General features: G+C 40.3%; 52 protein-coding genes and 1 pseudogene (1 of these 53 cut by a window edge). 43 read left to right on the top strand and 10 right to left on the bottom strand.

Annotated elements, in window-relative coordinates:
- The 20 genes from SB660_RS02410 to mutL form a co-directional block, all read left to right on the top strand.
- Positions 1-510, top strand: partial view of an MMPL family transporter gene (locus SB660_RS02410; RefSeq protein WP_410581164.1) — the 3' end only. 2,610 nt of this gene lie to the left of the window's left edge; only the last 510 of its 3,120 coding nucleotides appear in the window; its start codon lies beyond the left edge, outside the window; it ends in the stop codon at positions 508-510.
- Between the two features lie 31 nt (positions 511-541).
- The gene (gene ymfI / locus SB660_RS02415; RefSeq protein WP_180308985.1) at positions 542-1,270 is read left to right on the top strand and encodes an elongation factor P 5-aminopentanone reductase; all 729 of its coding nucleotides are present in this window, start codon (positions 542-544) and stop codon (positions 1,268-1,270) included.
- A 73-nt stretch (positions 1,271-1,343) separates the two neighbouring features.
- Entirely contained in the window at positions 1,344-1,601 is a 258-nt protein-coding gene (locus SB660_RS02420) for a DUF3243 domain-containing protein (RefSeq protein ID WP_003211590.1), read from the top strand.
- A gap of 131 nt (positions 1,602-1,732) precedes the next feature.
- Positions 1,733-2,524 carry a DUF3388 domain-containing protein gene (locus tag SB660_RS02425; RefSeq protein ID WP_003211480.1) on the top strand — a complete coding sequence of 264 codons (792 nt, stop codon included), beginning with the start codon at positions 1,733-1,735 and terminating at the stop codon, positions 2,522-2,524.
- Between the two features lie 23 nt (positions 2,525-2,547).
- On the top strand, positions 2,548-3,459 hold the full coding sequence (locus SB660_RS02430; protein WP_180308984.1) for a helix-turn-helix domain-containing protein: 912 nt from the start codon (positions 2,548-2,550) through the stop codon (positions 3,457-3,459).
- 73 nt (positions 3,460-3,532) lie between these two features.
- Positions 3,533-4,114, top strand: coding sequence for a CDP-diacylglycerol--glycerol-3-phosphate 3-phosphatidyltransferase (pgsA, locus tag SB660_RS02435; RefSeq protein WP_012010018.1), 582 nt, complete (start codon positions 3,533-3,535; stop codon positions 4,112-4,114).
- A gap of 16 nt (positions 4,115-4,130) precedes the next feature.
- Positions 4,131-5,381 carry a competence/damage-inducible protein A gene (locus tag SB660_RS02440; RefSeq protein ID WP_058013945.1) on the top strand — a complete coding sequence of 417 codons (1,251 nt, stop codon included), beginning with the start codon at positions 4,131-4,133 and terminating at the stop codon, positions 5,379-5,381.
- A 176-nt stretch (positions 5,382-5,557) separates the two neighbouring features.
- Positions 5,558-6,598, top strand: a complete 1,041-nt coding sequence (gene recA, locus SB660_RS02445; protein ID WP_034662211.1) for a recombinase RecA — start codon at positions 5,558-5,560, stop codon at positions 6,596-6,598.
- A 499-nt stretch (positions 6,599-7,097) separates the two neighbouring features.
- Entirely contained in the window at positions 7,098-8,660 is a 1,563-nt protein-coding gene (rny, locus tag SB660_RS02450) for a ribonuclease Y (protein WP_003211958.1), read from the top strand.
- Positions 8,661-8,748: 88 nt separating this feature from the next.
- Complete coding sequence (locus tag SB660_RS02455) at positions 8,749-9,543, top strand: TIGR00282 family metallophosphoesterase (protein ID WP_058013943.1); 795 nt, start codon at positions 8,749-8,751, stop codon at positions 9,541-9,543.
- 201 nt (positions 9,544-9,744) lie between these two features.
- Positions 9,745-10,005: a stage V sporulation protein SpoVS gene (spoVS, locus tag SB660_RS02460; protein ID WP_003211281.1), complete on the top strand. Its 261-nt coding sequence runs from the start codon at positions 9,745-9,747 to the stop codon at positions 10,003-10,005.
- Positions 10,006-10,207: 202 nt separating this feature from the next.
- Positions 10,208-13,252, top strand: coding sequence for an efflux RND transporter permease subunit (locus SB660_RS02465; protein WP_410581169.1), 3,045 nt, complete (start codon positions 10,208-10,210; stop codon positions 13,250-13,252).
- A 175-nt stretch (positions 13,253-13,427) separates the two neighbouring features.
- On the top strand, positions 13,428-14,492 hold the full coding sequence (tdh, locus tag SB660_RS02470) for an L-threonine 3-dehydrogenase (protein ID WP_268497862.1): 1,065 nt from the start codon (positions 13,428-13,430) through the stop codon (positions 14,490-14,492).
- A complete protein-coding gene (locus SB660_RS02475; protein ID WP_410581172.1) occupies positions 14,489-15,670 on the top strand; it encodes a glycine C-acetyltransferase in 1,182 nt (393 codons plus the stop codon). The genes tdh and SB660_RS02475 overlap by 4 nt, the downstream gene beginning before the upstream one ends.
- Before the next feature lie 111 nt (positions 15,671-15,781).
- Positions 15,782-16,888, top strand: coding sequence for an MrcB family domain-containing protein (locus SB660_RS02480; RefSeq protein ID WP_058013938.1), 1,107 nt, complete (start codon positions 15,782-15,784; stop codon positions 16,886-16,888).
- A gap of 90 nt (positions 16,889-16,978) precedes the next feature.
- Positions 16,979-18,505, top strand: a complete 1,527-nt coding sequence (gene miaB / locus SB660_RS02485) for a tRNA (N6-isopentenyl adenosine(37)-C2)-methylthiotransferase MiaB (RefSeq protein WP_144462022.1) — start codon at positions 16,979-16,981, stop codon at positions 18,503-18,505.
- A 1-nt stretch (position 18,506) separates the two neighbouring features.
- A complete protein-coding gene (ricA, locus tag SB660_RS02490) occupies positions 18,507-18,941 on the top strand; it encodes a regulatory iron-sulfur-containing complex subunit RicA (protein ID WP_003211238.1) in 435 nt (144 codons plus the stop codon).
- Positions 18,942-19,205: 264 nt separating this feature from the next.
- Positions 19,206-19,751, top strand: a complete 546-nt coding sequence (cotE, locus tag SB660_RS02495; RefSeq protein ID WP_003212450.1) for an outer spore coat protein CotE — start codon at positions 19,206-19,208, stop codon at positions 19,749-19,751.
- A 124-nt stretch (positions 19,752-19,875) separates the two neighbouring features.
- Entirely contained in the window at positions 19,876-22,452 is a 2,577-nt protein-coding gene (mutS, locus tag SB660_RS02500; protein ID WP_410581175.1) for a DNA mismatch repair protein MutS, read from the top strand.
- A gap of 20 nt (positions 22,453-22,472) precedes the next feature.
- On the top strand, positions 22,473-24,374 hold the full coding sequence (mutL, locus tag SB660_RS02505; RefSeq protein WP_410581177.1) for a DNA mismatch repair endonuclease MutL: 1,902 nt from the start codon (positions 22,473-22,475) through the stop codon (positions 24,372-24,374).
- A gap of 77 nt (positions 24,375-24,451) precedes the next feature.
- Here the strand turns inward: mutL and bslA are convergent, their stop codons facing one another.
- Positions 24,452-24,988 (bottom strand): biofilm surface layer hydrophobin BslA, encoded by a 537-nt coding sequence (gene bslA, locus SB660_RS02510; protein WP_180308978.1) that lies wholly within the window; start codon positions 24,986-24,988, stop codon positions 24,452-24,454.
- 125 nt (positions 24,989-25,113) lie between these two features.
- Positions 25,114-25,509, bottom strand: coding sequence for a hypothetical protein (locus SB660_RS02515; RefSeq protein ID WP_410581179.1), 396 nt, complete (start codon positions 25,507-25,509; stop codon positions 25,114-25,116).
- Between the two features lie 569 nt (positions 25,510-26,078).
- Between SB660_RS02515 and SB660_RS02520 the strand changes: the two genes are divergently transcribed.
- From SB660_RS02520 to SB660_RS02530, 3 genes are all read left to right on the top strand, one after another.
- The gene (locus SB660_RS02520; protein ID WP_180308976.1) at positions 26,079-26,552 is read left to right on the top strand and encodes a CarD family transcriptional regulator; all 474 of its coding nucleotides are present in this window, start codon (positions 26,079-26,081) and stop codon (positions 26,550-26,552) included.
- A 312-nt stretch (positions 26,553-26,864) separates the two neighbouring features.
- Positions 26,865-27,614: a poly-gamma-glutamate hydrolase family protein gene (locus SB660_RS02525; RefSeq protein WP_410581182.1), complete on the top strand. Its 750-nt coding sequence runs from the start codon at positions 26,865-26,867 to the stop codon at positions 27,612-27,614.
- 165 nt (positions 27,615-27,779) lie between these two features.
- A complete protein-coding gene (locus tag SB660_RS02530) occupies positions 27,780-28,928 on the top strand; it encodes a response regulator aspartate phosphatase (protein WP_410581184.1) in 1,149 nt (382 codons plus the stop codon).
- Between the two features lie 92 nt (positions 28,929-29,020).
- On the opposite strand, the gene SB660_RS02535 is transcribed toward SB660_RS02530, so the two are convergent.
- Positions 29,021-30,346 carry a S8 family peptidase gene (locus SB660_RS02535; protein ID WP_410581186.1) on the bottom strand — a complete coding sequence of 442 codons (1,326 nt, stop codon included), beginning with the start codon at positions 30,344-30,346 and terminating at the stop codon, positions 29,021-29,023.
- 584 nt (positions 30,347-30,930) lie between these two features.
- On the opposite strand from SB660_RS02535, the gene SB660_RS02540 reads away from it, so the two are divergent.
- Positions 30,931-31,665 carry a poly-gamma-glutamate hydrolase family protein gene (locus SB660_RS02540; protein WP_058013927.1) on the top strand — a complete coding sequence of 245 codons (735 nt, stop codon included), beginning with the start codon at positions 30,931-30,933 and terminating at the stop codon, positions 31,663-31,665.
- 77 nt (positions 31,666-31,742) lie between these two features.
- Positions 31,743-32,192, top strand: a complete 450-nt coding sequence (locus tag SB660_RS02545; RefSeq protein ID WP_410581188.1) for an OsmC family protein — start codon at positions 31,743-31,745, stop codon at positions 32,190-32,192.
- 47 nt (positions 32,193-32,239) lie between these two features.
- On the opposite strand, the gene erbB is transcribed toward SB660_RS02545, so the two are convergent.
- The 4 genes from erbB to SB660_RS02565 all read right to left on the bottom strand — a co-directional run bounded on the left by erbB (position 32,240) and on the right by SB660_RS02565 (position 33,871).
- Complete coding sequence (erbB, locus tag SB660_RS02550) at positions 32,240-32,608, bottom strand: SMR family multidrug efflux transporter EbrB (protein ID WP_306821863.1); 369 nt, start codon at positions 32,606-32,608, stop codon at positions 32,240-32,242.
- Between the two features lie 15 nt (positions 32,609-32,623).
- Positions 32,624-32,941 (bottom strand): SMR family multidrug efflux transporter EbrA, encoded by a 318-nt coding sequence (erbA, locus tag SB660_RS02555; protein WP_003211368.1) that lies wholly within the window; start codon positions 32,939-32,941, stop codon positions 32,624-32,626.
- Positions 32,941-33,486: a TetR/AcrR family transcriptional regulator gene (locus SB660_RS02560; protein ID WP_410581191.1), complete on the bottom strand. Its 546-nt coding sequence runs from the start codon at positions 33,484-33,486 to the stop codon at positions 32,941-32,943. Before SB660_RS02560 ends, erbA begins: the two co-directional genes overlap by 1 nt.
- 112 nt (positions 33,487-33,598) lie before the next feature.
- The gene (locus SB660_RS02565) at positions 33,599-33,871 is read right to left on the bottom strand and encodes a hypothetical protein (RefSeq protein ID WP_058013922.1); all 273 of its coding nucleotides are present in this window, start codon (positions 33,869-33,871) and stop codon (positions 33,599-33,601) included.
- Between the two features lie 104 nt (positions 33,872-33,975).
- Between SB660_RS02565 and SB660_RS02570 the strand changes: the two genes are divergently transcribed.
- The 9 genes from SB660_RS02570 (at position 33,976) to SB660_RS02610 (ending at position 40,852) form a co-directional block, all read left to right on the top strand.
- On the top strand, positions 33,976-34,377 hold the full coding sequence (locus SB660_RS02570; protein WP_169056557.1) for a YmaF family protein: 402 nt from the start codon (positions 33,976-33,978) through the stop codon (positions 34,375-34,377).
- Between the two features lie 69 nt (positions 34,378-34,446).
- On the top strand, positions 34,447-35,403 hold the full coding sequence (miaA, locus tag SB660_RS02575; protein WP_061407882.1) for a tRNA (adenosine(37)-N6)-dimethylallyltransferase MiaA: 957 nt from the start codon (positions 34,447-34,449) through the stop codon (positions 35,401-35,403).
- A 25-nt stretch (positions 35,404-35,428) separates the two neighbouring features.
- A complete protein-coding gene (hfq, locus tag SB660_RS02580; protein WP_003211269.1) occupies positions 35,429-35,650 on the top strand; it encodes an RNA chaperone Hfq in 222 nt (73 codons plus the stop codon).
- Between the two features lie 160 nt (positions 35,651-35,810).
- Entirely contained in the window at positions 35,811-36,140 is a 330-nt protein-coding gene (locus SB660_RS02585) for a YmzC family protein (protein ID WP_058013919.1), read from the top strand.
- A gap of 79 nt (positions 36,141-36,219) precedes the next feature.
- On the top strand, positions 36,220-36,432 hold the full coding sequence (locus SB660_RS02590; protein ID WP_003212415.1) for a hypothetical protein: 213 nt from the start codon (positions 36,220-36,222) through the stop codon (positions 36,430-36,432).
- 265 nt (positions 36,433-36,697) lie between these two features.
- On the top strand, positions 36,698-37,090 hold the full coding sequence (gene nrdI, locus SB660_RS02595) for a class Ib ribonucleoside-diphosphate reductase assembly flavoprotein NrdI (protein WP_008360380.1): 393 nt from the start codon (positions 36,698-36,700) through the stop codon (positions 37,088-37,090).
- Positions 37,050-39,152 carry a class 1b ribonucleoside-diphosphate reductase subunit alpha gene (gene nrdE, locus SB660_RS02600; RefSeq protein WP_058013918.1) on the top strand — a complete coding sequence of 701 codons (2,103 nt, stop codon included), beginning with the start codon at positions 37,050-37,052 and terminating at the stop codon, positions 39,150-39,152. The genes nrdI and nrdE overlap by 41 nt, the downstream gene beginning before the upstream one ends.
- 17 nt (positions 39,153-39,169) lie before the next feature.
- Positions 39,170-40,150: a class 1b ribonucleoside-diphosphate reductase subunit beta gene (gene nrdF / locus SB660_RS02605; protein WP_058013917.1), complete on the top strand. Its 981-nt coding sequence runs from the start codon at positions 39,170-39,172 to the stop codon at positions 40,148-40,150.
- A gap of 84 nt (positions 40,151-40,234) precedes the next feature.
- Positions 40,235-40,852 (top strand): hypothetical protein, encoded by a 618-nt coding sequence (locus tag SB660_RS02610; protein ID WP_180308969.1) that lies wholly within the window; start codon positions 40,235-40,237, stop codon positions 40,850-40,852.
- A 66-nt stretch (positions 40,853-40,918) separates the two neighbouring features.
- Here the strand turns inward: SB660_RS02610 and SB660_RS02615 are convergent, their stop codons facing one another.
- Positions 40,919-41,677 carry an N-acetylmuramoyl-L-alanine amidase gene (locus SB660_RS02615; protein WP_410581196.1) on the bottom strand — a complete coding sequence of 253 codons (759 nt, stop codon included), beginning with the start codon at positions 41,675-41,677 and terminating at the stop codon, positions 40,919-40,921.
- A 320-nt stretch (positions 41,678-41,997) separates the two neighbouring features.
- On the opposite strand from SB660_RS02615, the gene spoVK reads away from it, so the two are divergent.
- From spoVK to SB660_RS02645, 6 genes are all read left to right on the top strand, one after another.
- Positions 41,998-42,957: a stage V sporulation protein K gene (spoVK, locus tag SB660_RS02620; protein WP_003211912.1), complete on the top strand. Its 960-nt coding sequence runs from the start codon at positions 41,998-42,000 to the stop codon at positions 42,955-42,957.
- 121 nt (positions 42,958-43,078) lie between these two features.
- Positions 43,079-44,341 (top strand): GTPase HflX, encoded by a 1,263-nt coding sequence (gene hflX, locus SB660_RS02625; protein WP_061407896.1) that lies wholly within the window; start codon positions 43,079-43,081, stop codon positions 44,339-44,341.
- 18 nt (positions 44,342-44,359) lie between these two features.
- Entirely contained in the window at positions 44,360-45,640 is a 1,281-nt protein-coding gene (locus SB660_RS02630) for a methionine gamma-lyase family protein (protein WP_268497880.1), read from the top strand.
- A gap of 89 nt (positions 45,641-45,729) precedes the next feature.
- Positions 45,730-46,140 (top strand): MerR family transcriptional regulator, encoded by a 411-nt coding sequence (locus tag SB660_RS02635; RefSeq protein WP_058013911.1) that lies wholly within the window; start codon positions 45,730-45,732, stop codon positions 46,138-46,140.
- Between the two features lie 59 nt (positions 46,141-46,199).
- A complete protein-coding gene (gene glnA, locus SB660_RS02640; protein WP_058013910.1) occupies positions 46,200-47,534 on the top strand; it encodes a type I glutamate--ammonia ligase in 1,335 nt (444 codons plus the stop codon).
- A gap of 280 nt (positions 47,535-47,814) precedes the next feature.
- The gene (locus SB660_RS02645) at positions 47,815-48,471 is read left to right on the top strand and encodes a sulfotransferase family protein (protein ID WP_410581200.1); all 657 of its coding nucleotides are present in this window, start codon (positions 47,815-47,817) and stop codon (positions 48,469-48,471) included.
- A gap of 201 nt (positions 48,472-48,672) precedes the next feature.
- Here the strand turns inward: SB660_RS02645 and SB660_RS02650 are convergent, their stop codons facing one another.
- Positions 48,673-48,933 carry a YesK family protein gene (locus SB660_RS02650; protein ID WP_410581202.1) on the bottom strand — a complete coding sequence of 87 codons (261 nt, stop codon included), beginning with the start codon at positions 48,931-48,933 and terminating at the stop codon, positions 48,673-48,675.
- 34 nt (positions 48,934-48,967) lie between these two features.
- Positions 48,968-49,387 carry a stress protein gene (locus SB660_RS02655; protein WP_169056564.1) on the bottom strand — a complete coding sequence of 140 codons (420 nt, stop codon included), beginning with the start codon at positions 49,385-49,387 and terminating at the stop codon, positions 48,968-48,970.
- Between the two features lie 190 nt (positions 49,388-49,577).
- Between SB660_RS02655 and SB660_RS02660 the strand changes: the two genes are divergently transcribed.
- From SB660_RS02660 to SB660_RS02670, 3 genes and pseudogenes are all read left to right on the top strand, one after another.
- On the top strand, positions 49,578-50,417 hold the full coding sequence (locus SB660_RS02660; RefSeq protein ID WP_410581204.1) for an SMI1/KNR4 family protein: 840 nt from the start codon (positions 49,578-49,580) through the stop codon (positions 50,415-50,417).
- Between the two features lie 189 nt (positions 50,418-50,606).
- Positions 50,607-51,713 (top strand): response regulator aspartate phosphatase, encoded by a 1,107-nt coding sequence (locus SB660_RS02665; RefSeq protein WP_410581206.1) that lies wholly within the window; start codon positions 50,607-50,609, stop codon positions 51,711-51,713.
- Positions 51,714-53,120: 1,407 nt separating this feature from the next.
- Positions 53,121-53,719: pseudogene (locus SB660_RS02670) on the top strand (exosporium glycoprotein BclB-related protein); the annotation flags it as partial.

Consider the following 53,719-nt stretch of genomic DNA (forward strand, 5'->3'; position numbering starts at 1 on the left):
AAAACGGTTCTTTACATGATGATCGGTATTTTCCTAATACTCGTGATTCTGTTCCGTTCTCTCGTTATGCCGCTTTACTTAGTTGGATCGCTGATTTTGACGTACTTCACCGCGATTGGTGTCACAGAATTTATTTTCACCCATTTCTTTGGATATCCAGGCATTAACTGGGCGGTTCCATTCTTTGGATTTGTCATATTAATGGCGCTCGGAGTCGATTATTCGATTTTCTTAATGGAGCGGTTCAATGAATACAAAACAAAAGACATTCAGTTTGCGATGACCGAATCAATGAAGAATATGGGCTCTGTCATTATGTCTGCTGCTGTTATTTTGGCAGGAACATTTGCAGCCATGCTTCCTTCAGGAGTGCTGTCTCTCTTGCAGATTGCAACACTTGTCCTCACAGGGCTTTTGCTGTACGCACTCGTTGTGCTACCATTGTTCGTACCTGTGATGGTGAAATTGTTCGGATCAGCGAACTGGTTCCCATTTAAACGGAAAGAATAGATATTTTAAATAGAAAGTAGGAATCCATGTGATGAGTCGTTGGGCGCTGATAACAGGTGCCAGTGGCGGGATTGGGCAGGCTGCAGCCAAAAGGCTTGCCCAGGAAGGCTGCCACGTGATGCTCCATTATCACAAAAATGAACAAGCAGCCGTGCAGCTTGCCGCTCACCTGGAAGAAACATGTCATATTCAGACGCATGTCGTTCAAGCGGATTTAGCTAAAACGGGCGGAGCAGATGAGCTCGTCAGCCGTCTGCCCGTATCTCCAGATATTCTTGTATTAAATAGCGGTAAGAGTCATGTCGGATTAGTGACAGATACAGAAAAAGACGTATTAGCCAGTATGGTGCAGCTTCATGTCACAAGTCCATATGAGCTCACCCAACACCTATTGCCAGCCATGATTCAAAAAAAAGCAGGTCATATTGTTGCGGTAAGCTCGATATGGGGAGAAACAGGGGCATCGTGTGAAGTGCTGTACAGCATGGTGAAGGGCGCGCAAAATGCGTTTATTAAAGGTCTGGCAAAAGAGCTTGCCCCAAGTGGAATTAGAGCAAATGCTGTTTCACCAGGTGCCGTCCATACAGACATGATGAAAAGCTTCACACAAGAAGATATTGACATGCTGGAGGAAGAAATCCCGCTTGGCCGGCTTGCATCACCTGAGGAGATTGCTGATGTCATTTGGTTTCTCGCCTCAAAGCAGTCAAGTTATATGACAGGTCAAGTTTTATCCGTTAATGGCGGCTGGTACTGTTAAAAAACGTGTATAATTCGTCACTCCATGACAAAAGCTATGGCTGTAATTCATCTTTTCGAATGGAGGAATCGACATGTCAGTACTTGAGAACTGGGACCATTGGAAAAACTTTTTAGGTGACCGTTTAAATCATGCGCAGGATAAAGGCTTAAAAGATGATACCATCAATAACCTTGCGTATGAAATTGGCGGATATTTAGCTAACGAAGTTGAAGCAAAGAATGAGCAAGAAAGAGTACTTGCTGACCTTTGGAGCGTTGCATCAGAAGATGAGCAGCGCGCAATTGCCAATATGATGGTCAAATTGGTTGAAAATAATAGCTCGCACTAAACAAAAAGAGGGGTCGTTTGTGCCTCTCTTTTTATTTTAACTGTTTCACAACATTGTGCTTTCTAAAAATGTGAAAATGCTTTATGATATAGGAAGGTAAAAATTTGCCACAATGAAGGGGGTAATATCATTTGGCAAAGCTCGAATGGTATTTTGAATATGAGATACAGGTAAACCGTCCCGGACTTTTAGGAGACATTTCATCTCTAATGGGGATGCTTTCAATTAATATTGTGACAATTAATGGTGTTGATGTATCAAGACGCGGAATGCTTCTGCGCTGTGACCATACAGATCAAATTAAGCGCCTTGAATCAATTTTAAATACAATGGAAACGATAAAAGTAACGAAATTAAGACAGCCAAAACTTCGTGACCGCTTAGCGGTTCGTCACGGCAGATATATTCAGCGTGATGCAGATGACAAAAAGACGTTCCGCTTTGAAAGGGACGAGCTTGGTCTTCTTGTTGATTTTATGGCAGAACTATTTAAAAAAGAAGGACATAAATTGATTGGGATTCGCGGGATGCCGCGTGTCGGAAAAACAGAATCAATTGTGGCCTCAAGTGTATGTGCCAGCAAGAGATGGCTTTTTGTATCGTCCACTCTTTTGAAACAGACGATCCGAAGTCAGCTGATTGCGGATGAATACAGCCCAGATAACGTCTTTATTATTGATGGGATTGTGTCGACGCGAAGAGGTTCTGAGAAGCACTTGCAGCTTTTAAGAGAAATTATGAGACTGCCGGCAACAAAAGTAGTTGAGCATCCAGACATCTTTATTCAAAATTCAGAATATACAATGGATGATTTCGACTATATCATTGAATTGCGTAATAGTGCAGACGAAGAGATTACATATGAACACGCTGAAGAACCACAAGTGTTTGATCATTCTGGTTTTTCTGGCTTCGATTTTTAATATGGTAATGGTAGGTGTTTGTTTTGACTGAATTGGGAAAACGGCTCATTGAGGCCAGAGAGGAAAAAGGGATGTCGCTGGAGGATCTTCAGACGGTGACCAAAATCCAAAAGCGCTACTTGCTAGCAATCGAACAAGGAAACTATGATATTATTCCAGGTAAATTTTACGTCAGAGCGTTTATTAAACAATATGCCGAAGCCGTTGGACTAAATCCTGAACAATTGTTCGAAGAATTTCGTAAAGATGTGCCGAGCACGTATAACGATGAAGTATCTGATAAATTATCAAATATTAAGCCGCAAAGAGAGCTGCCAAAGCCTGCTTCGAAGGTGCTTGAGCTGCTGCCGACCATTTTGATTATTGGAGGCGTCCTTGTGGTCATCGCGATCATTTATGTCATCGTGCAGGCGGTCAATCATGATAGCGGACAGAAGAACAACCAGACGGCTCCTCAGAAGTCAGAATCTAAGTATGAAGTATCTGAGGATTCATCTCTTGCAAAAGATCAAAAGAAAAAAGAAAAAGCTCCGTCAGATGATCAAGAAAAATCATCTAAAAAAGATGACGCATCAAAGGATTCATCCAAAGACGATGAAACGGTCTCTTTGAAGGCAGCGAATACAGAAGGCTCAACGACAACGTATGAAGCGTCAGGCGCAGATGAGATGGAGTTAACCATTTCTGCTACAAAAGCTTCATGGCTGCGCGTCAGAGACGAATCTGGAAAAGTGCTGAAAATGGGTGAACTAAAAGATGGTGAATCGTTTAAAACAGACCTGTCTGAGCTCTCTCAGGTCGATATCCGTCTAGGCAATGCGACTGGAATTGATATTAAGGTGAATGACGAGACGCTAAAGTACGAATTAGACCCTAAGAACACCATGACACAAAACATTGTGATTGTGAATAAAGGAAAGGAAAAGTCATCTTAAGCAAGTAGATGACTTTTCTTTTGTTCCTACTATTATATACATAAAAAAATGGCTTATTGGAGGATTGAAATTCATGTTTAACTTACCGAATAAAATAACTCTTTCTAGGATCGCCTTGATCCCTGTTTTTATGATCATTATGCTTGCACCTTTAGATTGGGGCGTTGCGCGTTTTGGTCACGTCAGCATCGAAGTGACGCATCTTGTTGGAGCAATCCTGTTTATTGTCGCTTCGACAACGGACTGGATTGATGGGTACTATGCGCGTAAACTGAACTTAGTGACAAATTTCGGTAAATTTTTAGATCCGCTTGCAGATAAATTGCTTGTTTCAGCTGCTTTAATTATACTTGTTCAGTACAACCTCACGCCGGCATGGATGGCGATTGTGATCATTAGCCGTGAATTTGCTGTAACTGGTCTAAGGCTTGTACTAGCCGGAGGCGGTGAAGTGGTAGCAGCTAATATGCTTGGTAAAGTGAAAACATGGGCGCAAATCATTGCGATTTCAGCCCTTCTCTTGCATAACCTTCCGTTTGAACTTGTATCATTCCCGTTTGGTGACCTTGCGATGTGGGTAGCAGTGTTCTTCACTGTTGTGTCAGGCTGGGATTACTTTGTGAAAAACTGGGAAGCTTTAAAGAATTCTAACTAAAAAGGACGTGTACGCTTTGAAGTCAGAGAGAAAAGCAGAAATTATTGCAGTCGGTTCCGAACTTTTGCTAGGGCAAATTACGAATACGAATGCACAATTCATCAGCAAACAGCTAGCTGAAATTGGTGTGAATGTTTATTACCATACAGCAGTTGGTGACAATCCAGAGCGTTTAAAAAGCGCCATTCAAGTGGCGCAGGAAAGATCGAATTTTATTATCTTCTCAGGTGGTCTTGGACCAACGAAAGATGATTTAACAAAAGAAACCATTGCGAGTACGCTCGGAAAAGAGCTCGTGCTAAATGAAGAAGCGTTTGAATCCATTCAAGAATACTTTCGAAAGACTGGACGAGACATGTCACCGAATAACCGGAAGCAGGCGCTCGTTCTAGAAGGTTCTGATGTGCTTGTGAACCGGTTTGGGATGGCCCCAGGTATGTTTATTCAAGAAAACGATACGTTTTATATGCTGCTTCCTGGCCCGCCAAGTGAACTGCATCCGATGTTTGAGAACGAGGCGAAACCGCTGATATCTGAGAAACTGGGTTTAAAGGAAAAAATCGTGTCTGTTGTTCTTCGCTTCTTCGGAATCGGTGAATCACAGCTTGAAACAGACCTAGAAGATTTAATTGATGCTCAAACAAACCCAACGATTGCACCTCTCGCATCTGACGGTGAAGTAACACTTAGGCTCACGGCCAAGCATGAGGATGAAAAAGAAACGGAGCGTCTGTTAAAAGAAACAGAAGCGAAAATTTTAGCACGGGTAGGAGAGTACTTCTACGGTTATGGTGATACCTCACTTGTCCGTGAAGCTTCAAAAGCCTTGCACGAACACGGGAAAACAGTGGCAGCGGCTGAGAGCCTGACAGGCGGAATGTTTTCTGAATGGCTGACAGATCTTGAAGGTGCATCGTCGATTTTAAGCGGCAGTATCGTTTGTTATACAAACAAAGTCAAACAGCAGGTGCTTGGCTGCCGGGAAGAAACATTGTCTTCTCATGGTGCTGTCAGCAAAGAGTGTGCTTTAGAGCTTGCTGAAGGTGCTAGAAAGCTTACGGGAAGTGATATTGGCATTAGCTTTACGGGTGTAGCAGGCCCTGATACCCACGAGGGACAGCCTGTCGGGAAAGTGTTCATCGGGCTATCTACGAAAGACCATACTGACGTGTTTGAATGGATGTTTACAGGAAGCCGGTCGGGCATTCGCAAGCGCGCTGTGAAATACGGTCTGCATCACTTGCTCAATTTATTAAAAGAAAGTTAATTTTGTTTTTTGTTAGGTTTACTCCTTTATAAAAGAGTGTTTTTTCTACTAGAAATCACTCTTTTCTTAAAAATCTGCCAAGAAAAAATCGAATATGTGTTCGTTTTTTTCTTGGCAAATGACGTAAAACAAGGTATAGTAGAGATAGTGGAATTGATAAAGGAGGAAACAATAGAATGAGTGATCGTCAAGCAGCCTTAGATATGGCTCTTAAACAAATAGAAAAGCAGTTTGGTAAAGGCTCTATTATGAAACTAGGAGAGCAAACAGATACACGTATTTCAACAGTACCGAGTGGTTCGTTAGCACTTGATACTGCACTAGGAATAGGTGGATATCCTCGCGGTCGTATTATTGAAGTATATGGTCCAGAGAGTTCTGGTAAAACGACAGTAGCACTTCATGCCATTGCTGAGGTTCAGCAGCAGGGAGGACAAGCTGCATTTATCGATGCAGAGCATGCGCTCGATCCAGTTTACGCTCAAAAACTAGGTGTCAATATTGATGAGCTGTTACTTTCTCAGCCTGATACAGGAGAACAAGCACTTGAAATTGCAGAAGCTCTTGTCCGTAGTGGTGCAGTTGATATTGTTGTTATTGACTCAGTAGCTGCTCTTGTACCAAAAGCAGAGATTGAAGGAGACATGGGTGATTCACACGTTGGTCTACAAGCACGCTTGATGTCCCAAGCACTTCGTAAACTATCTGGTGCCATTAATAAATCAAAAACCATTGCCATCTTTATTAACCAAATTCGTGAAAAAGTTGGGGTCATGTTCGGTAACCCTGAAACAACGCCAGGTGGACGTGCGCTGAAGTTCTATTCATCTGTTCGTTTAGAAGTGCGCCGTGCTGAACAGCTGAAGCAGGGCAATGACATTATGGGGAATAAAACGAGAATTAAAGTAGTGAAAAACAAAGTAGCACCGCCATTCCGTATTGCAGAAGTAGACATTATGTACGGTGAAGGAATCTCAAAAGAGGGAGAAATCATCGACCTTGGAAGCGAACTAGATATCGTACAAAAGAGCGGTGCTTGGTATTCTTACCAAGAGGAACGTCTTGGACAAGGCCGTGAAAATGCGAAACAGTTCCTTAAAGAAAACAAAGATATTCTTCTCATGATTCAAGAACAAATTAGAGAGCACTACGGTTTGGATACAAACGGAGTGAAAGCAGCTGAAGAAGAAGAAGGTCAAGAGGAATTGGAAATTTAAAGACTAAAGGACGCTGAAAAGCGTCTTAGATGGTTGACAAGGGCTAAAATGATCTTTATTTTAGCCCTTTGTCTTCTTTTCAGCGTGATAGAAAACCTTTGAAGTCTAGGAAGGGTGAGTACCGGAGCGGAGCGAATTCAACATTCGTGAGCACCGGAGCGCAGACCTGACACCGAATGCGAGGGTTTGTCTACATGCTAAAGACGCTGAAAAGCGTCTTTTTTTTACATTTACATGACAGCTAGCAGGTCAAAAGTTCTGACTTTGCTTGAAATAACGACTTACGCCTCAGTCTGACTAGCTTGACAAGTATTTCCGACACAATTACAATGGAAATGTATCACTTGTTTTTCTTAACATGATTGATAACTAATTTAAACTTGACAAGGGCAGTGAGGATCTCATTCCCTGTGAAGGCCCTGTATGTTGAGACTCAAAACAATGTACATGCCGACACTTTATTTGTAAAACCAAGTTCATAGCAAGAGGAGGTGAAAATATGTCGCCTACGATGTTTACGATCATCTCCATTTTGCTGAGCCTAATCTGTTTAGTTGTTGGCTACTTTGTTCGTAAAACCATTGCAGAAGCAAAAATATCCGGCGCAAGAAACATGGCCGAACAAATTGTTGAGGATGCAAAGCGTGATGCGGAAGCATTGAAGAAAGAAGCGCTCTTGGAAGCGAAAGATGAAATTCATTCCTTTCGAGTAGAGGCGGAGCAAGAAGTTCGTGAAAGACGTAATGAGCTTCAAAGACAAGAAAACCGTTTACTTCAAAAAGAGGAAAATCTTGATCGCAAAGATGAATCTTTAGATAAACGGGAGTCCCTGTTGGAGAAGAGAGATCATTCTCTGAATGAACGACAACAACATATTGAAGAGATGGAAAGCAAAGTGGATGATATGATTCGTTTGCAGAAAGCCGAGTTGGAACGTATTTCAAGTTTAACTCGAGATGAAGCGAAACAAATCATTCTGGATCAAGTTGAAAATGAGCTTTCCCACGACATTGCAGTCATGACGAAAGAATCTGAAAACCGAGCGAAAGAAGAGGCTGATAAAAAGGCGAAAAACATTCTTTCACTTGCGTTACAGCGTTGTGCAGCTGATCATGTAGCTGAAACGACGGTATCTGTAGTCAATCTTCCAAATGATGAGATGAAAGGTCGTATTATCGGACGTGAAGGACGAAATATCCGTACGTTAGAAACGTTAACAGGTATTGACTTGATCATAGATGATACACCTGAAGCTGTTATCCTATCGGGCTTTGATCCGATTAGACGTGAAACAGCGAGGATAGCTCTGGACAAGCTAGTCCAGGATGGCCGCATTCATCCTGCACGAATTGAAGAAATGGTGGAAAAATCACGCCGTGAAGTCGATGATTATATCCGTGAGATGGGTGAGCAAACGACATTCGAAGTCGGAGTTCACGGTCTGCATCCGGATCTCATCAAAATTCTCGGTCGCTTAAAATTCCGTACAAGTTATGGACAAAATGTCCTGAAGCATTCAATTGAGGTTGCACATCTTGCAGGTCTCATGGCTTCAGAGCTTGGAGAAGATGCAAAGCTTGCAAAACGAGCAGGTCTTCTGCATGACATTGGAAAAGCCATTGATCATGAAGTAGAAGGAAGCCACGTAGAAATTGGCGTTGAGCTTGCGACGAAATATAAAGAGCATCCTGTTGTCATCAACAGTATTGCCTCTCACCACGGTGACCAAGAACCAACATCTATTATCGCTGTTCTTGTTGCAGCAGCAGATGCATTATCTGCAGCACGCCCTGGTGCAAGAAGTGAGACGCTTGAAAATTACATTCGGAGACTTGAGAAATTAGAAGATATCTCTGAATCTTATGAAGGTGTTGAAAAATCGTTTGCGATACAGGCTGGACGTGAAGTGCGTATTATGGTGAAGCCGGATTCAATTAATGATCTTGAAGCTCACCGTCTAGCAAGGGATATTCGTAAGCGGATTGAGGACGAGCTCGATTACCCTGGTCACATTAAAGTGACGGTCATTCGAGAAACTCGCGCAGTAGAGTATGCAAAATAGAGCGGTGCGCTTAGCGCCGCTTTATTTTTTTGTGTAAATATGCAACACTGATAAGAAGTCAATTTATAAGAGGAAGGGTTCAAAACGCATGAAAATATTATTTGTTGGAGATATTGTCGGTTCACCTGGACGAGACACACTGAAAGAATACTTGCCAAAACTAAAGAAAAAATATCAGCCCCACTTTACCATTGTTAATGGAGAAAATGCTGCTCATGGAAAAGGGATAACTGAAAAAATCTATCATGAGCTGCTGCAAGCGGGAGCTGACGTACTCACAATGGGCAACCATACATGGGATAAAAGAGACATTTTTGATTTCATCGATGACGCTGCCCACATGGTTCGTCCAGCGAACTTCCCAGAAGGCACACCTGGTAAAGGTTTGACGTTTATAAAAAAACAAGGAAAAGAATTAGCCGTCATCAACCTGCAAGGACGTACGTTCTTACCCCCACTTGACTGCCCATTTCAAAAAGCAGACGAGTTAATTGCAGAAGCATCCAAACGTACACCGTTCATTTTTATTGATTTTCATGGTGAAGCCACAAGTGAAAAACTAGCGATGGGCTGGTATACAGACGGCCGTGCATCATGTGTCGTTGGAACGCATACACATGTGCAAACAGCTGATAACCGCGTTTTGCCAAAAGGAACTGCTTATATTTCAGATGTAGGAATGACAGGACCTTATGATGGCATTTTAGGTGTTGATCGGGAGACGATTATTAAACGATTTAAGACAAGTCTTCCCGTCCGTTTTGAGATTGCAGAAGGACGCACGACATTAAGTGCAGTCATCGTAGAAATTGACGAACAGTCGAAAAAAGCTGTCAAAATTGATCGAATTTTGATAAATGATGACCATATTTTCTTTGAATAAATATTCACAAATTTATTTCAGAAAAATATTAATCAGAAAGAAGGAATATGCGCCCTCTATCGTGAATATAGTAAAAATGGTAGGTAGCCTGCTATTTTTGAAAAACATTTTGGGGATGGATTTTCAAAAAATAGCATCATCTAACAAAGATTGTTCTAATGAACACTCACTTATCCATTGTAAATTTAAGGGGGAGCAGAAATGGAAATTTTAAAAGTTTCAGCAAAGTCAAATCCGAATTCAGTAGCAGGAGCATTAGCAGGCGTTTTACGTGAACGCGGTGCAGCGGAAATACAAGCAATCGGCGCTGGAGCGCTGAATCAGGCGGTCAAGGCTGTAGCCATAGCAAGGGGATTTGTTGCACCAAGCGGAGTGGATTTGATATGCATTCCAGCCTTTACTGACATTCTTATCGATGGAGAAGAAAGAACAGCCATCAAATTGATTGTTGAGCCACGATAATTCTAATTTTATTATTTTCAACCTGCTTACATCATGTAAGCAGGTTGTTTTTGTTTACCACTATACATTTCTTATATAACATATTCAGTTCATGAAATAGATAAAAATTACATATTAGAGCTTGCATTTTTTCACCATGATGATAAATTAAGATTAAGTTAAAAGTACTTCATCAAAAATAAATATTTAAGTAGGTGAAATAATGGTTGAAGCTTTTTTGAAAAGAGGAAAGCTTGTTTTTATTTTATTTTTTATTGTTCTCATTGCTGGTGGCTATTTATTTACGCAGCTTCCTAAGCGAGAACTGCCAGAATTTCAAGCGAATATCGTCACAATTTCCACCGTTTTTCCCGGTGCGGATGCAAAACAGGTGGAAAGTGATGTAACCAATAAGCTCGAATCAGCCATATCTGATATCAATGGAGTAGAGAAAACGAGCTCTGTTTCTGCCATTGGTTTTTCAAATATTGTGCTTGAAATTGATGATCAAGCCGACTTTCAAAAGGTGGCAAGTCAAATTAAGAACGAAACCACAAGTACTGCGTCGTCCTTTCCTGATGGAGTGATGGAGCCTGATGTAAAGGATGAGTTTGGCAACGTGCCGGTTGGTTCTTATATGGTTGTGGCAAGTCAATCAGCAGACTTAGCAAAAAGTCAGGAATCGCTGCGTGCGTTGAAGGAAAAGGTTGAGGACATCAAAGGGGTAGACAGTGTCGTCATCAAAGGATTCAATGACAAGCAAGCGGTATTAAATTTAAATTCAAGTAAACTAGAGGATGAAGGGTTAAATGTAACGGATGTCACAAATGCCATCAATCAGGAGTTTGACACATCCCCACTAGGTGACATTCGGACAGGCGGTGAGAAGGTTAAGCTGTCCATAGGTACCTACGACCGTTTGGAACAAGTGAAAAAGCTTGAGCTCTTCTCCAAAACAAACCGGGAGCCGGTCACAATCAGTCAGCTTGGCAGCTTAAAAGAAGTAGAAAAAGAGAAAAATGACATTGTGTCGTATAACGGAAAGCCTGCCTATTCATTTACAGTCAATATCAAACCAGGGCTTGATATCCCCAAAATGTATGACAAAGTCAGTGATGTTATTGAGAAAGAGAAAGAGCTTCCAAATGGCGTCGAGTGGGTAAACTACTATTCACAAAAAAGTGAAGTGGATGCCATTTTTAATGATTTGATAAAAGAAGCCATTGTTGCGGTCATCGCTGTTATTGTTGTCACCACACTTGGTCTTACCATTGGCGGTGCGTTTATCGTTTCACTTGCCATCCCGTTATCAATCACAATCGGAACGATTCCACTGCCATTTTTACAAGTGGACCTCAATCAGATTTCGATTATCGGCTTTATCATTGCCCTAGGAATACTTGTCGATGATGCCATTGTCGTCAACGATAATATTTTAAGGCAGATGAAAAAATATGAAAGTTCGCTGAAAGGAACGATTGCAGGGGTCAAAGAAGTTGCAGGATCTATTTTGACTTCCACACTTGCAGTTGTGTTTGCTTTCTTGCCGCTTGTTTTCCTATCAGGTGCAAACGGTTCATTTATACGAGCATTACCGTCTGTCCTCGTAACGACTGTACTTGCGTCTATGGTGATTTCTCTGACTCTAGTGCCAGTCTATCAATATACCGTGAACCGAAAAAGACAGAACAAGAAAATTCAAAAAGAGCCAGGATTCCTAGGCAAACCGTTAAAAAAATTAGCTGATTTTTATGCAGACCGCGTGCTGACGAACATTGTGAAGCGTCCGCTGCTTATTGGCTTAAGTGGTTTGCTTGTTGCAACGCTTGCCTTTTTACTAATTTTCATCACACCATTTGAATTTTTCCCTGCAGCGAATAAGAAAGAAGTGGTTGTCACTGTCACACTTCCGAGTGAAACAACATTAGACAAAACAAATGAAACATTAGAGAAAATAGAACAAGAGATGAAACAGCAGAAAGGTATTGAAGAGACGGCGATCTTTGCAGGCGGCGGTGTACCGAATCTGTTTAATGAAAGTATCTCAAATGCAAGTGATCATACTGGTCAGGTTGTCGTGAGAGTAGACAATGATCAGATGACGAGTAAACAATTGATCGATCGTATGACAGAGCCGTTGCGTAAGAAATTTAAAGATGCTGATATCTTTATGAAAACCATTGTTCAAGGACCCCCAACTGGTGCGCCTGTGACAGTAACCATTGCGGGTGACTCTTTTGCAAAGCTCATTGATGTCAAAGAAACGCTCACAAGTGAAATGAAAGAAAAAGGAGCAAGCTTGATTACTGACAATGTCAATCAGCCGGTAAAAACGATCTCCTTTGAACTAAACCGTGACCGAATGGCAGAGGATGGCCTCAGCGCTCAGTTTGTCAGCAGACAGCTCGGTCTTGTGACAGAAGGCATGCCATTAGGCAGCTTTAAACAAGGAACAAAAGATATCGACTTAGTGGTCAAACAGGATGTAGGTACACATCAAAATGGATTAAAGCTAAACAAAATAAAAGTGCCTGTCAATTCAAATGAAGGCGGTATGCCTTCACTAGAGCCACTTAGCCGATATGTAAAAGAAAAAGAAACAGAGCAGTATGAAAGCATTCCACATGAAAATGGAATCCCGACCATTACGCTGAAGGCGTACCCTGGCACGTCAGACTCGTTTAAAGGCGACATGAAAGAAGTCGTCGATCAAATAGGAAAAACGGATGCAGCGAAGGATATAGCTATTTCTCAAGGCGGAGAAAATGAAAATCAATCCCAGTTCTTTATTGAAATTAGTCTCTTGTTTGGAGTTGTCTTGCTGCTCATTTATGTAACCATCGCTTTCCAGTTCAATTCATTGATGCTGCCACTATTAGTTCTAGGAACGGTTTACTTAGCGATATCTGGAGCTGTTATCGGACTATTTGTCACACAAACGCCGTTCAGCTTTATGGCAACAATGGGAATTGTCTCATTAGCTGGTATCGTGGTCCGAAATGCGGTTGTCTTGTTCGAATTTATTGAGCAGCGGCGTAAACAAGGATTCGATCAACAGACAGCTGTCATTGAAGCAGGAAGAGCAAGGATCAGGCCAATTTTACTAACCGCATTTACGGCACTTGTCGCCCTTATGCCTGTAGCATTAAGTAATGATCCGCTCTTTAAGCCATTGGCAATCTGCATTGTATCGGGTGTCTTTTTCTCAACAATTTTGACACTATTAATCGTGCCAGCCTTATATATTGCCGTTTCAAAAAGACGGTGAATCAAAAAGTAAATCTCCTTTTCTATGGGGATTTGCTTTTTTTTTTAGAAAAATATCCAAAAAAATATGTGGAGTGCTCATTTGTCTTTTTCCAGTAGACAGTGGTATTTACGAAGAAAATAAGACGTGTTAAAATCTCATTGGGAGAAGTTTTTTAACAAAGGGGTTGTACGTCATGTGTGGAACGATGAAAGCGATTGTTAAAAAAGAAAGCGCTTACGGAGCGGTGTTGATGGAGATGCCGATTCCAGAAATCAATGATCATGAAGTATTGATACAGGTGAAAGCCACTTCAATATGCGGAACAGACGTGCATATTTATAACTGGGATGATTGGGCAAAGGGAAGAGTTAAAGCGCCCTACATTTTTGGACATGAATTTACAGGGGAAGTTGTCAAGGCGGGGAGGCAAGTCTCTCGAGCAAAAGTAGGGGATTTTGTATCGGCAGAGACACATGTTGTATGTAATCAGTGCTCTATGTGTTTAACTGGGCAGCAGCATTTGTGTAGTGAAACGAAAATTTTAGGGGTAGACATTGACGGCTGTTTTGCTGAATATGTCAAAGTACCTGAACAAAATGTGTGGCACAATCCAGCTCAAATGCCAGTGGAGCTTGCGTCTATTCAAGAGCCGCTTGGAAATGCGGTTCATACAGTGCTGCACACACCTGTTTCAGGTAAGTCAGTGGCGATTTTTGGCTGCGGACCAATCGGTTTAATGGCGATCGCCGTCGCGAAAGCTTCCGGTGCTGTTCAAGTGTTTGCTGTCGATCAAAATGAATACAGGCTGGATCTTGCCCGAAAAATGGGGGCAGACCATATCGTGGATATTGGAAAAGATGATCCTGTTGAGGTGATTAAGCAGTTCACGCAGATGGAGGGGGCAGATGTGATATGCGAGATGTCAGGACATCCAGTTGCCATTAATCAAGCACTCGAAGCTTGTGCAAATGGAGGGAAACTCAATATACTAAGCTTGCCAGAACGACCAGTGACAATTGACATTACGAATCAAATTGTTTTTAGGGGATTAACCGTGCAAGGGATCACGGGAAGAAAAATGTTTGAGACGTGGCGTCAAGTATCTGAGTTATTAAGAACGAAGACCATCGATGTCCAGCCAGTTGTCACTCATACACTGCCATTTGAACAGTTCGAAAAGGGATTTGAACTCATGAGAAATGGGATGTGCGGAAAGGTCGTACTGATGATGCCATCAAATCAAAGGGGGAAGAAATGATGAAAGAATTCACGTATTTACAAGATGAACTGGAAACAATGAAGCAGCAAGGCACTCACCAAACATTGAAAGAGATTGACTCAAAACAATCATCCACTGTGACATTAAATGAACAATCCGTCATACAGCTCTCCTCAAATAACTACTTAGGCCTCACCTCACATCCAAGGCTGATGAAAGCGGCAAAAGAGGCCATTGATGAATTCGGTGCTGGTACAGGATCTGTACGAACGATCGCTGGCACAATGACAATGCATGAACGCCTTGAAAAAAAGCTTGCTGCATTTAAAAAGACAGAGGCCGCCCTTGTGTTCCAATCAGGCTTTACGACCAATCAAGGGGTTTTATCTAGTATTCTGACAAAAGATGATATTGTGATTTCAGATGAACTGAATCATGCCTCAATCATTGACGGCATCCGGTTAACAAAAGCAGATAAAAAGGTATACGGGCATTCCAATATGGAAGAGCTTGAGAAAATTTTAAAGAAATCTATGAATTACCGCGTTCGTCTCATCGTCACAGACGGTGTATTCTCAATGGATGGAGATATTGCACCGCTTCCTGAGATTGTCAGGCTCGCAGAAGCATATGATGCATTTGTGATGGTAGACGATGCACATGCCTCGGGCGTGCTTGGTGAAAATGGCCGCGGGACAGTCAACCATTTTAAACTCGACGGCAGAGTGCACATTCAGGTTGGGACACTTAGTAAGGCTGTCGGAGTGCTCGGCGGCTATGTAGCGGGATCAGCCGTTTTAATTGATTATTTAAAGCATAAAGCAAGACCGTTTTTATTCAGCACCTCACATCCGCCAGCTGTGACTAGAGCCTGTGAAGAAGCCATTGCAGTGCTGTTAGATGAACCAGAGCGAATTAGCACGCTCTGGGAAAACGCCGCCTATTTCAAAGGAAAAGTCGTCAGCCTTGGGTTTCAAGTTGCTCCGACAGAAACACCGATTATTCCAATCATGATTGGAGACCAAGCTCTTACGTTTCGCTTTTCCAAGGCTTTAATAGACCGTGGCGTGTTTGCCCAGGGCATCGCTTTCCCAACTGTAGCAAAAGGAAAAGCGAGAATTAGAGCCATCATCACAGCAGAGCACACAAAAGAAGAACTAGACCGTGCACTGACGATCATCGAAGAAGAAGCAAAAAAACTGAACATACTTGATTGAGAGAGCGCAGGCTCTCTTTTTTTTGCACTATTCTTTCCATATTTCATCAAATCTACCGTTTGTTATGTATAATGTATGTAAAAAGATCTATTGAGGTAAGTGGTGAGACAAATGTTATTTAATAAAAAAATTTTTTGTGAGCAATTTTTAGATTATAAGAACAAAGGGAGAACAGATAAGAATCACCCTTTTCACAACATGTTTAATAAAGAGATCCCAAACAACATTCGTTATGAATTAGAAAAACGTCATATGAGGAATTTGGACAGGATCGATATTAAAGCATCTACAGGAAATGGAAAAGTTGCAGAATGTTTTTGGATTGCACTTTTAGACAAGAGATTAACGACAAGTCCTAATTCCCAAAAAACAACGACACAAAAAGGTATATTTATTGTTATTTTATTCGCTGAGAACGGGGAAGATTTTTATTTAACAATTGAAACTGGAACTGAAAATTTATCTTTATCTGAAATTAAGGAAGAGGCAGCCATTTGGAGGCAAAGGCTACAGCCGGAATTAAAGCAACATAAAAGACTAGAGGGCTTTCATATAGGTGATTTTCATTTGGGTAAATCATTAAGACCTAAAAAATATGCAGCAAGCTCATTGGTCTTTAAAAAGTATAATATTGATCATTTTGACTATTACCAATTAATACAAGATATCAATTCTTTAAATGAGTTTTTTTATGATTTTGTTTACGAAATATATTTGGATCAGGACCTTACCCCAAAATTGGAAGATCAGAACAAGTATAAAAGAAAAAGAATCATTCATAGAGATGTTTATAAACAATTAAGAGAAGAAAGAGCAAAGCAAAACGAAGAGACAGGTAGAATAGCAGAGAAATTTGTTTATCATAAGGAAGTAGAGCAATTAAAAGCAGTGGGACGGGAACAATTAGCGGAAGCTGTCGATTGGGTAGCTGAAACGGAAGATGGTCATGGATTTGATATTAAATCTTATTACCCCGATGGAAAAGAGAAGCTTATAGAAGTAAAAGGATCTAAACTGACTCACCATGACTTTCCATTCTTCTTATCTGAACAAGAAAGAATGGTAGCAGAAGAGGAAAAAGAATCATATGTAATTACTTTAGTTGAGAGTGTCGGTACACAGCAGATGAAGATTGTCAAAGAAATACAAAACCCTTTAGGTAAAGACGATCTACATCTGAAACCTACTCAATATTCATGCAAAATTCGTGTGGATTGAAAAGTGGTGGCACGTATGAATTTATTTTCAATTCACGACAAAATAGTCTATACTGTAGGGTGGAGCTTGGTTTGAAAGGAGTACAAATTCATGAATGAAGAGCAGAGAAAAGCGAGCGGACAAGTAAGTTCATCGGACAAAAAATCCGAGAAGGACTACAGCCAGTATTTTGAAGCTGTGTACATTCCGCCTTCCTTAAAAGATGCAAAAAAACGGGGTAAAGAAGAAGTCGAATACAATCAATTTCAAATTGACGAGCGTTTTCAAGGGTTAGGAAACGGGCGCAAGTTTTATATTCGCACATATGGCTGTCAAATGAATGAGCATGACACAGAAGTGATGGCTGGTATTTTTATGGCGCTTGGTTATGAGCCGACAAACTCAACGGAAGATGCAAATGTTATCTTATTAAACACTTGTGCAATTCGTGAGAATGCGGAAAACAAAGTGTTCGGAGAGCTTGGTCATTTAAAAGCATTAAAGCGTGAAAAGCCAGATTTAATTTTAGGTGTCTGCGGATGTATGTCGCAAGAGGAATCTGTCGTGAGCCGTATTTTGAAGAAACATCCATTTGTTGATTTGATTTTCGGTACACACAACATTCACCGCCTGCCAGAGCTGTTATCTGAATGCTATCTTTCAAAAGAAATGGTCATTGAGGTTTGGTCAAAAGAAGGCGATGTCATTGAAAACCTTCCGAGAGCCCGCCAAGGAAAAATTAAGGGCTGGGTGAATATTATGTACGGTTGTGATAAATTCTGTACATACTGTATCGTCCCTTACACACGCGGTAAAGAAAGAAGCCGCCGCCCTGATGAAATTATTCAAGAGGTCAGACGTTTAGCGGCAGAAGGATATAAGGAAATTACCCTTCTTGGTCAAAACGTGAATGCGTACGGAAAAGATTTTGAAGACATGGAATATGGTCTTGGACACTTGATGGATGAGCTGCGTAAAATCGATATTCCGCGTATCCGTTTTACAACAAGCCACCCGCGTGACTTCGACGATCACTTAATTGAAGTGCTTGCTAAGGGTGGGAACCTTCTCGATCATATTCATTTGCCAGTTCAATCCGGCAGTTCTTCTGTCTTGAAACTTATGGCGAGAAAATATGACCGTGAGCGTTACCTTGATCTTGTGCGCAAAATCAAAAAAGCGATGCCAAATGCTTCATTAACAACGGATATTATTGTTGGGTTCCCAAATGAGACAGATGAGCAGTTTGAGGAAACACTTTCCCTCTATCGCGAGGTTGAGTTTGATGCGGCTTATACGTTCATTTATTCTCCAAGAGAAGGAACACCAGCAGCGAAAATGAAAGACAACGTGCCGATGCACGTAAAAAAAGAACGCCTTCAGCGCCTGAATGCACTCGTAAATGAAATTTCCGCGAAAAAAATGAAGGAATACGAAGGGCAGATTGTCGAAGTATTAGTAGAGGGTGAAAGTAAAAACAACCCTGAAATCCTAGCCGGATATACAAGTAAAAGCAAGCTTGTGAATTTTAAAGCACCAAAAGAAGCGATTGGCAACATCGTCAAAGTGAAAATCACACAAGCCAAAACTTGGTCTCTTGACGGAGAAATGGTTGGAGAAGCTATCGAGGTGAATTAAAATGACACTTTATTCAAAAAAAGAGATTGTCGAGCGCGCAAGAGAGCTCGCTAAAATGATTTCTGAAACAGAAGAAGTTGATTTCTTCAAGAAAGCAGAAGCGCAAATCAATGAAAATACAAAAATTTCAACGATTATTAACCAAATTAAGGCGCTTCAAAAACAAGCTGTAAATTTAAAGCATTACGGCAAACATGAAGCTTTAAAGCAAGTCGAAGAAAAAATCGATGCCCTGCAAGAAGAACTGGATGAAATCCCAGTGATTCAAGAATTCAAAGAATCACAAGTGGAAGTCAATTCCCTATTGCAGCTCGTAGCGCATACGATTTCTAATCAAGTAACAGATGAAATCATTCTTTCAACCGGAGGCGACCTCTTGTTAGGAGAAACCGGTTCAAAAGTGAAAAACTCATCACCAAGTTGCTCCATTAAATGAGAAACCCCCGCAGATGCGGGGGTTTTTGTTTTGCTATCATCATTTTTGAAAGAACAAAAATCACACTTCCCGTTCTACTTCTTGCTTCGACACCCCAAAATCTCTCACTCTTCAACTTTTCCAATTTTCAAGGCAAGTTTATGGGCGACCATGCATACACTGAAACAGAAATGAATTTAATTGATCATGAAGTTCAAAATCGTGACACACTAGACGAATGCCCAGCATAAGATAAAACGATCAAGAACAAGGAGGCATGCCGGAATGTCTGAATACAGAGAGATTATTACAAAAGCGGTGGTTGCAAAAGGGAGGAAATTCACCCAAAGCACACACACCATTTCTCCATCGCAAAAACCAACCAGCATCCTAGGTGGTTGGATCATTAATCATAAGTATGATGCTGAAAAGGTCGGTAAAACTGTTGAGATTGAAGGAACCTTTGATATTAACGTATGGTATTCTTACGCTGATAACACAAAAACAGAAGTCGTCACCGAACGGGTGAAATATGTAGACATCATCAAACTGAGATATAAAGACAAAAATTTCCTTGATGATGAGCATGAAGTGATTGCAAAAGTGCTCCAGCAGCCGAATTGCTTAGAAGTGACCATTTCTCCAAACGGCAATAAAATTATCGTTCAAGCAGAGCGGGAATTCATTGCTGAAGTGGTAGGGGAAACAAAAATTGTTGTAGAGGTCAATTCAAGCTGGAAAGAAAAAGATGATCATGAGTGGGAAGAAGAGGTGGATGAGGAGTTAGAAGATATTCATCCAGAATTCCTAGCGGGTGATCCAGAAGAGTAATTCATGACTAGGGCGCATATCCCCCTAGTTTTTTTGTGTCTTATCTAGGAGAAAAAAGGGGTTTTTTTATGCTATAATGAAAGATGGTATGAATTCGAATGTAATATAGTGAGGGATTAGAAATATGGCAAGTTATACGCCCATGATACAGCAATATTTAAAAATCAAGGCAGAGTATCAAGATGCCTTTTTATTTTTTCGCTTAGGCGATTTTTATGAAATGTTTTTTGATGACGCAAAAGAAGCGTCACAAGAATTAGAAATTACGCTAACAAGTAGAGATGGCGGGACTATACCAATGTGTGGTGTTCCTTATCATTCTGCTTCTGCATACATAGAACAATTGATTTCAAAAGGCTATAAGGTCGCGATTTGTGAGCAGGTGGAAGATCCTAAAACGGCAAAAGGTGTAGTCAAAAGAGAAGTCGTTCAACTCATTACACCGGGTACGGTAATGGATGGGAAAGGCTTAAGTGAAAATGAAAACAACTTCATTGCCTCTGTGACAAAGTTTGAAAATGGATATGGACTTGCACTTTCCGATTTATCGACTGGTGAAAACATGGCGGCTTTCATCGATCGATTAGATGAAGTCGTGTCTGAAATTTATTCTGTCGGTGCAAAAGAAATTGTGGTGTCAAAGCAGCTGGATGAGGAAACAGTCAAGACCTTAAAGGAACGGTGCCAAGCGACCATTTCATACGAAGATAGTGATGAATTAATCGATGAAGCTGAGCGACTCGTGTCCCGCCTGAGCGAGCAACTAAGATCGGCATTTTTGACATTATATGCTTATTTAAGAAGAACGCAAAAAAGAAGTCTTGATCACCTTCAGCAAGTTCAAGTGTTTGAGCTCGAACAAACAATGAAAATTGATCTTTACTCAAAACGAAATCTTGAATTAACAGAGACGATCCGCTCAAAAAGCAAGAAGGGCTCTTTGTTATGGCTGTTAGATGAAACAAAAACAGCGATGGGTGGAAGGCTGCTCAAGCAATGGATCGACCGGCCGTTAATTCGTCTTTCGCACATTAAAGAACGCCAGGAAATGGTGCAAATTCTCATGGACCATCTCTTTGAACGAGAGGATCTGCGTGAACGGTTGAAGCAAGTATATGATCTTGAACGTCTAGCGGGCCGCGTCGCGTTTGGCAACGTCAATGCCCGTGATCTCATTCAGTTAAAGGAATCCTTAAAGCAAGTGCCAGCCATTAAAGAACTTGTGCACTCACTGCCAGAGGAAATGGCGAAATCAAGAGCGAATGATATTGATCTTTGTGATGATTTACTGAATTTATTAGAAGATGCGCTATATGAAAATCCGCCAATGACGTTAAAAGAAGGCAATTTGATTAAAGACGGCTACAATACAAAATTAGATGAATACCGTGATGCCAGCCGAAATGGGAAGGACTGGATTGCACGGCTTGAGCAGCAAGAAAGAGAATATACAGGCATTCGCTCTTTAAAAGTCGGGTTTAATAAAGTATTTGGTTATTATATTGAAGTGACACGAGCGAATACGCATTTGCTGGAGGAAGGGCGTTATGAAAGAAAACAAACGCTCGCCAATGCAGAGCGGTATATTACACCTGAATTGAAAGAAAAAGAAGCACTTATTCTTGAGGCCGAATCAAATATTAGCGAACTGGAATATGAACTATTCGCAGCTCTCAGAGAACAAGTGAAAGTCTATATTCCGAGATTACAGCTGCTCGCAAAACAAATGAGTGAGCTGGACGCCCTCCAATGCTTTGCGACTGTCAGTGAAAAACGCCGTTATATCCGTCCAGAATTCTCAGAGGATGAGGTAGATGTCATAGATGGTCGTCATCCAGTTGTTGAAAAAGTGATGGATCACCAGGAGTATGTGCCGAATGACTGCCATATGGGAAATGGCCGGCAAACCTTGCTCATTACTGGTCCGAATATGTCAGGGAAAAGTACGTACATGAGGCAAATGGCGCTTATCTCCATTCTTGCGCAAATTGGATGCTTTGTACCGGCATCGAAGGCAACTCTTCCGATCTTTGACCAAATCTTTACACGTATTGGGGCGGCAGATGATTTGATTTCTGGTCAGAGTACTTTTATGGTAGAGATGCTCGAAGCAAAAAATGCGATGGTGCATGCAACGAAAAACAGCTTGATTTTATTTGATGAAATTGGACGCGGGACAAGCACCTATGATGGAATGGCTCTTGCGCAGGCGATCATTGAATTTGTACACGATCATATTGGTGCCAAAACGCTTTTTTCCACACATTATCACGAACTGACAGTTCTTGAATCTCAATTAAGCGAGCTGAAAAATGTTCATGTACGTGCTGAAGAGCATGAAGGCACGGTCGTTTTCTTACATCAAATCAAAGAGGGTGCAGCTGATAAAAGCTATGGTATTCATGTAGCGCAGCTTGCTGAATTGCCTGATGCGATCATCGATAGAGCCCAGACCATTTTGACGGAGCTTGAGAGCGGATCACATGAGGTGACCCCGCACGTATCAGCAGCTCCAAAAACAGAAAAGGCTGAGGAAAAACAGCAGCTTTCTTTCTTTGAAGTAGAAGAAAAACCGCAAACCAAACCAGTTCTAAAACAGAAAGATCAAGCGGTGATCGAGGAATTAAAGTCATTCAATCTAATGGATATGACTCCGCTCGAAGCGATGACTAAACTATATGAATTGCAAAAGAAATTATAATGTAAGATGAGGTGAGCAAAATGGCAAAGATTATTCAGTTATCCGATGACCTATCCAATAAAATTGCTGCAGGTGAAGTAGTCGAACGTCCTGCTTCTGTCGTAAAAGAGCTTATGGAAAATGCAATCGATGCAAGTAGTACAGTGATTGAAATCGATGTAGAAGAAGCAGGTCTTTCCTCTATTAGAATAATTGATAATGGTGTTGGAATCGATGCTGAAGATTGTAAGCTCGCCTTTCAGCGCCATGCAACGAGTAAAATCAAAGATGAAAATGACCTGTTCCGTGTCAGAACGCTTGGATTCAGGGGAGAGGCGCTGCCAAGTATCGCATCTGTCTCTCATCTGGAAATGAAAACAAGTACTGGTGAAGGAGCTGGAACGCACCTTGTGCTGCAAGGCGGAAAGATCATTTCAGAGAAAAAAACCTCTGGCCGCCGCGGTACCGAAATTGTCGTTACCAACTTATTTTACAATACGCCTGCCAGACTAAAATACATGAAAACTGTTCATACGGAGCTTGGCAATATATCAGATGTCGTCAATCGAATTGCACTGGCTCACCCAGAAGTATCAATTCGCTTGCGTCACCAAGGAAAAGTCCTGCTTCAGACGAATGGAAACGGGGATGTGCGGCATGTGCTTGCGGCCATTTATGGGACAGCTGTTGCGAAAAAAATGGTGCCACTTCACGTGCAATCACTTGATTTTGAAGTGAAAGGATATATCTCCTTACCAGAAGTGACAAGGGCATCACGGAATTATATGTCTTCTGTAGTAAATGGCAGATATGTTAAGCATTTTCCGCTCGTAAAAGCGGTCCATGAAGGGTATCACACGCTGCTGCCGATTGGCCGCCATCCGATTACATTTATTGAAATGAAGATGGACCCCATTTTAGTGGATGTGAACGTGCATCCTTCGAAGCTTGAAGTGAGACTTAGTAAAGAGCAGGAACTTCATGAGCTAATCAAACAAGGAATTAAGGACGTATTTCAAAAACAGCAGCTCATTCCAAGTGCTTCGGTGCCAAAGAAAGCACCAATGCCAGCGATCAAAAATGAGCAGCAATCCTTAACCTTTGATGCGAAAAAAACAAATACAAACGAGGCGAGAATATCGCTACCCTATCAGCCGGAGTCTCTCGAATCGGTTGTATACGAGACAAATCAGATGGACACATACGGGACGCCTACGCACGAAATGACAGGAGCATCATCACCCGTATTTAATGAAGATACTCCATCCGATCATATCTATGTAGAAGAATCCGCCGCTTCTCTTGAATATGAAGAATCAGTACTGAGAGAGGATGCTGCAGAAACCATTTCAGAAAACGAACGAGTTCCTGTCATGTATCCCATCGGGCAAATGCACGGCACATATATTTTGGCTCAAAATGAACAAGGGCTTTATATTATTGATCAGCACGCGGCTCAGGAGCGAATCAAGTATGAGTATTATCGTGAGAAAGTAGGAGAGATCGAACAGGAAGTGCAAGAAATGCTCGTCCCATTAACATTCCACTACTCGAAAAACGACATGCTGATTATTGAAGAGCATAAAGAGATACTAACGAAAGTGGGTGTCTTCTTAGAGCCTTTCGGTTCAGGAAGCTACATTGTTCGGTCACATCCACAGTGGTTCCCAAAAGGGGAAGAGGCTGAACTGATCGAAGAAATTATTGAGCAAGTGCTGGATGAGAAGCGTGTAGATATCAAAAAATTAAGAGAAGAAGCGGCGATCATGATGAGCTGCAAAGGCTCTATCAAAGCAAATCGTCATTTGCGAAATGATGAAATCAAAGCTTTATTAGATGAATTGCGGCAAACCAATGACCCTTTCACCTGTCCGCACGGCCGGCCGATCATCATTCATCACTCGACATATGAAATGGAGAAAATGTTTAAACGGGTGATGTGATCAAATAAAAAAAAGACAAAGGGCTAAATTAGCCCTTTGTCACAGTCTGAAGCGCTCTCATAAGAGCGCTTTTTTATTTAGCATCCGCACGGATTGGGCGGTGTGACCACGACTGGTCGTGTTTGAATATCGAGGGTGTCCTCTGCATAAAATTTAGAACCAATGCTAAGCGCACGGTTTTCTGCACGGAACGTATATGTACCTGCAGCAGGAAGTACTTTATGTGAAAGTTGTAATTTAAATTGTGAAATTCCTAATAAATCGAGTCTAGCTGGAATGCGGACAGTTTTTCCACTGTTCAAAATGTAGCTGTCTTTTAGTGCTTTTCCGTTGAAGATGTCTTTTGTTGTCGCTTGAAAGCCTGCAGGTAATGTGAACTCAATGGCACCGATACTTAAAACAGAATTTGGGCGGTATGTCAGCTCAATGTCAGAAAAAGACCATTCCTGCTTACTTGTACCTGTAATTTTTGCATAAAGCTCAGCTGGTCTGGCATTTGTTGATGCTTTGCCTTCCTCTGTTTTGGCTCCTTCAGCGGATGCGGCCATCGGTACCGATAGTGCCATGACCAGTGTCAACATCCCCATCATGATCATTGTCCATGTTTTTTTCATTTCTTCATTCCCCCTTGTTGATTATAGGTAAATAATAGATGATCAAATCCATTATTTACCTATAATGTTACCATATCCCTACAAGGTGTTGAATGGTATATTATACCCTTATTTTGTCATTTTATTTAGTAATAACGGGAGAAATGCGCATTTGGTTGGTTCATTCCGTAACCAAAGCCTTGCATATGCTGATTCGGCATCATCATATGCATATCTTGATATCCGTATGGATGATATGGCATCATTCCATATCCACCATAGTGGCCATGATGATGGTGATCCTTCATTGGAACATGTGAAAAGGGATCATGCTGATTTGGAAAAGGCAGATAGGCTGAATGATGATGCGGATAATGTCCGCTGTACTTATCTTTTTTACCATGATAATGGTTTGGCATATTCATATGATCATGCATGTTTGGCGCGACCACATGCTCATGGTTGGCTGTATACACATTCTCAAACGTATGGTACGGATTTCCTTCGTGATGATGATTCATTGGGCTATTCATATTGTTCATTTGATATCTCATCCTTTATGTCAGGTTGCCATATCCTATGAGCATGATCCCTTTCATGAGCCTATCCATATGAAAAAAAACCGGCTTTTCAGCCGGGAAAACAAAAAGCAGATGAAAGCGTCAGGTGCTAAAATGAGATGCTGTGTCTTCTTCTGCGACGCTTCTTACAGCTGCTGCAGACACTTTTAGGACAGTAATAGGGATCGTAGCTTCTAGAAGTATCCCAGAAATCGCTCTCAAACCAATCATCTTTTTTATGATAAGACTTCTTTTCTTTACATGGATCAACATGGCGATGATCGTCATGCTTTTTATAACAGTTTGAGTGGGAATGTTTGCACTTGCATTTGCACATTGTCATCCCTCCTAAATGTGACTCAATGCTAGTATATGCAAGAATAAGACAAGGGGACTGGATGGTGGCGCATCTTCTGTAAAAAAAGGCTTTTTCTGCAAAACTCAAATGAAAAGAATTGACTAGTGCTAAAATAACATGATAAAATATAAATTTTTATCCACCGATGAAATGTGTTATAATGATAAAGTGAATACTTTCGGAGGTGGCGGATTTGTTTCAAATAGGTGATAAAATTGTTTATCCTATGCATGGTGCCGGTGTGATTGAAGGAATGGAAGAAAAAGAAATTTTAGGTAAGACGGAAGAATATTTTCTGATTCAAATGCCGAATATGCAGATGATGATCCCAAGAGGCAGAATCAATCAACTAGGTATACGTCAGGTAGCAGATCAAGCAACGCTGAAAGTTGTGATGAACAATTTTGCAGAAGAAACAAACGACGACACGCTTACTTGGAAGCAAAGATATGATGAAAATATGAAAAAGCTAAAAACAGGTGCGATCGAAGATGGTGCAGACGTTGTCAAAGATCTGATGAGACGAAATCAGAAGAAAGCATTAAATTCAAGTGAAAAGAAAATGCTTGAAGATGCGCGAGGCATGTTAGTGAGTGAAATTTCTCTCGCACAAGGGCTGTCACAAGATGAAGTCCTTTCAGCTATAGAGAATGAACTAAGAATTTAATGATGGATATACAATAATGAGCTGTAAACAGAAGGGTATCCCTTCGGTTTATGGCTTTTTTGTTTGAAATCAGAAAAACATCTTCATTTTTGTGGGTGATTTTAACTAAAACGAAAATGAGGTCATACGATGCAGTTTTTATGCAAGAAGCGAATGATGCAAAGAAGTCAGAAATACCTAGAGCGGCATAAAAAAACAGGAAAGTTCTCCTGATTCATTTAAATGAGCCGGACAACCTTTGAATTCTGTTAGCCATTGATAGTAAAATAATGCGATAAGATGACACCTAAGAGAATGAAAAGGAGCGGTGAAATGAAAAGACTACTGATATGTGGATTCATCTTTCTGATCCTGTGTGCTCTTTTAATGGTGAAATGCAGCCATTCTGTTCAAGAAAAAAAAGAGCAAAAGCAACATCAAGAAGAGGTAGAAAAGTATCAAAAAGAGCGAAAAAAAGGGGATCAATATGACAGCTTTAAACAGCTTATCCGGCATGAAAGAGAAGGCTATGAAATAGAATTTCACGAAAAGGGCGGAAGTGATTTACTTGTCTTTTCACCTCATGGAGGGGAAATTGAACCAGGAACAAGTGAAATTGTAGAAGCATTTCAACAAAGATACTCGACGTATTTGTTTGAGGGAACGAAACAAGAGAATAATCGGGATTTGCATATTACAAGCACCAAGTTTGATGAACCGATATTGGTCCAAATGATTAAAACGTACCCCTTCTCTATCTCCATCCACGGCTACAAAAGTGATAAAAGGCACACGCTAGTTGGCGGGACAAACGAAAAAATGCAAAGAGCAGTTGTACGAGAATTAAAAGGTCAAGGGTTTTCTGCAGAAATGGTGCAAGAAGGCGAACGGCTCTCAGGGACAGATCCTAAAAATATTAATAATCGAAATGAAAGTGGTGAAAGTGTTCAGTTAGAAATTAGTACGGCACAGAGAGAGGCCTTTTTCGACAATTTTGATACGAGAAAAGGAAAGAAAAAAGCATTCAGACGTTATATCCGTGCTTTAAAAGAAGTATTAAGAGAATTTGACCCATCATCGTAGAAAAATCGTTTTGATGGGTAGAAGTACTCTGTTTGAACTTGGTAAAAAAGATAGAAATATGCGAAATAAACATAAAATATGCAATAACTTACAATTTGCCTTAAAAACATAAATTATGTAAAATAATAGTTATCAGTTTGATATGATAGAATGGGGCTGAAGTGGATGGCACACAAAATACCATCTTCCGAAGTAGGTGTAAAGATCAATCAATGGTACACGCATATTTGCAAATTTGAAGTCGAACAAGCAAACGATATGAAGCGCCTTGTTGAAGAAGAAATTCATGAGATGGAAGAGGATCAAGATTTACTTCTATATTATTCTCTAATGGATTTTCGCCATCAACTGATGCTTCAGCATTTAACGCCAGTCCATGCAGGGAGTGAAACACTTCAAGCCGTGTCTTTTCCGAAAGAAATGGAAGATGGAGAAGATGAGATGACAGGCTTACTCGGCTATTACTTTCATTTTTTCCATGGAATGTATGCGTTTATCCAGCGCCGGTATATCGAGGCCATTTCCTATTACAAGCATGCGGAACATCAACTGATTTTAGTGACAGATGAGATTGAAAAAGCGGAATTTTATTATAAAATCGCTGAAGTATACTATCATATGAAACAAACTTATTTCTCCATGCATTATGCTAAAAAAGCAAGAGACATTTATAAGAAACATCAGCTTTATGGAAAAAGAAGCATTCAATGTGATTTTGTCATGGCAGGTAATTGGATTGATGTGAGTCAGCACCAAAAAGCGCTTCCTTACTTAGAAAAAGCGTTAAAGGTCTGTGAAGCGATGGAGCGGAAAGAGTGCACATCTTATTTTAAAGCAATGGCTCTTAATAACTTAGGAGCTTGTCATTATAGTATGGGAACGTACCATACGGCGACAGTCTTTTTTGAACAAGCCATTTCCCTTTATCAAAAAGATCAAGCATCCACGATGATCAAATCATTATTTTCACTTGCACTCACCTGGTTTAAGCTCGGAGATATCGAGCGGGCGGGCGAGGCTATACGAAAAGGAATGAACGAGGCTTGTTTATTGGATGATGAAATTTATCAGTTGAAATTTCAATTTTTACAGGCGCTTTATATAGAAAAAGACAGCTGTGAGCAATTAAGATCGGCACTTTTTGGACTGCGAAGCAAAAAAATGTTTGCTGATTTAGAGGAATTAGCACTTGATGCGGCTAATTATTATAAGGAACGCGACATGTACAAGGAATCCTCCACTTTTTTTGAGATTGTGATCGAAGCGCGTACGCACATTCAAAAAGGAGATGAGATGTATGAGAACGAAGCATAACATGTCAGCTGATCAAGTAGATGAAAGACTTCACACATAATAACAGACAAAAACAACACCCTTTACGAATCAACGTAAAGGGCTTTTTTTACTTATTCTTTGATGGCTTTTTCTGCGTCAATGGCACCTGCCCCGTAAATCATCGGGTCATCCCCAGACCACTTGCTTGTGCTTTCTTTTAACAGGGTTTTGACCTCATCGGGCGTTAAATCTGGTGAATGCTCTAATAAAAGAGCACAAATACCAGCGCAAATCGGTGTTGCCATAGATGTGCCAGATAACGTCGTGTAATCATCATCGACTCTGCTTGATTTATCGAGTTTATCTAGAAAGGATCTTGGTGATCTGAGGGAGACAATGTTTACTCCCGGTGCAAGGATATCAGGCTTTGTCTCCCCATAAACAGTAGGACCTCTGCTTGAAAATGGTGCCACAATATCATCGTTCGATTCTGGTGTATTCCGGTCATCAAAAGCGCCAACCGTAATCACTTTTTGACTGACGGCAGGGCTCGCAATCGTTTGGCTGTTAGGACCAGAGTTTCCGGCTGCGACGCATACAACAATGCCTTTATTCCAAGCGGCATTGACAGCACGCACCATCGGATCGTCCTGTTCGTCATCATAACGCTGAGCATCTGCGCCTAGTGACATACTCATAATATGAATCGGATCATCAGGGTGATCTTCATTGAACTGGATGCACCATTCAACCCCTTCTATTATAGTAGAAAGTGATCCAGCCCCTTGTTTATTTAATACTTTTACGCCAATTAAATGAGCTTTTGGAGCAGGTCCTTTGTACAAGCCATCTGAGGCCGCTCCGTCTCCAGCTACATCTCCAGCGCAATGAGTGCCATGCCCGTTATCATCATAAGGCTTTGTTTTCTGCTTGACTAAGTCCACAAAATCGCGAATTCTTCCTTCTAGATCTTCATGCGGATAAATTCCTGTATCAATGACAGCGACCGTAATGCCTTCCCCTGTTAAGGCTGTACCGTTTCGGATGACTTCATCCGCGTGACTGGCTTGTGTGGCCACATCCAGAAGTGCATGAACTTTCCGGTCTAAATAAATTTTACGAATATGCTCACCATTTGCTAACAGCTCCTCTAAAGCAGCTGGTGTTAGGTCTGCAGCGCAGCAGTCGATATGTGAAAAGTGCCGTTTGATATTTGTTTTTCTACTTTTTTTCATGAGCTGTTTTGTGCTTTGAATCCCTGCTTCGACCGCGCCTTCCTTAAATTCAATAATCACACGAAGCTTCTTTCTCTTCTTTAATCTTCCTTCAAAGAAACGATGAAGAAAGCATGGCGTCCATTTAAAAGGCTTATAAAGGTGAAGGACGGTCTCTCTTAAAGGTTGATCCAGTTTACTAGCATGTGTTCTGACCATTTGCACCATAGAAAATCCAAACATGTGATGCCCTCCATTCTAGCTATCCATTCTTGTACACTCTTACGTTATGAGAATAAGAGGTGCTTGGTTCGGATTCTTGTCCCTTCTTTTCTTCATATTGGCGGCTTACTCATTTCTGATGAAAAGAAAAGCGCTTACATTTTGTAAAATAATAGAAAAAGGTGGAAAACATGTAGAATCAGCCGATGATAGGTGGGAGAGTTCTTCTTAGAGAACCGGTGAAACAAACGATTTTGCAGAAAAAAAGGAGGGGGTAGACAGGGTCAATGCTCATACAAATGTGACTTGTCACAGAGAGGAAAAATCAAATCCATATAAAAAGTAGCCAAATTAAAGAAAACAGACTGGATAGAACTAGGTCATTTTAAACATAACTTCATTTGTCTGTCATACTATTCTAACTCTGTTTTCAAATAGGAGAGGCGTTTCTGTGTATATAAATGCAATTATCTTATTTTTGAGGAATCTCATCAACTAGAGTGTTATGATCAAATTTGAAGAGAAAAAGTGGAAAAAATGAAAAGAAATGATGATTCAATATAAATCATAGAAACGGCTTAGAAATCTGTTAAAGGAGAACGGGAATGAAGAAGTTTTTTGCTTTGCTTCTCCTGCTTGCGATCGGATGGGGCGTTTATTATACAATGCAAGCACAGGAACATGATGAGCCAGTGTCATCAGGTGGGGAAGACGAAAGCGGTTCAAATGATATTTATCGCAATTTTAAAGAACTAGAAGAAAATGAATCAACAAGCAGCTATCAGATTACATCCAACCCAGTGCCTGGAAGCCGTCTTCTTGTGATGTCACCCCATGGGGGGAGAATTGAAGGCGGCGTGAGCGAGATCGTCCATTTTTTTGATAATGATTTCTCTACGTATTTGTTTGAAGGTTTAAGAGAGAATGCGTCAGAACTTCATGTGACAAGTACAAATTTTGATGAGCCAGTCGGCGTCGCGCAGGCAAAAGCACACGATTATATCTTAGCAGTGCATGGCTACAAAGGTGAGGAAGGCATTGACCATACACTCGTTGGCGGAACAGATTACGACCGTGCAGAGAAAATAGTGAACTCATTAGAGCGGAATGGATTTTCTGCTGAACTGGCTGTCGCACACGCAACCCTGAGCGGAACAAGCAATCATAATATTAATAATCTTACAAAAACAGGGCAAAGTGTACAGCTAGAGATTAGTAGAAGTCAGCGTGAAGCTTTATTTGACAGTTTTGACTTTCGGCGGCGGTCGAGTACAAAAAACGAGACGTTCTACCGGTATGTCAGGGCGATTCGGACAGTGCTTGATGAGGAATATACATAAAAATGGTGCACATGTTAAGACAAGCAGCGTGAATTCTTGTTACACTATAAAAAGTGATAACAAAAGGAGAGACGAATATGGCGCGTCATCATTTTCATCTTCAGGCGAGCTGGCCTGGCCTGCGTAACGGTGTGGGTACAATCTCATGCGAACAGTTAAAAACGAACATTTCAATTCCAAAAGAAATGGACGGTCCCGGCAGTGGGACAAATCCAGATGAGATGCTCTTAGGTGCAGCGGCTACGTGTTATATTATTACACTTGCCGCTATGATGGAGCGGAGCCAATTAGAAAAAGAGGATCTCACGATGAGTTCTGAGGCTGTCGTCGATGTGACAAATGGTGTGTTTACATATGAAAAAATCATTCATCGGCCTGTCATTATCCTCAAAGCCTCTGCTTCTCCGCAAGATATTGAGCTTGCCCGCAAGCTTGCTCACAAAGCCGAAAGCTCATGTATGATCTCAAGAGCTGTTCAAGGAAATGTGGACATTTCCTTAGAAGAAACCATTCAAGTCGGCGGGTAAAAACAAAAAGTCATTTTCTCTTAATGAAATGGAGAAAATGACTTTTTTTATGACATCCATTCGGTTTGATTGATTTGTTCTTTGTTTTCTTCCTTTTGTTTTTTTGACAGGTTCAAGACAATCACACCGCATATCACTAATGCAAGACCAATGAAGCCTTTCATGTGAATGGTTTCGTTAAATAGCACGAGTCCGATAAGAGCAGTGAGTGCTGTTCCAACGCCAGACCATGTCGCATAAGCAGACGAAAGGTCAATCGTTTTAAGTGCTAGACTGAGGAAGGTAAAGGCACACCCAAATCCAATCAGGACTCCAATACTCGGTAATAGTTGCGAAAAACCTTGGGAAAGCTTCAGCATCGTACTGCCAAAAACCTCCGTTAAAATAGCCCCTGTTAAATAGAGCATTCCTTTCATGATCTCTCACATCCTTTATGACATATTTAAAAGTACGACCCCTGAGACAAGCATTGCCATCCCAATAATTGCTCTTTGGTTCAAGGTTTCTTTGAAAAAAAGCACGCCAAAAATAGCCGTGAGGACTGTACCAACCCCAGACCATGTTGCGTAAGACATGCTAAGCGGAATGATATTTAGTGTCAATGACAGCATATAAAAAGCAAGTGTATACCCAGCAACAACGACAGCGCTAGGCTTAAAGCGAGTAAAGCCATTTGAGAATTTTAACATCACGGCGCCAATGGCTTCTGAAAAAATGGCCACAGCTAGAAAAAGATATCCGAGGATCATCATGTTCCCTCCTCTAATAGGTGTAAAATCCGGTGAAGTAAAAGGGCTTTTTCCTCTCGGTTCAGCGGTTCAAGCTGAAACATTTCTGAAAACCATATTCCATCACATGCAAGACGGATCAGCTGGCTCAATGCAGGGTCATTAATTTCCTCAGCTGCTTTCGCTTTGAACTCTGCATAAAAATCACGCCAAGGGTTCAACAACGCTTCATCAAATGACATAGTAGCCAGCATACTTGTACATAGCTGAATCGTATTTTGATGATCAAGATCATGTAATGTTGCCGATATATATGCACGGACATAAGGCGCTTTTTCATGTTTGTAAGTTTCTTGATACGTTTCGAGCTGCTGACGAAAGCAAAGAATCGCGTGCTCATTCATTTTTTGGATGAGCTCTTCCTTGCTTGCGAAATGATAAAGCAGGCCGGCTTTGGTCATATGTGCATGCTCTGCCACTTGCTGAAGGGTAAGCTGGCTTAATCCTTCTACTAAAATCGTGCGGGCAGCTGCATCAAAGATTTGCTCTTTTTTGGTTTTAGACATAAAAAAAACACCTACTTTACTGAACGGTCGGTAAAGTAAATGTTAACCCATCAAAAACGAGTGTGTCAATCGATTCATTTGATGAACAGATTTTTTCGCTAAATCGTCATATTTAATAATAAGGGTATGGTCCATATGGCGGGTACGGAGGCGGATAAGGGTACCCATAGCCATAGCCTGGTGCAAGCAGAGACCCAGCAAGCAGACCTCCAGCAAAACCACCTAAAAATGGAGGTCCGAAAAATCCAGGTCTACCATAACCGAATCCAGGTCTCCCAAACCCAAATCCGGGTCTCCCAAACCCAAAACCCGGGCGTCCAAACCCAAAACCAAAAGGTCTTCTCATGTCTTCTTGCATAAATGGCTGTGCATCAAAATAATTCATAAAAAAAGGCTCCTCTCACATAAAATCACTGTAACTGACATCAGTGTATTCGATTGGCCTATATGTGTTTGGGTGAACGCCTATTATAAGGAGGAATGTTAAAAATGGGCCTGTATCCGTCTGATTGGGCTAAATGCCCGCCGCATGCTCATGCCTATAAAGCACGAACGGATGTAACAGAAGAGCATTATCATTTAATAGAAGGTATTTCTCAGCCTGTCAATGGAAGCAGTACCGATCAGCATACTCATTACTATCGCGGGGTCACCTCTTTTGAGAGAGGACATTTCCACAGATACTACGGCGTCACAGGACCTGCGATACCGAGATTGGATGGTACGCACTATCACGAGATTGAGGAAGTCACATTTTCTGCCTATAACGATTCTGTCCCTATTCCATACGGAGGAGTCGTCTATAGTCCGGACGAGGAGCGGCCGACGCATACGCATCGCTTAAAAGGAAAGACGTACGAAGTGGTCGGAAATGAACCACTCGGCTGGTGATAGACCGTATATAGGAGAGTAAGAGAAGTTATGCTATACTGTAGGCAGTTTGTAAAAGAGAGTGATGTTATGAAAAAAACGAAACAACCAGTGATTGTATTAGTAGGACCGACCGCTGTCGGCAAAACAAAACTGAGCATTCATATAGCCAAAGCATTTAATGGAGAAATTATCAGTGGTGATTCTATGCAGATTTATAAAGGAATGGACATTGGAACAGCTAAAATCACCCCTGAAGAAATGGATGATGTCCCTCACCACTTAATTGATATTAAAGAGCCAGATGAATCCTTTTCTACAGCTGAATTTCAGCAGCTGGTCCGTATGAAAATCAAAGAGATTGCCGCTAGAGGGAAAACACCCATGATCGTCGGCGGAACAGGTTTGTATATCCAATCTGTTTTATATGATTACACATTTACCGATGAGAAAAGTGACCCTGCTTTTAGAGAAGAAATGGCGCTGTTTGAACAGCAGCATGGCTCCCTTCAGCTGCACGAAAAACTAAAGGCAGTAGACCCTGATGCTGCAAAAGCCATTCATCCAAATAATGTCCGCCGCGTCATCCGGGCGCTTGAAGTGATCCATACAACAGGTCAGAAAATGTCGGAAATGCAAAATGGTCATCAAGAAGTTCCTCTTTATGATACAGCCTTCATTGGGCTGAAAATGGATCGAGAGCTTTTGTACGAGCGCATTCATAAAAGAATTGATATGATGATAGATGAAGGCTTAATTGAGGAAGTGAGCGCACTTTATCAATCTGGCTTGAAGGATTGTCAATCAGTTCAAGCGATTGGTTATAAAGAGCTGTATGCGTATTTTCAAGGTGACTACTCACTTGATGAAGCTATCCAGCAATTAAAGCAAAATTCCCGTAGATATGCGAAGCGTCAGTTCACGTGGTTCCGTAATAAAATGGATGTCACTTGGTTCGACATGACACCGCCTTGCCACTTTTCAGACAAAAAGGAGGAAATTTTCGCATATATAGCAGGAAAGCTTGGACTTAAAGCGAAACTGTAGTTATCAGAATCAAGGAGGACGAAACATGAAACCGATTAATATTCAGGACCAATTTTTGAATCAAATTCGTAAAGACAATACATTTGTCACAGTATTCTTACTGAATGGCTTTCAGCTTCGCGGTCAAGTGAAAGGATTTGACAATTTCACGGTGCTGCTTGAAACAGAAGGGAAGCAGCAGCTTATTTATAAACATGCTATTTCTACATTTGCACCTCAAAAGAATGTAAATCTAGAATTAGAATAGGATATGTTCGACCTAATAGCCCCATGCATCTGCGAATAAACCGGCCGGAACCCGCTACGTTTTTGTCAGTGCAGAGGGGCTATTTTGCATGCCGTGAAACCTTTCTGTCTATTTTGCGTATAATCCCTTATTGGATATGAAGAAAGGTGAGGGGAACGATATGGAAAATGCAGAGCTTGAATTAAGAAGGATTAGAGTGATCCTTCTACTAATTGGGATTGTTGTCTTATTTGGATCGTGCGCCATTTCAAACATTGAATCCAGGCAGGAAAGCTGGCATAACTATTCTAATCAAGATGATCATGGAGATATAGAAGGTCTGTTACAATCAGCTGTTGCACTAAAAAATAATCACTTTGCTGTTGTGAAAGATGATGAAGTACATGTGTACCGGTTTGATGAAAAAGAGGGAGAACTGACCCTTATTAAAACAAAATACATAGATGAGTGGGACGAAGATTATGATGATGACGATTCTGTGGAAGAGTAAGCACGTAAATTTACAAATGAATGTGAAGTCGCTACACTATAATCATGCATTAGACATCTAGACAGAAAAGGATGAGTTCATGACACACAAAATTAAAATTAATCATTGGGAACAAACTTGTGAAGACGACTCCTGCTTCGAATATGGAACGAGTGTTTCTGTAAATGGGAAAGAATTAGTCAGAGAAGCTTCAATCGTCTCTGCGCTTGAAGCGGTGCTAAAAGAATTAGGTGTTGAAGTGGAAATTACAGAAGTGTCAGAAGATTTACAGTGCGATGCCTACAAAAAATAAAACAAAAAGTCTAGTCTACTAAGCGATTTTTTTTCGTGTTATGATAGATTTCGGTTTCAGTTGAATAGAGAGTAGAGCAGTCTATTTTTAGATCCTGTTCTGCTCTATTTATTTGAACGTACGAGTTCGGCTATGAATGTTCGGCCGGGTTGGTTGATTTTTTTCGTTTCGAACATCTATATGTTGTGTTTTAAAAAAACATAGTATACTATATATAGTGAATAACGAAATGATCAACAATACTAAAAACTAGGTCGTGATGGAATTGATTCAAATCGTATTTGATTCAAAAACAGGAAATGTTCAACGCTTTTTGGACAAGACCCCCTTTACAGACAAACGAAAATTGACTGGAGAAGAGTTTTTGGATACGCCGTTTATTCTCGTCACCTTTACGACAGGATTTGGACAAGTCCCTAGTACCACTCAATCTTTTTTAGAGAAAAATGCTCACCTTTTACTAGGTGTAGCGGTGAGTGGAAACAAAGTGTGGGGAGATAATTTTGCCAAAAGCGCCGATACGATTTCTAAACAATATCAAGTTCCTATTTTGCACACCTTTGAACTAAGCGGAACAAAAAGGGATGTTGAATTGTTTACACAGGAGGTAGAAAGAATTGTCACAAAATCAGGTTCCAAAGTGGATACAATTAAATAACGAGATTATGATTCAAAAAGAAGGAAAGTTTCAGTTCGATAAGGACAAAGAAGCTGTACATAGTTATTTCGTAGATTATATTAATCAAAACACAGTCTTCTTTCACAACTTAGAAGAGAAGATTGATTACTTAATAGAAAACGATTACTATGAAGAAGAATTTTTAAGACAATACAGCATGGCAGATATTAAAGAAGTATTCGAAGCTGCATATGCGAAGAAATTTAGATTCCCATCATTCATGAGTGCGTTTAAGTTTTACAACGACTATGCACTGAAAACAAATGATAAAAAGAAAATCCTTGAACGCTATGAAGACCGCATTTCAGTTGTAGCGCTTTTCTTTGCGGGCGGAGATAAAGAAAAAGCCCTTGAGTTTGTAGAACTGATGATCAATCAGGAATACCAGCCAAGTACACCAACATTCTTAAACGCTGGGCGTAAAAGACGCGGTGAGCTTGTGAGCTGCTTCTTGCTTGAAGTGAATGACTCATTAAACGATATTTCAAGAGCGATTGATATTTCAATGCAGCTTTCAAAATTAGGCGGCGGCGTCAGCTTGAACTTGTCAAAACTTCGTGCAAAAGGCGAAGCAATTAAAGATGTTGAAAACGCGACAAAAGGTGTCGTTGGCGTGATGAAGCTTCTTGATAATGCATTCAGATATGCAGATCAAATGGGACAAAGACAAGGATCAGGCAGTGCGTACCTCAATATTTTCCACAGAGATATTAATGATTTCTTAGATACAAAAAAAATCTCTGCAGATGAAGATGTTCGCGTGAAAACATTGTCCATCGGTGTCGTCATCCCCGATAAATTTATCGAGCTTGCAAGAGAAGATAAAACAGCTTATACCTTCTATCCGCACACAGTCTATAAAGAATATGGACAGCATCTTGATGAGATGGATATGGAAGAAATGTATGATGAGCTTGTAGAAAACCCGAAAGTCAAAAAAGAAAAAGTCAATCCGAGAAAGCTTCTTGAAAAATTGGCTGTTCTTCGTTCAGAATCAGGCTATCCATATATCATGTTCCAAGATAACGTGAATAGAGAGCATGCATTAAACCATATTTCACGAGTGAAATTCTCAAACCTTTGCTCAGAAGTGCTTCAAGCTTCAGAGGTCTCTTCTTACGCGGACTATGATCAAGAAGATGAAATTGGTCTTGATATTTCTTGTAACCTTGGCTCATTAAATATCATGAATGTCATGAAAAACAAATCGATCGAAAAAACGGTCAAACTAGCAACAGATTCATTAACGCTTGTATCTGAAACAACAGATATTCGCAATGCACCAGCTGTTCGAAAAGCGAACAAAGCGATGAAATCAATCGGACTTGGCGCGATGAACCTTCACGGGTATTTGGCTCAAAACCAAATCGCCTATGAAAGTGAAGAAGCAAGAGACTTCGCGAATACATTCTTTATGATGGTGAACTACTATTCAATTAAACGCTCAAGTGAGCTTGCAAAAGAAAAAGGAGAAACATTCCATCGTTATGAAGGCTCAGGCTACGCAACGGGCGAGTACTTCAATAAATACGTGGAGAATGATTTCACACCAAAAACAGAAAAAGCAGCAGCATTATTTGAAGGCATGCACATTCCAACAAAAGAAGACTGGGCAGCACTCAAAGACTTTGTAGCGGAAAATGGCATGTACCATAGCTACCGCTTATGTATTGCACCAACAGGTTCCATTTCTTATGTGCAATCGGCAACAGCTTCTGTTATGCCAATTATGGAACGTATCGAAGAAAGAACATACGGCAACAGCAAAACGTATTACCCAATGCCAGGTCTTTCAGCGCAAAACTGGTTCTTCTATAAAGAAGCGTACGATATGGATATGTTTAAAGTGGTCGATATGATCGCAACGATTCAGCAGCACGTTGATCAAGGAATCAGCTTTACACTATTCTTGAAAGATACGATGACAACGCGTGACTTAAACCGCATCGATCTGTATGCACACCATAAAGGCATTAAGACACTTTATTATGCAAGAACGAAGGATACAGGGCAGGAAGGCTGTCTTTCTTGTGTTGTTTGATTAAAGGAGAGTTTAACGTGACAAAAATTTATGATGCAGCCAACTGGTCAAAACACGAAGACGATTTTACACAAATGTTTTACAACCAAAATGTGAAGCAGTTCTGGCTTCCGGAAGAGATTTCCTTAAACGGGGATCTCTTGACATGGAAATATTTAGGTGAAAAAGAGCAAGATACGTACATGAAGGTACTTGCTGGACTGACTTTACTTGATACAGAACAAGGAAACACAGGGATGCCGATAGTGGCTGAACATGTAGAAGGTCATCAGCGTAAAGCGGTATTAAACTTTATGGCGATGATGGAAAATGCGGTACATGCGAAATCATACTCAAATATCTTCATGACACTCGCACCAACTGAAACGATCAGTGAAGTGTTTGAATGGGTGAAGAAGAATAAATTCTTGCAAAAGAAAGCAGATATGATTGTCAGTTTATACCGTTCAATTCAAAAGGACGATCCGATTTCTCTCTTTAAAGCAATGGTTGCTTCTGTTTATTTAGAAAGTTTCCTATTTTACAGTGGTTTTTACTACCCGCTTTATTTCTATGGACAAGGTAAGCTCATGCAAAGTGGTGAAATCATCAACTTGATTTTGCGTGATGAAGCGATTCATGGTGTATACGTTGGACTATTAGCACAAGAAATTTACAACAAACAAACACCTGACGTGCAAAAAGAGCTATATGATTTCTCAATTGACCTATTGAACGAGCTTTATGAAAATGAACTTCATTACACGGAAGATATATATGACCAAGTCAATTTATCGCATGATGTGAAAAAGTTCATTCGTTACAATGCCAATAAAGCGTTAATGAACCTTGGATTTGCCCCTTACTTTGAAGAAGAAGAGATCAATCCAATTGTATTGAACGGACTTAATACAAAAACAAAATCGCATGACTTCTTCTCAATGAAAGGGAATGGCTACAAAAAAGCAACGGTGGAGCCATTAAAAGATGACGACTTCTTCTTTGGAGATGAATCATAAGCAAGGCGTAAAAGTCAAAACGCATCACTCGTTTTGGCTTTTTGCCATTTCATACAATGCGTTACATACTGGAGGTTACCGAACATGGGAAAAATGGATGAAATCATACTAGTTGCACCGCGCACACGCGTATTCCAAAACGAAACGCTTGCGTTTAATGGTGTGAATAGTGAAGAGAAAACAATCAATACAATGATGAAAGAAATCGAAGAGCACTTCGAGCAGATGCGCAGAGGCGATGCGGAAGAAAATCCTGACTTCAAGCAGCCGATTCCTTATGTCGTGATTAAGCGTGAAGACGAAGTGTATGTATATGAAAGGCTTCAAGGCGGGGGAGAGACTCGATTGCATCATAAGTTATCTCTTGGCTTTGGTGGTCACATGAATTTCATCGAAGGCAAAAACTTTGCTGAAATTCTAAAAGAAAATACGGATCGTGAGCTAGACGAGGAACTTTCTATTCAAGAAGAAGACAAACTTGAGATGAAAACCCTTGGATTAATTAATGATGATGACAACAGTGTAGGCCGTGTGCACATTGGACTGTTATCAGCGCTTGAATTATCTCCAGGTGCTCATGTAGAAGTGAAAGAAACAGATCAAATATCAGGAAAATGGATGAAAGCATCTGATTTGAAAAAGCCTGAATACTTCGATCGACTTGAAACGTGGTCTCAATTTGTCGTGAACATTTTAGCATAAATGAAGCAATCAAAAACCGGCTCAGCAGCAGACTTGAGCCGGTTTATTTCGTTATAACAGCTTCAGTTATTGGAAAACGAATGCGTCATGACCGGCCTGTTTCAATCTTGCGACGAGGTCATCCGCATTTTGCTTTGTACGAAAAGCTCCGGCTTGTACTCGGAACATGCCGCCCTCTAATACAACGAAGGCGTCAAAGCCTTTGGATTTCAGTGTGGCTGCTAACTCATCTGCATTGGCTTTCACCTTGAAAGCTCCAGCCTGTACTTTATAAAGATTACTTGCTTTTTTTTTCAGCTGAAAGGCTTTCTCTAATCCAGTGGCATGAGCGCGAGCGATGCCTTGAAGGAAGGTCGCGTTACGAAGCTTATTTGCATCAGCTGCCGTGTCAATGAAACCATTCTCTGTTAAAATAGCGGGCATAGAAGTTTCTCGAAGAACGTGGAAGTTCGCTGTTTTCTTGCCGCGGTTGGCAAAATCCACTGAGCGAACAATCTCATCATGAAGGGCATTTCGATACGTGGTGGTCGGTGCTGAAACGCCAGGATACACATAGCTTTCAAAACCTGTGCCCCCGCCTGCATTAATATGAATAGATACAAAATAGTCAGCTCCCCAGCTGTTTGCTGCATTTGTACGCTGGGTCAAAGTGACGGATTGGTCATTTGAACGACTTAAGCGGACGGAAACGTCATCATAATCACTAATCAACATATCTCTCAATAAAATCGCGATTTGCAGGGTGATATTTTTCTCCAAAAGTCCATTCGCAGCAGCTCCAGAATCTGTTCCTCCATGGCCTGGATCAATAAAAATTTTCACCATCTATTCATCACCTCGTCTTTATTTTATGAGAAATTAGAAAAATTGCCTGTACAAAATGCGGAAATCATTGAGACTCTTTTCTGCACAATTTGTGATGAGAAAGCTACATTTTTCTAAGAAAAAACAAATTGTTGGTTTGTCCGCCTAAATGGGATGAATACAATGGAAATAGCACATCATTTCCTGGGAAACCGCAGAAATCCCTACAATATTCGGTATCTCGGGTCATTTTGACAGCAAACTTGGGCTTAAGCGGGCGATTGTCACGATTACAGCTCCACCCGAATAGAATAAAGAGAGAAGAGCGAGAGGTGAATACGTTGGAGCGAGCTGTCACATATAAAAACAACGGCCAAATCAATATTATACTTAACGGACAAAAGCAAGTATTGGTTGATGCAGATTCAGAGGCAGAATACCTAGAAGCCTTGCAGAAAAATGAGGCAAAACACAGCATCTTACGGGAAATAGAACGTGAAATGAACAGCCTTGTCGGTATGGATGAAATGAAACGAAACATAAAAGAAATTTATGCTTGGATCTTTGTCAATCAAAAAAGGCAGGAACAAGGGTTAAAGGTAGGTAAACAAGCGCTTCATATGATGTTCAAAGGGAATCCAGGCACAGGGAAAACAACGGTTGCAAGGCTTGTCGGGAAACTTTTCTTTGAAATGAATGTCCTTTCAAAGGGTCACTTAATTGAAGCGGAACGCGGAGATCTAGTCGGGGAGTACATCGGTCATACTGCTCAAAAAACAAGAGACTTAATTAAAAAATCACTAGGCGGCATTTTGTTCATCGATGAAGCCTATTCTCTTGCCCGCGGAGGCGAAAAGGATTTTGGGAAAGAAGCGATTGATACCCTAGTAAAGCATATGGAGGATAAACAGCACGAATTCATTCTTATTCTTGCTGGCTACTCCAAGGAAATGGATCATTTTCTATCATTAAATCCCGGCCTGCAATCCAGATTTCCAATCAATATCAGCTTTCCTGATTATACCGTCGATCAGCTCATGGACATTGCCAAACGAATGATGGCTGACAGAGAATATATATTTACTCAAGAAGCTGAATGGAAACTGCGAGATTACTTAATGCACATTAAAAGCACCACGAGTCCTGCAAAATTCAGCAACGGCCGCTTTGTGCGAAACACGATTGAAAAGGCCATTCGGACCCAAGCCATGAGACTCCTGCTTGTGGATCATTATGATAAAAAAGATTTGCTGACGATTAAAAGTCACGATCTCCAAATGAAAGAGGATACGCCTACTTAAAATGGCGTATCCTTTTTATAAAGAGATACTAAAATAAACCATCCGAATAGTGGTATACGTGTGATGTGTTTGGTATGATGGTACTACTGAAAACTTAAGTACAGAAAGGAAACAACTGACGTTGAATGAACATGAAATGACAGAAAAAGCGATCCTTGTCGGCTGTCAATTGCCGCATGTCACGGATGAACGCTTTCAATACTCAATGGAAGAATTAGCTTCCTTAACCAAAACGGCTGGCGGTGAAGCTGTCAGCGTAATGACGCAGAAGAGAAATAGACAAGACAGCGCAACATATATAGGTAAAGGGAAAGTAGAAGAGCTTGAAGTGCTTTGTGAGGAATTCGAATGTGATGTCATTATTTTTAACGACGAACTGTCTCCAAGTCAGCTAAAAGCTTTGGCAACTGCCTTAGATGTGAAAATTATCGATCGGACACAATTGATATTAGACATCTTTGCAAAAAGAGCCCGGACAAGAGAGGGGAAGCTGCAAATAGAGCTTGCCCAGCTTCAGTATGCCTTGCCGAGACTAAGCGGACAAGGGATCAGCCTCTCAAGACAAGGCGGCGGAATTGGCGCAAGAGGTCCAGGTGAAACAAAACTTGAAACAGATAGACGCCATATTCGAAACCGCATTCACGAAATTAACGGGCAATTATCTACAGTCAAAGAACACCGGACAAGATACCGGGAACGCCGGAAGAAAAATGGTGTGTTCCAAATTGCCATTGTTGGGTATACGAATGCCGGAAAATCTACTTTGTTTAACCAATTAACAGATGCAGATAGTCATGAAGAGGATCTGCTGTTTGCGACCCTTGACCCAATGACACGTAAGATGACATTAGCATCTGGCTATAGTGTGCTGATTTCAGACACCGTTGGTTTTATCCAAGACCTCCCAACAACACTCATTGCGGCATTTCGTTCCACTCTTGAAGAAGTGAAGGAAGCTGATTATTTGCTTCACGTCATTGATTCTTCTAATGAGGATTACGAAGGACACGAACGAACGGTTCATGAGTTATTAGAAGAACTAGAAGCAGACCGTATACCGATGCTGACGGTTTATAACAAAGAAGATCAAATCAGACCGGATTTCATCCCATCTTCAAAGCATCGTCATCTATTAATCAGTGCGAGACGCGAAGAAGATATAAAGCGATTAAAAGCGGATATTATGGCAGAACTGAAACAAAACTTTTTAAAACCATATCATGTGAAGATTCCAGCGTATGAAGGAAAGCTCATCTCCGCATTAAAATCAGAAACGCTCGTGGAATCACTAGAATTTCAAAAAGAAGCAGAACTTTATGACATCACCGGGTTTAGCGGTGAGGAGCAGACCATATTAGGTCAAATCAAGAAGTATATGTTGTAAGAAAGGAATTAAATCAAGATGTTTCATACATTAAAACACGGCAGTATTTTAGAAAAAGTAGCAGCAGAAACAGAACAAGAGATTTTACACATGCATCAGCAAATTGATCAAAAGAGTGAACAAAATGAGTGGCGGGTGCTTGAAAGCTACCGAAAGCATAGAGTCAGTGACTCTCACTTTAACCCGACAACTGGATATGGCTACGATGATATGGGAAGAGACACGCTAGAAAAAATTTATGCGGATGTCTTCGGAGGAGAAAGCGGCCTTGTGCGTCCACAGATCATTTCCGGCACACATGCCATTTCCATTGCATTATTCGGTGTGCTGAGACCTGGCGATGAATTGATCTATATGACGGGAAAACCATACGATACGCTAGAAGAAATTGTGGGGATTCGCGGCAAAGAAGGGACAGGCTCATTAAAAGACTTCCAGATTGATTACAAGGCCATTGATTTAAGGCAAGATGGATCCGTTGATTATGACAAAGTAAAAGAGTCAATCTCCTCTAAAACAAAAATGATCGGCATTCAGCGTTCGAAAGGCTATGCGTCAAGACCTTCTTTTACAATAGAAGAAATTGAGCAAATGATTTCATTTGTAAAAGAGATCAATGAAGAAATTATTGTGTTTGTGGACAACTGTTATGGTGAATTTACTGAATTGCAAGAGCCATGTCATGTGGGAGCGGATCTTATGGCGGGTTCCCTTATTAAAAACCCAGGCGGCGGGCTTGCCAAAACAGGCGGTTACATCGTTGGAAAAGAAAAATGGGTAGAAGCTTGCTCTTATCGAATGACATCTCCGGGCATCGGCAGTGAAGCGGGTGCCTCGCTTTATGCGCTTCAGGAGATGTATCAAGGATTTTTCTTAGCACCGCATGTTGTGGCGCAAAGCTTAAAAGGTGCAGTGTTCACGGCTCGTTTTCTTGAGAAGCTCGGATTCCAAACGAACCCAGCGTGGAATGCGAAAAGAACAGATTTAATTCAATCTGTCGAATTTGGAGATCCTAAAAAGATGATTGCATTCTGCCAAGCGATTCAATATGCATCTCCGATTAACAGTCACGTCACGCCGCATGCAAGCTATATGCCAGGATACGAGGATGATGTCATTATGGCAGCGGGCACCTTCGTCCAAGGAGCTAGTATCGAATTGTCAGCCGATGGACCGATCAGACCGCCTTATACAGCCTACGTTCAAGGCGGACTCACGTATGCCCATGTGAAAAATGCGATTTGTAGTGCTGTAGATGCCTTATTGGAACAAGGTTTCATCGACATACCTGCTCAATAAAAAACCATGTTAATATTCCTAACATGTTGTTGACACATAATATAACATGACATATAATAAATTTAAGCAAAGAGGAGGAGACAGTTGAGATGAGTGATAACATTCGCCGCTCAATGCCTTTATTCCCAATTGGGATTGTCATGCAGTTAACAGAATTATCTGCAAGGCAAATTCGCTATTATGAGGAAAATGGATTAGTATTTCCAGCAAGAAGTGATGGGAATCGCCGATTATTTTCTTTCCATGATGTTGATAAATTACTAGAAATTAAAAACCTCATCGAACAAGGTGTAAACATGGCAGGAATCAAAAAACTTTTTGCCAAAGCTGAGGCAGAACATCCATCGTCTGATGTAAAGACCGAGGAGAAAACCACAGCGAAGCACAACTTGACAGATGATGAACTCAGGAAGCTACTGAAGAAGGAACTCATTCAGGCTGGACGTTTCCAACAAGGAACGACCTTTAGGCAGGGGGATATGTCAAGGTTCTTCCGTTAACCAATTAGCAAAAGCATTGCTATACAATTTTACCTTTTGTAGGGGAGGAGTTTTACGAAATGGCAAAATACACAAGAGAAGATATCGTAAAATTAGTAAATGAGGAAAACGTAAAGTACATCCGTCTGCAATTTACAGACATTCTCGGAACGATTAAAAATGTTGAGATTCCTGTGAGCCAGTTAGAAAAAGCTCTTGATAACAAATGTATGTTTGACGGTTCATCTATTGAAGGCTTCGTACGTATTGAAGAATCAGATATGTATCTATACCCAGATCTCAACACATTTGTTATTTTCCCTTGGACAGCTGAAAAAGGTAAAGTTGCACGCTTTATTTGTGACATTTACAAGCCGGACGGGACGCCATTTGATGGAGACCCGCGTAATAACTTAAAGCGTGTTTTAAAGGAAATGGAAGACCTAGGATTTAGTGATTTCAACCTTGGACCTGAGCCAGAATTCTTTTTATTTAAATTAGATGAAAAAGGCGAGCCAACGCTTGAACTAAACGATAAAGGTGGATACTTTGACCTTGCACCAACAGATCTAGGTGAAAACTGCCGCCGTGATATCGTGCTTGAGCTTGAAGAAATGGGCTTTGAAATTGAAGCGTCTCACCACGAAGTAGCACCTGGACAGCATGAAATTGACTTCAAATATGCAGGCGCCATCCGTTCTTGTGATGATATTCAAACATTCAAACTTGTTGTTAAAACGATTGCGAGAAAACACGGACTTCATGCGACATTCATGCCAAAACCATTGTTCGGTGTAAACGGATCTGGTATGCACTGTAACCTATCATTATTCAAAAATGGCAAAAACGCATTCTTTGATGAAAAAGCAGATTTACAATTAAGCGAGACGGCTAGACACTTTATCGCAGGTATCGTTAAGCATGCAACTAGCTTTACAGCGGTCACAAACCCAACGGTGAACTCTTACAAGCGTCTTGTACCTGGTTATGAAGCACCTTGCTACGTGGCATGGAGTGCACAAAACCGTAGCCCATTAATCCGTATCCCTGCATCACGCGGCATCAGCACACGTGTAGAAGTGCGCAGCGTAGACCCATCTGCAAACCCATACCTTGCACTAAGCGTATTACTTGCAGCAGGTCTTGACGGAATCAAAAACAAACTAGACGCACCAGCACCAATCGACAGAAACATCTATGTCATGGACAAAGAAGAGCGTCTTGAAAACGGCATCTCTGATCTGCCTGCAACACTTGCAGAAGCACTTGAGTTGCTCAAGTCAAACGAAGTTATGGTCAACGCACTAGGCGATCACTTATTCGAGCACTTCATCGAATCAAAAGAAATCGAATGGGATATGTTCCGCACCCAAGTACACCCATGGGAACGCGATCAGTATATGTCTCAGTATTAATAAAGAAACCCCCTTGGAGCCATTGGCTTCAGGGGGATTTTGTTTTTGAGGATGTTTCAAAATAAAGCAGGCATCAACCCACAATTCACCCACAAAAAAGTGATAAAAAAATCACTGTTGAAAAATGATGTAGTTGACACCAATTGTCTTTAGAATCAGAAAGTACCAATATATATGGACACTAAAAAATTCGTTGTGTGGAAATCAAAATGTGTAATGGAATGAATACTGATTGAATACATTCATTTAAATATCATTACATTGTGAGAAGGTGAGTAACATGGACAGCAAGTTGTTTTTAGTATTATGTAATCATCGGTCTGGATCTAGTGCTGTAGCTGGGGTGTTGCATCATTTAGGTATACATATGGGAGAACAGTTAATCGGCCCATCTAGCTCAAACCTGAAGGGACATTTTGAGAATATTCATTTTGTCATCATGAATGACAAGATATTGGAGTCATTAAACTCTTTTTGGTTTGCGCCTCCTTCACGATCAAGTGTCCTTTCTAACCAATTTTCTAAAGATCAAATTCGTTCTTTTCTTAGTCATCAAGTAAAACCAGTGTGGGGAGTAAAAGATCCTCGCACAGCACTAACTTTCGATATTTGGAAGCCTTTTTTTGAGGAAATTTCTGATATCACTTTTATATTTGTTTGGCGTCCTATTGAAGAATCTGTTTCTTCACTTGCTTTAAGAGAGGGTTTTGGTGAGCGAACTGCCGATTTTATTTTAAAAATATATGAAGATAACCTTAAGCGAATTCGAAAAGAGCTTGAACAAAAAGAAAATGACATAATTGATATAAATTTCAGTGATCTATTGGGTAACCCAGAACCGTTTGTAAAAGAGGTCAATTTTAGATTGAATAAAAAAGAGGATCAAAATGTCGAAAATGTTAAGGAATTTCTTGATGGAAAGTTAAAGCACTTTTAAATAATTTGAGATGTTTTTCGAAAAATGTGAGAAAAAGAAGCAGCAGTTCTAGTACCCATCTCTTTCAGGAAACAGATTGATAAGGATGTACAATAATGCCCCTTTTCGATACTTTTTATGGATGAAAAAGATATACTGGATATCTTTGAGTACTATAAAGATTAAAAAGTAAGCAACTTCTGAATTGGAAGTTGCTCTATGTTATTTACCACTAGAATAACTCAAGATGGCATTTATAATTAAAGTAATCACAGATGCAATCAGTAAAGATATACTGATTGCACCCAATCCTAAACCTTCCCAACTTCCTACGAAAAAACTTATTAATAATAAGATAATACTTATGATGATGAGAATCGATGGTATTCCATACTGTAAAGGTGCATTCTTTCTTTTAAAGATAACAGAAACAACAAGTATAACGATCGTAAGGATAACTGTTAGCAGCCAAAATGATGACATTTATTGACCTTCCTTCTTTTAAAAATATATGAAATTATTTTATTTCCTCATCCATTACTTTCTTATACTTTTCAAATTCAGAATCTTTCATTTCACCGTTCATTTGTAATAAAAAGTTTCCTTTTGAATAGGTGTGAGAGAAGAACATAGATCCAGCATTGCCTAACTCATCATAATAAGATTTCGCCTGCTGTAAATCAGTTTCATTTCCAAATTTAAAAATCCTTCCGCCAGCATTTTCACCTAAGGAAGGAACGAGAATTCTTTTTCCTTCTTCTCTTATATTTCCAAACTCTTTTTGTTTAAGATCAGATGGTTTTTCTGCTTCAAGCCCAGCACTTTTAAAAGCTTCAATAATATTGGCTGTCGTGAGCTGTTTTTCATTTGATGCTGTGCTACTGCAAGCTGTTAGGATCATTAAACAAATAAAGATGAATATAGATAATTTCTTCATATTGGATCCTCCTGATTTTTAGGTGCAAAGGAAATTTTACATGAAGTACCTTCTTTTTACTATCGTTTCGACAAAAATAGACATTGTGAATGACTAAGTAACAAATATTCTTCTTTTATTTTGACTAAATTGTCAAATATACTCATCAAGATGGTATACTTATGTGCATATTTTACTAGGAGGCATCACCTTGAAATTATTTTGGGAAATAGACGAGGAAGGTTACTATACGTTAAAAAAGATCAACGCAGAAGAAATAACTAAAGCTGAAGATAAACTTGGGGTCACTTTGCCAGATACATATAAAAAGCTCATATTAGAACAGAATGGTGGTTATACAGTTCATAATGCTTTTCCAACGACTCACTCTAATTCATGGGCTGAGGATCATATTCAATTTAATCACCTGCTGGGAATTGCTGAAGATGAAGGAATTATGGATAGTGCCTATTTGATAAAAGAGTGGGAGCTTCCAGAAGGGCTTGTTTTGATTAACGGGGATGGCCATACTTGGGTAGCGATGGATTATCGAAAAACGAAAGAGAATCCTGCAATTCATTATTTTGATGTTGAGATGGAAGAAGACTTTAAATTAGCAGATTCCTTTGATGAATTCATTCAGGGGCTTTATACAGCTGAGTACACAATTGATGAGGAAGCAGCAGAAGGTGAATATGAACTTTCTGAAGTTCATTTAAGTAAAGAAGAACTTGAAGCCATATTTGAATTGGACGTCCTTGATGAAGAGAATCTTTATAAAATTCAATATTACCCGATGGTTGATTTGAACGAAATTGAATGGTTTTTTAAAAAGATGCAATATCACATTGAAAAAACAAAAGATGAAGATACGCTTTATCAAGTAGGTGATACGATTCTCTGCATTTTCTTATTAAATCAAAATATGCCGATCAACGAAAAAATTAGTGAGATTCTTCATCAAATAGCTGAATTCTTAGAGAAAAATGATGATCCACTATTAGTGAATCTCGGAGAAAATATTGCTATGGAAACAAGTTTCCTTTATTAAGCTTTGAACACTCAAAGACAGGTCATACTGGTGAAAGATCGATTTGGGATAGTATTAAATAATAAAGGCATATAGGAGAGGCGAATTCGTCTCTCTTTTTTGCGGTTTCTTTTCGGTGTGGAATATTCAAACGGATGATAATATATGTAATTATAGGGAAAATAAAGGAATGGATAGGGGGAGGTTTGTTTGGGAGAAAAAGTAGCCAGCCCATTTGTTGCTAAAATGATCGGTGATTGGTACGGATATATCAAGAAACAGGACATTCTAAAGGCTGAAAATAAGAGAAAAGAGATCGTAATAGCCTTTGAAAATATGGAAGAAGATCAAAATGTCTTATTATACTTTAACTTGATTGATTCCAGATACAAAATGTTGGCGCAGGAGTTTGAGAGATCAAAAGATATATTGAAGCAAATAGACATTGAAGAGAAGCAGAAAACGGATGACATGATTCAGTATTATTATTTCTTCTTCAATGGCATGTATGAGTTTTATAAAAAGCGCTTTTCAGACGCTATCAACTATTATCATATTGCAGAGACCCGACTTCGAAACGTTCCTGACGATTTAGAACGTGCTGAATTTAATTATCAGCTTTCAATTGCATACTACGAAATCGCACAAAATCATTTCTCCATTAACCACGCCAAAAAAGCTTTAGAAAGCTTTAAATCAGCAGATTTACAAGAGAGTCGGGTTGCTACTACTCTAATGGTAATCGCATCAAATAAGATGGATTTAAACCAATTTGTACAAGCTGAATTCACCTATAAGGATGCTATCAATTTAGCAGCAGAATCTAAAATTGATTTTCCACAAGCGCTAGGGTATTTCAATCTTGGGATATGTTATGAGCGTCAAGGAAAGCTTCAGCAAGCTTTAGAATGTTTACAAAATGTCTTTTCGGTTGAATTAAAAAAGCCACACAAACCACTGTATATGAGAACAAATTACATGTTAGCACGTGTACTCTTCCAGTTAGATAAAAAAGCTGAAGGGCTGGATGCACACAACGAGTCACTCATGTTAGCGAATGAATTAGCTGACAATGCGTATATTGCTAAGTTAAATATCATACATTCAATATATGTAACAGATGATGAAATTCAGCTCGACGCAGCTCTTGATGTACTGAAAAATCAAAAACTTTGGACAGATGCCGCAGAATTGTCAATTATGGCAGCAAGATTTTATAAAAAGCAGGATAATTACAAACTGGCATCAAAATACTTTGATGAAGGTTTGGAATCACAGGCCAAAAAATTGACATGGATGGAGGAGGAAGCTGAATGAAGCACCTGAAAGTTATGATATTAAGCCTTACCTTATTAATGGGGATCACAACCACTGTACATATAAATTCCTCAAATGATATTCAAACCGCAGAAAACGGCTACTTTGGTTAAGCATGAAGTCTATTAATAAAAAAGTCCTTTTCGGGGCTTTTTTTATTTGAACATTATCTGCTATTTTCATTGCTGTTTCAATTGATCAAAACACAACTTCTCAAAACGTATAGGCAAAATTAAAACAGGCCCTGAATGGTCTGTTTTTTTATGGGGACGGATAGGGCTAATCATTACTATAGTTTTCATTAGATTAGGAGTTCCCTATACATTTTATTGCTTTATCAAAAGTTTCTTTTTTCTCTTCATAGTCAATACTTTCTATCAAAAATCCACAATTACACTTTACTTTATTTAGGGGAGTTTTGAAAAGTAAATGAGAACAAATGTTTGATTAGCGATTTGGATTTCGTTATAATAAGAATAAGATTGACCCCTTCATGAACCTGGCTGACACTCAGTCAGGTCTTTTTTATATTTACTGGTAAACTTGTTTTTCTTGTAGGAGGTGATATGAGTTGAAAGTCAAAATCATTGAAGGGCCGAAAGTTGACGAGCGTCTTAATGATTGCTATCACTATTTAATTAAGTGGTGGAGGAAAGAGTTAAATTGGGATAGTAATTTACAGAAGAATATTGTCTGTCAAAGTGTAAGCAATAAAAGGGTAAGGGACGGGGAGCTTGATTGAAGCATATATGAAGAAATTAGGTACGGTAATTCCATTAAAGATGAAGGTTTATCAGGTTTTTCTAATTAGACTTCGGAATAAAATTAAAACAGACCTAAATGGTCTGTTTTATAGAAAGGATTTGTTATTTTTTATCAAACTAGGTTGGTTTATAATGAATTCTCATTCTTTTAGGAAACACCCACAAATCACCCACAATTTAAAAATATTTTATGATTTTGTATTATTTTTTTAAGATGAAAATCTCTATAAATCAACGTTGATGATTCACTAAGACATGTAAAGACAGTATAGGTTATAATTAGAACCCAAGTACACCCATGGGAACGCATCAGTATATGTCTCAGTATTAATAAAGAAACCCCCTTGGAGCCATTGGCTTCAGGGGGTTTTTATTTTTGTGGGGGTTTCTATAAGCGAGTGTTGGAGGCGCATCCTTATGTATATTATAATCATCTTTTTCATACGTCCAAATAAAAATATAGTGCATTGTTCTCAAACTCGTAAGAATCATTTCACCCCACCTGAGAAAAAATCTCCTCTCAAATTTATCAAGGTTAAAGAAGGTTCAGTAATTTAACACCTAAAATTAGATTTTATTATCATTCTTTTTAAGAAAACACCAAATAGTACAAATTACATAAAATAAGACAGAGGTGATTGATGTGAAAAGATGCCGGTATTGTGGGAAATCATGTACATCTAACTCGCATTATAACAAACGAGGAAGATGGTATGATTCTTATAAGGATGACGGCTGGGAATGTGATAGTTGTAAGAAAGGTAAGTCAGGCAAACCAGGAAAACCAGTAAAAAATCCATGCTGCGGAAAAGATCCTTGTGTTTGTGTCATTCAAGGACCCCCAGGGGGAAGAGGAAGAAGAGGCCCAGCAGGTCCGGCGGGTCCAGCAGGAGCCACTGGAGCGACTGGCGTAGGTTTAACAGGCATCGTGGCATTTGATCCAGCGGTAGCCCCAACCTATCCAGTAGGTCAAGTGGTGACATTCGATGGAAGTACGTATGTAGTGAATTCAGCGTCGCCAACAGGTACACCAGGTACGTCTCCAGATTATACCTTGTTAGCAGCTGCAGGAGATACAGGCGCCACTGGTGCAACAGGCATAGGAGCAACTGGAGATACTGGTCCAACCGGCGCCACTGGTGTAACTGGAGATATCGGACCAACAGGAGTAACTGGTGTAACTGGAGATATCGGACCAACAGGAGTAACTGGTGTAACTGGAGATACTGGTCCAACCGGCGC

Source organism: Bacillus sp. SIMBA_005, from assembly GCF_046535585.1.
In the GTDB taxonomy this organism is placed as follows: Bacteria; Bacillota; Bacilli; order Bacillales; family Bacillaceae; genus Bacillus; species Bacillus pumilus.

What these genes read in the sequence shown, in the direction of transcription:
- hfq (WP_003211269.1), top strand. Translation starts at nt 35,429, where the DNA reads ATGAAACCGATTAATATTCAGGACCAATTTTTGAATCAAATTCGTAAA.
- recA (WP_034662211.1), top strand. Translation starts at nt 5,558, where the DNA reads ATGAGTGATCGTCAAGCAGCCTTAGATATGGCTCTTAAACAAATAGAA.
- SB660_RS02465 (WP_410581169.1), top strand. Translation starts at nt 10,208, where the DNA reads ATGGTTGAAGCTTTTTTGAAAAGAGGAAAGCTTGTTTTTATTTTATTT.
- bslA (WP_180308978.1), bottom strand. Translation starts at nt 24,988, where the DNA reads ATGAAAAAAACATGGACAATGATCATGATGGGGATGTTGACACTGGTC.
- SB660_RS02540 (WP_058013927.1), top strand. Translation starts at nt 30,931, where the DNA reads ATGAAGAAGTTTTTTGCTTTGCTTCTCCTGCTTGCGATCGGATGGGGC.
- SB660_RS02610 (WP_180308969.1), top strand. Translation starts at nt 40,235, where the DNA reads ATGGGAAAAATGGATGAAATCATACTAGTTGCACCGCGCACACGCGTA.
- miaB (WP_144462022.1), top strand. Translation starts at nt 16,979, where the DNA reads ATGAATGAAGAGCAGAGAAAAGCGAGCGGACAAGTAAGTTCATCGGAC.
- SB660_RS02560 (WP_410581191.1), bottom strand. Translation starts at nt 33,486, where the DNA reads ATGTCTAAAACCAAAAAAGAGCAAATCTTTGATGCAGCTGCCCGCACG.
- SB660_RS02545 (WP_410581188.1), top strand. Translation starts at nt 31,743, where the DNA reads ATGGCGCGTCATCATTTTCATCTTCAGGCGAGCTGGCCTGGCCTGCGT.
- SB660_RS02630 (WP_268497880.1), top strand. Translation starts at nt 44,360, where the DNA reads ATGTTTCATACATTAAAACACGGCAGTATTTTAGAAAAAGTAGCAGCA.
- SB660_RS02655 (WP_169056564.1), bottom strand. Translation starts at nt 49,387, where the DNA reads ATGAAGAAATTATCTATATTCATCTTTATTTGTTTAATGATCCTAACA.
- SB660_RS02645 (WP_410581200.1), top strand. Translation starts at nt 47,815, where the DNA reads ATGGACAGCAAGTTGTTTTTAGTATTATGTAATCATCGGTCTGGATCT.
- SB660_RS02535 (WP_410581186.1), bottom strand. Translation starts at nt 30,346, where the DNA reads ATGTTTGGATTTTCTATGGTGCAAATGGTCAGAACACATGCTAGTAAA.
- tdh (WP_268497862.1), top strand. Translation starts at nt 13,428, where the DNA reads ATGTGTGGAACGATGAAAGCGATTGTTAAAAAAGAAAGCGCTTACGGA.
- miaA (WP_061407882.1), top strand. Translation starts at nt 34,447, where the DNA reads ATGAAAAAAACGAAACAACCAGTGATTGTATTAGTAGGACCGACCGCT.
- SB660_RS02590 (WP_003212415.1), top strand. Translation starts at nt 36,220, where the DNA reads ATGACACACAAAATTAAAATTAATCATTGGGAACAAACTTGTGAAGAC.
- pgsA (WP_012010018.1), top strand. Translation starts at nt 3,533, where the DNA reads ATGTTTAACTTACCGAATAAAATAACTCTTTCTAGGATCGCCTTGATC.
- cotE (WP_003212450.1), top strand. Translation starts at nt 19,206, where the DNA reads ATGTCTGAATACAGAGAGATTATTACAAAAGCGGTGGTTGCAAAAGGG.
- SB660_RS02530 (WP_410581184.1), top strand. Translation starts at nt 27,780, where the DNA reads ATGGCACACAAAATACCATCTTCCGAAGTAGGTGTAAAGATCAATCAA.
- SB660_RS02525 (WP_410581182.1), top strand. Translation starts at nt 26,865, where the DNA reads ATGAAAAGACTACTGATATGTGGATTCATCTTTCTGATCCTGTGTGCT.
- glnA (WP_058013910.1), top strand. Translation starts at nt 46,200, where the DNA reads ATGGCAAAATACACAAGAGAAGATATCGTAAAATTAGTAAATGAGGAA.
- SB660_RS02635 (WP_058013911.1), top strand. Translation starts at nt 45,730, where the DNA reads ATGAGTGATAACATTCGCCGCTCAATGCCTTTATTCCCAATTGGGATT.
- SB660_RS02650 (WP_410581202.1), bottom strand. Translation starts at nt 48,933, where the DNA reads ATGTCATCATTTTGGCTGCTAACAGTTATCCTTACGATCGTTATACTT.
- SB660_RS02475 (WP_410581172.1), top strand. Translation starts at nt 14,489, where the DNA reads ATGATGAAAGAATTCACGTATTTACAAGATGAACTGGAAACAATGAAG.
- SB660_RS02585 (WP_058013919.1), top strand. Translation starts at nt 35,811, where the DNA reads ATGGAAAATGCAGAGCTTGAATTAAGAAGGATTAGAGTGATCCTTCTA.
- SB660_RS02420 (WP_003211590.1), top strand. Translation starts at nt 1,344, where the DNA reads ATGTCAGTACTTGAGAACTGGGACCATTGGAAAAACTTTTTAGGTGAC.
- SB660_RS02565 (WP_058013922.1), bottom strand. Translation starts at nt 33,871, where the DNA reads ATGAATTATTTTGATGCACAGCCATTTATGCAAGAAGACATGAGAAGA.
- ymfI (WP_180308985.1), top strand. Translation starts at nt 542, where the DNA reads ATGAGTCGTTGGGCGCTGATAACAGGTGCCAGTGGCGGGATTGGGCAG.
- SB660_RS02615 (WP_410581196.1), bottom strand. Translation starts at nt 41,677, where the DNA reads ATGGTGAAAATTTTTATTGATCCAGGCCATGGAGGAACAGATTCTGGA.
- SB660_RS02480 (WP_058013938.1), top strand. Translation starts at nt 15,782, where the DNA reads ATGTTATTTAATAAAAAAATTTTTTGTGAGCAATTTTTAGATTATAAG.
- SB660_RS02570 (WP_169056557.1), top strand. Translation starts at nt 33,976, where the DNA reads ATGGGCCTGTATCCGTCTGATTGGGCTAAATGCCCGCCGCATGCTCAT.
- SB660_RS02455 (WP_058013943.1), top strand. Translation starts at nt 8,749, where the DNA reads ATGAAAATATTATTTGTTGGAGATATTGTCGGTTCACCTGGACGAGAC.
- erbA (WP_003211368.1), bottom strand. Translation starts at nt 32,941, where the DNA reads ATGATCCTCGGATATCTTTTTCTAGCTGTGGCCATTTTTTCAGAAGCC.
- erbB (WP_306821863.1), bottom strand. Translation starts at nt 32,608, where the DNA reads ATGAAAGGAATGCTCTATTTAACAGGGGCTATTTTAACGGAGGTTTTT.
- mutL (WP_410581177.1), top strand. Translation starts at nt 22,473, where the DNA reads ATGGCAAAGATTATTCAGTTATCCGATGACCTATCCAATAAAATTGCT.
- spoVS (WP_003211281.1), top strand. Translation starts at nt 9,745, where the DNA reads ATGGAAATTTTAAAAGTTTCAGCAAAGTCAAATCCGAATTCAGTAGCA.
- mutS (WP_410581175.1), top strand. Translation starts at nt 19,876, where the DNA reads ATGGCAAGTTATACGCCCATGATACAGCAATATTTAAAAATCAAGGCA.
- rny (WP_003211958.1), top strand. Translation starts at nt 7,098, where the DNA reads ATGTCGCCTACGATGTTTACGATCATCTCCATTTTGCTGAGCCTAATC.
- ricA (WP_003211238.1), top strand. Translation starts at nt 18,507, where the DNA reads ATGACACTTTATTCAAAAAAAGAGATTGTCGAGCGCGCAAGAGAGCTC.
- SB660_RS02515 (WP_410581179.1), bottom strand. Translation starts at nt 25,509, where the DNA reads ATGAACAATATGAATAGCCCAATGAATCATCATCACGAAGGAAATCCG.